Genomic DNA, 44,544 nt, shown 5'->3' on the forward strand with positions numbered 1-44,544 from the left:
TTAGGGTTGTCTACGGCTGTCCAGTCGCTAAGGTCTCCTGTCTCGAAGCTACCGTTAAGCATGATGTCCTGTGACTGGAAGTCCCCTTCGCAAACGATCACAGGAGCTTCGGTATCTTCAACAATGATTTCATGCGTACAAGTAGCTACATTTCCTCCAGAATCAGTATAAGTCCATTCAATGGTAGAAGTTCCTACTGGGAATTCGCTACCGGAAGGAAGTCCGGCAGTTTGTTCTAGGCCTCCAGCTATTTCCAGAACATACGTTCTTGCATTATTTTCATTGATGTCATTCCAAGCACCGTCACTTCTATAATGCGTGTAATCTTCATTTCCTCCAGAGTTATTCGGTTCTGAACCACCCCAGTTTGTATAGGTGACAGGAGCGCCACTTTGCCATACAAAGGTTCCTTCTACAGCAACATCGTTAAACCCAATAAATGAGTTGTTAACTCCTTCGTTGGTAATTGCATTAAATATAAATGTGTCAACCTCCGCAGAGGTTACGGTTGCTACAAATCCTCCATTGGCAATTGCATCTGCAAAAGCACCTGGACCAGTGAAGTTATTATCTGAAAGGTAATAGGTTTTACCCTGGAATAGTCCCAATGTTGTAAACCCAGGAATATCTGCAGACATGATCTCAGGACAATTGTCGTTAACAACTGGAGGATCGAAAGTAACTACGGCTCCGCATATACCAGGATCGTTTCCTACGGTAATGGTATCCGTACAAGTTAATGTTGGTGCCTCCACATCGTTTACTGTAATCGTGAAGGAACAAGTAGCAGTTAAGCCGTCACTGTCGGTAACCACAAATTCTACTACATTTATTCCGACAGGGAATAAACTTCCCGATGGTAGTCCAGCGGTTTGAACAGGAACTGGATCCGGATCGTCCTCATCGTCCGATACAAGTGGTGGAGCAAAACCTACTACAGCACCACAAGCTCCAGGGGTAGAATCAACAACAACATCTGAAGGGCATACGATCATAGGTAGGCCGCAATCTCCAAATTCTAAGTTGGCAACCAACTCCACATCTTGTCCTGTAGGATCTTGTAATTCTAGTCTTGTAATGGCTTCATCGCCCACAATACCCACAAAAGACGGATTGCTCCCGGTAAGTGTTATGGTGTAAGTGTCGATAAGTCCTGAATTTCCATACACACGAACATCGATGTCTCCACCATTATTGCCATCTGCAGGGTTTCCACTTCGCAATGAAATTAGGTCAAATCCAACCTGACTTGTTGGTTGTGTAAGATTGATAATCGTGTAAGTTGTAAATGTGTTGGACCCCACGTAAGGTTCTGGATAAGGATATCCGCTCCATCCAACACCAACATAAACTACTCCGGCTCCACCGCTACGGGTGATTTCAACTCCGGGTAGAATTTCTCCAGCAGGAAAGCAACTGTCTCCTGCGGCGCTAAGTGTGTTTCCACATGTTTGAATAATTCCAGCACCTGGGCCACCGTCAAAATCCTCTAGCATAAGGGCAGGAGGAACTGCACAGGCAGCTTGAAAGGTAGGTCGGTCTGTGATCAGGGTAGAAGCCATTCGCCCCGTTTGGTTTACTACAATGGCTTCGGTTTGCGTTGTGATTGCCGGTAAATTTGAGACGGACTCATCAGCAATCACATCAGAGAAATTTTGAGCCGTCACCGTCATCGAAAGGCAAAGACCCAAAACTAATAGTAGGATTTTCTTCATAATTATAAAGTTTGATAAAAAATTAGTCCCTCAAAAATAGCACGGAAAGAAATATCCTACAACTAATTATGGGCGCTAAAACCCTGTTTATATCGGTGAAAATGGCACTTCATCGATTTATCCCAAAAAAGCAAAAAAAAACCACCCAATGGGTGGTTTCAAGTATGACGAATTTAAGTTCTCAAATTACTTGATCATATCGTAGCTGCGTTTGATAAATGCAGTCAATTCTTCCCCTTTTAAAAGGTTCTTGCTTAAACGTGCCAGATCTAGTGCTTGGCTCACCAAACGCTCCTTTTTCTTCTGTGTTTTGGTGTTTAGGATTTGTACAACCAATTCGTGATTGGTGTTTACTACGAGATTGTACATTTCTGGCATATGGCCCATACCAAACATACCACCGCCTCCAGTTTGTTGCATCTCTTTCATGCGACGCATAAACTCAGGTTCTGTAATGATAAACGGACTGGCATTACTATCCATAGCCTCTAATTGAACCGAGAATTTTTCGGCAGGAATGGTTTCGGTAAGGAAGGTTTTTAGCGTCTCTTGCTCTTCTTCCGTAAGTTTTGAAATGGTCTCTTCTTCCTTCTTGATCAGGTTGTCGATATGATCCGAATCTACTCGTACAAATGCGGTTTTCTCATTTTCAGATTCCATTTTCTGAAGCAAATGAGGGACGATAGGGGAATCCAACAGCAAGACTTCATATCCTTTTTCCTTAGCAGCTTCTATGTAACTGTGTTGTTCTTCAACATTGGAAGCATAGAGTATCACCAATTTTTCATCCTTATCGGTTTGAAGGTCTTTCACCTTTTCCTTCAATTCTTCGAAAGTATGGTGGTTTCCATCTACCGTAGGATAGAGGGCGAATGCCTGTGCTTTTTCGAAGAACTTGTCTTCGGTGAGCATTCCGTACTCGATTACAATTTTAATGTCGTTCCATTTACTTTCGAAATCCTCGCGGTTGTCGTTGAAAAGACTCTTCAGCTTATCGGCTACCTTTCGGGTAATGTAGCTGGAAATTTTCTTCACGGCACCATCGGCTTGCAAGTAGCTTCGGGAAACGTTTAGAGGAATGTCCGGGCTATCGATCACCCCGCGAAGCATGGTAAGGAATTCAGGAACAATACCTTCTACATTATCCGTTACGAATACTTGGTTTTGATACAGTTGAATCTTATCCTTCTGCATGTTCAGATCGTTGGACATCTTTGGGAAATAAAGGATTCCGGTAAGGTTGAAAGGATAATCTACATTCAAGTGAATATTGAACAAAGGCTCTTCGAACTGCATAGGATAAAGCTCTCGGTAGAAAGCAGAGTAGTCCTTGTCTTCGAGGTCCGAAGGTGTTTTGGTCCAAGCGGGATTCGGATTGTTGATGATGTTATCTACTTCTTGAGTAGGTGCTGGGTCGTCTTCTTTGGCGTCCTCTGGCTTTGGAAGGGTTTCCGAGCGCATTCCAAACTTAATGGGAATGGGCATGAACTTGTTGTACTTCACCAATAGTTCGCGAATGCGTCCTTCTTCTAAAAACTCGGTCTCATCTTCTGCAATGTGAAGAATGATTTCGGTTCCACGCTCGGTTTTTTCGGCTTCTTCCAGCGTGTAGTTTGGCGATCCGTCGCAAGTCCAATGGGCCGCTGGCTCGTCCTTATAGCTTTTAGTAATGATCTCCACTTTGTCGGCAACCATAAAAGCCGAATAGAACCCAAGACCGAAATGTCCTATGATTCCTGCATCTTCTCCTTGCTTATCCTTATACTTTTCCAAGAATTCTTCGGCACCGGAAAAAGCAATCTGATTGATATACTTTTCTACCTCTTCAGCAGTCATCCCTAAACCTTGATCCAAGATATGAAGCGTTTTATTTTCCTTATCGATTTTAACCTCGATCTGCGGATCTCCGTATTCCACTTTGGCCTCCCCAATATTGGTAAGGTGTTTCAATTTTAGGGTGGCGTCGGTAGCGTTGGAAATGAGCTCACGGAGGAAAATCTCGTGGTCACTGTATAAAAACTTTTTAATTAACGGAAAGATGTTTTCTACCGATACATTAATAGTTCCTTTACTCATGGTATGTTCTTTTTGAAATGTTTTCACATACCCTGACAAATAGGATACCATTCTAAATAAGGTGACAGGATGTCATTTTCAACTGCAAAACAGGCATTTTTCGGGGGAAAACGGGTGATTTGCAATATTTTAACATATTTTGTTTAATAAAAATATAAAAAGTTTAAACAAAATTTCCTATCTTTACCTAGTAAATAAATAGGGAATTGCTGTGAATAAGTAATTTTTTTCTATTATTTATTGGTTAGGTTGTTTAGTAAGGGTGCTGTGGTGGCACCCTTGTCTTTTTAACTTTTATGCGCGCATAGTATATGCGGCTTAAAAATTTCCCTCCTCTAAGGTGAATATGTATCTTTCCGTCTTGAAATAAAAAGCAGCGTATGTTTACTTCAAAAATATCAGGTCTGGGACACTACGTTCCAGAAAATGTGGTTACCAACGACGACCTTTCTAAACTCATGGATACGAACGATGCCTGGATACAGGAGCGTACGGGAATTAAAGAGCGAAGGCATATTAAGAAAGGAGACGGTAACTCCACTTCCATTATGGGTGTAAAAGCTGCTAATATAGCTCTGGAAAGGGCAGGGCTAACTTCCGATGATATTGATTTTATCATATTTGCTACCCTAAGTCCGGACATGTACTTTCCCGGAGGAGGAGTTCAGGTGCAGGATCTCATGGGAATGGGAACCGTTCCAGCCTTGGACGTACGAAATCAGTGTAGCGGATTTGTATATGCTATTTCGGTAGCCGATCAGTTTGTGAAAACAGGTATGTACAAGCATGTATTGGTGATTGGGAGTGAAAACCATAGTGGTGGCTTGGATATGACTACCCGCGGTAGGGGCGTATCTGTAATTTTTGGCGATGGCGCCGGAGCGGCAGTAGTATCACGCAGTGATTCTGATGAGGGTGGAATCTTGTCCACACATTTGCACAGTGAAGGAAAGCACAAGGATGAATTGGCTTTACAAGGCCCTAGTACGGGGAAATGGGTTCCCGAAATCATTGCTGAAAACCCGCAAGATGATATTCCTTATTATCCCTATATGAATGGGCAATTTGTGTTTAAAAATGCCGTGGTTCGTTTTTCTGAAGTAATCATGGAAGGATTACAGGCCAACGGACTTTCGGTAAGCGACATCGATATGCTGATTCCGCATCAGGCCAATTTGAGGATCTCCCAGTTCATTCAGAAGAAATTTCAATTGTCCGATGATCGGGTGTTCAATAACATTCAGAAATACGGTAATACGACCGCAGCATCCATTCCTATTGCCTTAACCGAGGCTTGGGAAGCAGGAAAGATAAAGAAAGGGGATCTGGTCGTATTGGCAGCCTTTGGTAGTGGCTTCACTTGGGGAAGTGCTATTATACGCTGGTAACGAATTGGATAACGATACAATAAAGGGCCGTCCACAACTCGAGGACGGCCCTTTTTTTCTCCACCGAAAACTCCCCAGCTTTCCGTGCTATTTATGGTAAAACTAATGCTTGGCTCGCTGATAAAACATCCCCAATAGTGGGTATATTTAAAAAAGAAAGCTCCCCAAACGAGGGGAGCTCTTATAACCTAATAACTTTTTAATGTGGTAGAATGGCTAATTCAAATAAACTATAAAACTTTTATTAGGTGATTCCTACTTATATAGACTCTATATATAACTAAATGTTTCACTTTAAATTTCGTTTTAACTTAAATATAACATTTTGTTAATCAGTCTACTAGAAAATTCCACCACTGCCGGATTTTTCGTCATTATCACGACGTTTTCTGGACTTAGCTCTGTATTTCCCTCCACCAAAACGGTAGGCAAGGCTTACATTCACCGTATTACTTTCCCAGTTAAACGCTCCCGTTTGTACGTAAGGTAGTTCCCCTTCGAACCCAAACTGCATGGTATCGAAGATATCGTTGTAGTTAAGACTGAAGGTTCCTCTTCCTTCCCACAAGTTCACTCGGGCTCCCACATTCACAAAATACATGGGTTCCAAGGTGAATTGAAGGGTTCTCGATTCCCCGCGGTAGAAACCGAAGGCAGATAGGGTTAAAACTTTGTTTACCCTAAAGTTGTTGAACATACGTACATTCCACTGAAGGTTGTCCACTTCGAACCTTTCGGAAATAATATCATCGGCAGTTGGATTGTCCTGAGTGGCCAATCGCTCACTGATTCCTTTTTGAGTTTGGTTGAACAAGTCGAAACTAGCACTGAAACTCCACCATTTGGTAGCTCGGTAGTTACTAGACACTTCAAGCCCGTAAGCTGAAGTGTTTTCGAAGTTGTCATAGGTAAGGATTACCTTGTTCAAATCTGTTCTGTCCACAAATAGGGCACGGTTAATTTCATCCTCAATAATTCTATAGAAAACCCCAGCGGTAATACTTCCCTTACCTAAGTTTCTGGTGTAATTCGTTTCAAAAGAATTGGTGAACTGAGGAATTAGGCTGGTCTTACCAAAAGAGGAAATCCTTGGGGTACTCCACTCACGAATTGGGTTGATCTGCTCCAATCCGGGACGGTCTACACGACGGCTATAACTTAACTGAAACTGATTCTTTTCAGAAGGTGTATAGGTTACGAAAGCCGATGGATATACTTGGAAATAATCGTTTGTGAAATTCTTCAAGATATCATCGCCATCGCGAGTAACTTGTACTCCAGGGTCGGTATCTACATTGGTGAGATCATCCGTTACAATTCCTGGCTCATAAGATTCCTTGGTATCTGCTACAACATCTACCATCTCAGCTCTTGCACCTACCTGTACACTGAATTTTTCCCAGCTTTTTCCGTAGGTAAAATAGGCAGAATAAATATCACGCTGGTAATCGAAATCGGTACTAGGACCACTTACCAAAGCTCCTTCCACATTGAATGGATTAATTACCTGCTGATCGGTCGTTCTTCCAATTTCCGAATTGAACAAACGTGCTTCCAATCCCAATTCCAATTTTGTAGACTCTGTCAATGGGTTTACATAATCCAAGTTGATCGTAAGTCGATCTCTTTCCGTATCGATGAAATCTTCATAGTTCGGACTGCTTGGGTTGTTTCCGGCAAAATCGAAATCGGCATCCTCTTCATTATCGAAAATATTGTAGTCCGCTTCCAACTCAAGATTGTGTCCTTCCTTGGCAAAATCTACCTTGTAGTTGAAGTTGTATTGCCCTGACATATTATCGCTTTCCTGAAGGAATAATTGAGACTCACTGAAGTTAGCATCCTGAAAATCTACAATATCGGTAACCCCTTCGGTTGCACCTTCGAAGAAATTCTGATTGGTGAAAAAGGAAATGGTGTTCTTATCGTTCAAATAGAAGTCTACTCCCAGCTTCACCAGGTTGGACTGATTATCGTCCAAGAATTCGAAAAGTTGCTCTGTATCATCTCCTGGACGCAAAATGTTTCCGAAATTTTCGTTTTTCGAAGTATTATGCCCCCAGTTTCCATAGAAGTTCAATTTACCGTTACGGTAGTTCATATCGATGGAAGAGTTGAACTTAGGCTGCTCTTCGTACGTAAATGCAACATTTGCGTTTCCGTTGAAACCGATATTTACGTTTTTATGAAGGATAATGTTTACAATACCACTCATCCCTTCTGGATTGTACTTTGCCGAAGGATTAGTGATCAATTCAATTTGCTTTATAGAGGTAGATGGGATTTGCTTTAACAACTGGGCAATAGGCACGTTGGTCAACTTTCCATCTACCATAACACGAACATTGCTGTTTCCTCGTAAGGAAAGCACCCCAGTTTGTTGATCTACACTTACAGAAGGCAAATTGTTCATGATATCGGCAGCGGTAGGACCGCTAGTCGTAAGATCTTTACCTACCGTGATTACCTTTCTGTCCAGTTTTTGTTGAATGGTTGTTCTTTCAGCAGTAACGGTTACTTCGTCCAAGGCTTCCACATCTTCCTCTAACATAATACTACCTAGGTCTACGTTACGATTTCGTCTCGAAATATCTATTTCTACCGAATAGGTTTTGTAACCTATATATTGAATAACAACACGACTTTTCCCTTCTGGAATGTCTTTGATGGTGAATTTCCCGTTATCGTCTGTAACCCCACCGGTAATGATTTCTCCTTGGATGGTTTGTACAGCAACAGTTACATAGGGAATGGGTTCGTTCAGGTTTTTGTCTATCACAGTTCCTGTGATTTTTCCAATTTTATCCGCTGCTGGATCTTCTGCGGCAAAAGAGGTAAGGCCCACGAACAAGGCCATTAAAAGCACAAAATGTCTCATTGTTTTGATTGTTTAGTTTGTTTTTTGTTTGATGATGGTTGTTGCTTTCATTTACAGTTTGGTTAGTTCCCGCAAAATCTGAAAGTAATGCACATATGACGTTTCAGGCCAAATCGTGTTACACTTTGGGCATTACTTTAACGTTTATTAACAAAAAAACCCGAGGTCTAGAACCCCGGGCTTTCTTCACTGCTATTATTAACACTAACCATCAACGTAAAAAATTCACAGTAAAGAATTAGAAATATTTCTATACTATAGACGGTGGTATCAAAGTTATGTTACATCAAAGTTTCATTTTAACGTAGTTTTAGGATTTCGCTTCCAGCGTTAAGTTGTACTTTTCAGAAAAATTAATTACATGAAAAAGACCTTGGTGCTAGGCGCCAGTACCAATCCTTCCAGATATTCCAATTTGGCGATCCACCGCTTGGTTGAAAAAGGAGAACCTGTAGTGGCTTTTGGACTAAGGGAAGGTGACGTAGCAGGAATTCCCATAACCAACGAAAAAGAATCGTTCGAAGATGTGGATACCATCACCTTATATGTAGGACCCAAACATCAACCCGATTACTACGATTATATCATTTCACTACAACCGAAACGGGTTATTTTCAATCCGGGCACGGAAAACCCCGAATTCTACAGCGTATTACGGGAACAGGATATTGAAGTAGAAGTGGCGTGTACCTTAGTTCTTTTGGGAACGAATCAATACTAAGCCCAAGAAAGTAATAAGCCCATTGATGGGTAATAATTCGTATCCTACCTGATATCCGCCAAGTGCTTCGGCAGGAATGTTCCCCAAAATAGCCGTAATCACCACAGAAATTACAGTCACAATCCAAACGTATTTGTCCTTTACCTGGAACTTCGTGAAAATTCCAAAGGCGAAAAGTCCCAAAAGTGGACCGTAGGTATATCCGGCTACGACCAAGAGACTATTAATAACATTACTCGTTAAAATGTATTTGAATGCAATCACAACAATAACGAGCAGTACACTCATCCAAATGTGCGTCTTTTTCCGAAGTTTTTTCTGTTCGGCCTCAGGGCGTTTTTCTAGGTCTAAGAAATCGACACAAAAGCTCGTCGTAAGGGAAGTTAAGGCACTATCTGCACTGGAATAGGCAGCCGCAATAAGACCTAGGAAGAAAGTCACTGCCAAGGTAATTCCTAAACCGCCATTCAAGGCTATTTCTGGAAATAGGAGATCTGTTTTGGGCGATCCGTCCATTAACGGAATGCCAATATCGAATTTACCCGCATGAATATATAGGAGTGCTCCCAATAGCATGAAGAGGAAGGTGACCCCGACCAAAACAATACTGAAGGAAACCATGTTTTTTTGCGCATCCTTTAAGCTTTTACAGGTAAGGTTTTTTTGCATCATGTCCTGATCGAGCCCCGTCATACAAATAGTAATGAACATCCCGCCAATAAAGGATTTTAAGAAATGATTCTTGGCTAACAGACTATCGGTGAAAAAGGTTTTATTGTATTTTTTGAATTCATCCGAAGCTAGGAAATCCCCGAAACTCCAGTTCAGTTCGCTGGTAATGAAATAGATAGATAAACAAACAGCTAAGATCATAAAAAGGGTCTGTAAGGTATCGGTCCATACAATGGTCTTGATTCCTCCACGGTTCGTATAGATCCAAATTAATAGAATGGAAATGATTACCGTGATAACATAATGCACGCCAAAGGCATCGAAAACAAACTGCTGTAGGACAATGGCTACCAAAAATAACCGAAAGGAAGCCCCCAATACCCTAGAAACAAAGAAGAAAAATGCTCCCGTTTTATAACTCACTACTCCAAATCGATCTTCGAGATATTGATAGATGGAGGTAACGTTTTGCCTGTAGTAAATTGGCAATAACACATAGGCTACCACAAAGTACCCAACCAAGTACCCAAATACCACCTGCATATAGCTAAACTGGGATCCTTCGACCCAACCAGGCACTGAGATAAACGTGACTCCGCTTAAGGAAGCACCAATCATCCCAAAGGCTACCAAATACCAAGGCGATTGTTTGGAAGCTTTAAAGAATATTTCGTTGCTATCGTCCTTACCGGTGAAATAAGAAATAAGCATAAGAACGGCAAAGTATCCGGCTATGAGTAATAAGATATGTATGGGTTGCATATGGGCTTTGTTATGGTAGTAGGGTAAAAATACAAAGTTTGCCCAATTGCCCATGGTTTTTTCCTATTTTTGAAGAATTCCAATTTTTAAACAAAACATATCGCTATGAAAGCCAAAATTTTACTATGCGCATTTGCTGCATTGTTCTGCTCTTCTATGTCCGCTCAGGAATACCTGAGAATGATTGAAGATGGTACCTATTCGGTAGCAGAAATTGTAGAAAATGCAGAGACTTATTTCGCAGACCGTGACAAAGGTCGTGGATCGGGTTACAAACAATTTAAACGATGGGAATACATGGCCAACCGCCTCATGAATGAGAATGGTTACTTAACCCCCACTACAGAAAAACTCGCCGAGCTGGAAAGTTATAATGCGTACCTAAATAACACAGCAGACCAACGTGCTTCCTTAAACGACAACTGGGAAGAACTGGGGCCGGACACTTGGAATGCTACTACTGCTTGGAGCCCAGGGGTAGGTAGAATTACAGGAGTATCCATAGATGCCACCAATACGGACCATATGATTGTTGGTGCTAATACAGGTGGGGTTTGGAGAACTACCGACGGAGGTGCTACTTGGACTCCTCTGGGAGATTACTTTTCCAATCTTTACGTGTATTCGGTAACCATAGACCCGAATGATTCTGATACATACTATTTCGGTTCTTTATCAGGTCTTATCTATAAATCGACCGATGCGGGAGCTACTTGGAATGAGATTGGTGATGTGAGCAGTGCGGTAGTAAATAAGATTTTGGTGAATCCAGATAATTCAGATATCATATTTGCCTCTTCTTCAAATGCTGGAGTGTATAGAACTGACGATGGTGGCACCACTTGGGCTCAAGTGACCAACCCAGGCGGATACGATATTGAATTTAAGCCAGGAGATACCAATACGGTTTATGCTTCTGGTACCAGCGTACACAAATCGACCGATGGAGGAGCTACCTTTAGCCCCATTGGTTCTTGGGATAGTGGAGCGAAGATGATGGGTGTATCTGCAGACGATCCTAATGTACTGTATGTAATCGATGCAGATGGTAGTCAGTTTGGAGGTATTTACAGATCCGATGATAGTGGTGCCACCTTCACCGAACTTCCGCACGCGGGAAGAAACTACTTTGGGTACGACACCGCAGGGTTTGCTTCAGGAGGACAAGCGCCTCGTGATATGGACATTTCGGTGAATCCGAACGATGTGGATGAGGTACATATTGCTGGGGTATTAACTTGGCGTTCATTAGATGGAGGACAAAACTTTATCAATACCAGTGACTGGATTCCACAGGATGCAGCTGCCGCCAACAAAGGATACTGCCATGCCGATGTGGATATTTTGGAGTTCTCAGGTGGAACTTTATACATAGGAACCGACGGAGGTATATTTAAAGCGGAAACCCCAGACGTTTCTAGCGCCACTATGTACGAAGATTTAACCGATGGTATCGGGATTCGTCAATTTTACAAAATAGGGATTTCTCAAACTGCCGATGTCATTGTAACGGGAGGATCTCAGGACAATGGTTCTTCTTTTTATTCTGAAATAACAGGCGAATGGATCGACTGGGTAGGTGCCGACGGAATGGAAGGATTTGTGGATAAGAACAATACCGATGTGATGTTTGCTACTTCCCAGTTCGGGTTTATGTACCGAACAGCAACTGGGGGTACATCCTTAACCAATTTACCGGAACCTGTAGGTGGAGATCAGCCAGGTAACTGGGTAACTCCTTTTGAGCAAGATCCTTTTGATAATGGAACCATCTACGTGGGATATGACCGTGTGTATAAATCTGAAAATTTTGGAAACACTTGGACACCCATCTCACAAGACTTCAGTGTGAAGTTGGACGAAATGAAAATTGCGCCTACCAACAATCAGATTATCTATGTTTCTAGAGGAGGATTTATGTTCCGTACAACGGATGGTGGTGCTACCGATTGGGAACAGTTGGCCATCCCTGGAGGATTAATTAATAACTTCGCCATTCATCCCGAAGATCCAGACACTGTAGCTGTAGCTACCAATGGAGCCCAAAAGGTATATATAACCAATGATGGAGGACAGACTTGGAATTCTTACCTCATGAACCTTCCTAACTTCCAATCCCTTTCTGTGGTTTGGGATAATAATGGAGAGGATGGATTGTATGTAGGAATGGATTATGGAGTTTACTATATCGATAACACCTTTACCGAGTGGCAACCATACTTCAATAACCTTCCCAACGTGATCATCAATGAGTTGGAAATCAACTTTGCGGAAGGGAAGATCTACGCAGGTTCTTACGGAAGAGGACTTTGGGTGTCGCCAACGCAGTACGGAACCATTATTTTGGGTACGGATGATACGGTGCTAACGGAGGAAAAAGTAGCCCTATTGCCAAACCCTGCGAATGATGAGATTACCATTCAGCTTTCCGAAGCTATGGAAACGGATATTCGCGTATTCGATATGGCCGGAAAATTGGTGATTTACCAAGCCGATGTTGAGATTAATGGAAGACATACCATCGATATTTCACAATTGAATGCTGGAATCTATTTTGTAAGAATGAATTCAGATTTCGGAACCGTAACAAAACGCCTTATTAAGAACTAGGAGTTTAAATTTTAAAGACTTATACCTCGGTGACTTCCATTGTTCACCGGGGTATTTTTTTTATCTTTCATGAAAACGATCTTATGGAAAAGAAGCTACTCTCTCTTGTATATGCCATTCTTTTATCACTTGGAAGCCTGTTCGCCCAGAATGGGGACTGGCAGGAATTAGGACCTTTTGATGGAATTGCCACTTCTAGTTGGACTCCTGGTGTAGGTAGGATTACGTGTGTGGCTGTGGATCCCAACAATCATGAAATCATTCTTGTGGGAACCCCCAGAAGCGGTTTGTGGAAAACCACTAATGGAGGACAGGATTGGATTCCTTTGAACGATACCAAAAAGAATAAATCGGTTTTGTCCGTGGCAATAGACCCAAATGATTCCAACATCTATTACTTTAATGCAGTTGGAGCGGGTCTCTCTAAATCTACGGATGCTGGTGAAACCTGGACTTGGATTCCAGATGTCGAACTTCCTATCCCATATGCTTCGAATGTAAATTCCATGAGAAGCATTTTGATTCATCCAGATAATTCGGACATTATATTAGTTGCTATAATGGATTATGGTGAAGTTCCGTCTGGTATTTATAGAACATTGGATGGCGGTGAAAATTGGGAATTGGTGGTTGCAGATGATGATCCGTACGATATTCAATTTAAACCGGGGAACCCAGAGGTCGTTTATGCCTCAGGTGATGGCTTTTACCGTTCTCCTGATGGAGGCGCCTCATGGGGATTAATTCCTGGATTCAACGATCACACCAAGAAAATAGCGGTGTCTCCAGATAATCCGGAAAAAGTATATGTGTTGCAAATGGATAGAGTTGGGAATAATAACCTTTACGGTGGTCTCTTCGTATCAGACAATGGAGGTCTGTCTTTTGAAGAACGGGACCACGGGCAGGATAATTATTTGGGGCCTTCTACAACTGCAGACGACCCCTATACAAAAGCACCTTTGAAAATGACAATCGCTGCCAATCCAACAAACGCAGATGAGGTGCATATTGGAGGAATTATTACATGGAGATCCTTGGATAGCGGTGTTACCTTCGAAGTTACATCGGATATTAGAATTGAAGATGCAACGGCGGCAGATATAGGGTACTGCCATAAAGATATTGAGAAACTGTATTTTGTTGATTCTACCTTATATGCCTGTACCGATGGAGGATTGTATAAGGCCGAGGATACTCAGAACATAAATGCAGACTATTTTCGGGACATAGGTTCTGGAATGGGTATTAGGAATCTAACATCGCTTTCCGTGGCTCAATCTGCAGACCCTAAAATACTTATTTCTTCAAGGGATATGGGGGCTTCTTTTTATGATCCTTCCATTGGATGGAGGGATTGGTTGGGGAAAGATGAGGGGTATATATGGGGGGTGCTCGTTAATTCATTGAACGAAGATGTTTTTTATGGATTTTCATCCCAAAATAATTTTTTTAGAACCGATGATGGAGGAGAGACGTATATACAATTACCCATGCCGGATTCTCCAATATCTCAACAACAAACGTTAAGACAAGATCCCCAAGACCCCAATACTATTTATGTTTCGAATAATCAGGTATTCAAATCCAATAACAAAGGAGAAAGTTGGATGCCCATAAGTCCAGATTTTCAAAGTGACATTATGAATTTTGAAATCTCAAGCGCCAACAACCAAGTCATGTATTACACTTCAAGGTCCGGTCATTTTATGCGTACCTTGGATGGAGGTAGTAATTGGGAAAACATATACGATCCTACCGGAGTAATTGATATTGCGCTACACCCAACAAACGAAGAATACATAGCATATGTGGGGGGTGGGCCAACTGTTGGTAATGAGAGTATGTCCGTTCAGGTTTCTTATGACCGTGGTGACACATGGGAAAATATTGTAGGGAATCTTGGAGATGATGTGGGATGGGATCTGGTGTGGGAAGGTGGAAGTGATAATGGACTGTTTGTTTCTACCTTTACAGGTATATACTACACAAACGAATCTTTAGGGCATTGGGTTCCCTATATGGCCAATTTGCCAAGAATTAACATTAGTTTCTTAGAAGTGAATTATGAAAACAATATGATCTATGCCGGAACGCAGGGAAGGGGTGCCTGGGTTTCTCCTATGTGCAATGGCTGTGTGTTGTCGGTTGATGACAACCAAAACACAGCTATGGGTATATCCTTGGTTCCAAACCCAACGTATAGCCATGTTTCAATAAGATCTAAAGAATACGGTTTAAACGGGGTAGAGATTCTGGATGTTACGGGTAAAATGGTTTTTCAAAATACCCGATTGAATGCTGTACATGATTACGATTTGGATGTTTCACAATTTAAATCAGGGATCTATTTCGTAAGAATGAATTCCGATTTTGGAACCGTAACCAAACGACTTATCAAGCAATAAGTAGCGAATACATTAATAAAAGATGCTTCAGAAGCCTAATGGTTTACTGAAGCATTTTTTTTATCTTTCATGAAAAAGATCTTATGGAAAAGAAACTACTCTCTCTTGTATACGCCCTTCTTTTATCACTTGGAAGCCTGTTTGCCCAGAATGGAGATTGGCAGGAATTAGGGCCTTTCGATTGGGACCCGACTACGGGATGGAATCCCGGAATAGGCAGGGTCACCTGCGTTGCTGTAGACCCTACAAATAATGATATAATGCTAGTGGGGACCGCTGCGAGCGGAGTATGGAAGACCATCGATGGTGGGGGTAATTGGACCCCACTGAATGAAGACAAACTGAATAAAAGGGTATCGTCGGTAGCCATAGATCCGTCCAATCCCAACACCTACTATTTTTCGACCAATTATTCTGGACTTAATAAATCTGAGGATGGTGGCGACAGTTGGACCTGGGTTCCGGGAGTAGGTATGCCACTTCCCTCCTCTATTAACCCTATTCGAAAGATTCTTGTACACCCTACAAATCCAGAGATTATTTATGTGCTAATCTGGGGGTCGCTCTCTGGCCTCGAACCTGGAGTGCATAGAACCACAAATGGAGGGGAGAACTGGGAGCTCATATTGGCAGAAGAAGATCCTTACGATATTACATTTAAACCTGGAAGTGATCAGGTGTTGTATGTTTCGGGTACTGGTTTTTATCGATCGCCAGATGGCGGAACAAGTTGGGCATCCATTGCAGGATTTAATGATAGGACAAAAAAGATAGGGGTCAGTATAGACGATCCTGATAAGGTATATGTACTACAAACCAAAAGAAGTCCTACCACCAATAGATTTGTTTTTGGGGGATTGTTTGTATCCGAAGATACTGGATTCAATTTTACAGAAATAGATCACGGGAATACCAATTATTTTGGGTACTCTACTACGGGAAATGACGAATTAGGATGGGCACCGCGATTAATGGCGATCGCTGTTAATCCCAATAATGCAGATGAAGTGCATATTGCAGGGATTCTCACTTGGCGCTCCTTGGATGGCGGACAAAGTTTCACCTGCACCTCGGACGTGGAACCCAATGATGCAGCGACAGCCAACATAGGTTATTGCCATAAAGATGTGGAAATGATGCAGTTCGCTGGGAACGCACTTGTTGTGTGTTCCGATGGAGGTGTTTACAAGGCTGAGAACACCCTTGACCTTAACGCAGAGTATTATCAGGACATCACAACGGGTATGGGAATACGCGAAGTTTCTAGTTTGGCCGTTTCCCAAAGTGAAACTCCTAAAGTGTTAACGGGTTCACGTCATAATGGTACGTCTTTCTATACAACGGCAGATGGTTGGAAAGACTGGTTGGGAGTGGAGTTCCGTAACGATGGGGTTCTTATAGATAAGGATGATGACAATATCTTCTATGGTTTTGTTTCCTACTATGGAGACTTTTGCCGATCTGATGATGGGGGCCAAACATTCGTCTCACTCCCATTGCCAACAAACGGAACATATTATACAGAAACATTGCAACAGGACCCTGTAGAACCCAATACCTTATATATAGCAGAAGATCGGGTTTATAAATCGACAAATAAGGGAGAAAGCTGGACAGCTATTTCTCCCGATTACCATGATGTTTGGAATTTGGAAATTTCTCCAGCCAATAATCAAATCATCTATATTACCACTTTTTCCTCCTTTTATAGAACCTTGGATGGAGGCAATACTTGGCATGGATTCAGTACCCCAGGAAGTCAGTTTGAAATAAAAAAACTAGCGTTGCATCCCACGAATCCAAACATATTGGGTTACGTTTCGCAATATTTCGATGAAGAGCTTGTCGTAAGGGCTACCTATGATGGCGGAGCTACCTGGGAGAATATGAAAAGGAATTTACCATCTCTAGACGGATATTCATTGGTATGGGATGATAACGATAATAACGGACTGTATATTGGCCTTAAAAATGGGGTGTATTACACAGATGATACACGTTCCGATTGGGTTTATTTTAGTGATGGGTTGCCATCCATTCCCGTAACCGACCTTAAAATAAATTACGTCAATAATGATTTATATGCAGGAACCGATGGAAGGGGGATATGGGTTTCGCCTGTATGTGGTGACTGTACGCTATCTAATGAAAATGTTGAGGATGACTCTTTTTTAGGCATTGCTATAGTTCCCAATCCCACCAAAGGAATTGTTTCCATTAGAGCAGAACCCAACGGCTTAACAGGTGTTGAAGTGTTGGATGTAGCTGGCAAGATTATGTATCAATCCTTGAATATGAATTCCAGAATAAATTTCGATTTAGATATTTCCCGATTCAATGCTGGGGTTTATTTTGTAAGAATAAACACGGCCTTCGGTACCGTAACAAAACGCATCATAAAGGAATAAAGTGCAAGCTTATTTGCAAGGAATGCTTCAGTAGTTCAATAGCTATCTGGAGCATTTTTTTTATCTTGCCCCCAACTTTCTCGTATGGATTTTTCTTCGAAATTACTGGAAAATGCTGTAAATGAAGTGTCCCAACTTCCGGGCATTGGCAAGCGTACTGCCCTTCGATTGGTATTGCATTTGCTGAAGCAGCCCGTGGAGCGAACCCAGCAGCTTTCCCAAAGTCTATTGCAACTTCGGGAATCCATCAATTTTTGTAGGAATTGCCACAATATATCGGATACGGAGCTTTGTGAAATTTGCGCCAATCCCAATAGGGACGAGTCCCTTGTTTGTGTAGTAGAGGATATAAGGGATGTGATGGCGATCGAAAATACGAGTCAGTATCGAGGGCATTACCACGTATTGGGAGGTAAGATATCTCCTATGGATGGTATAGGTCCTGGAGATCTCACCATTAATTCCTTGGTCGAAAAAGTAAAGAACGGCTCCGTAAAAGAACTCATATTTGCCTTGAGTTCCACGATGGAAGGCGATACGACCAACTTTTATATATACAAACAAATTGAGGGCAACGATGTGACCACTACCACTATTGCTAGAGGTATTTCTGTAGGGGATGAACTGGAATATGCAGATGAGGTAACCTTGGGGAGAAGTATCCTGCATAGAATTCCATTCGAATCTTCCCTTAAAAATTCCTGATTTCTTGAAATTATCTGTAGTCATCCTTAATTACAATGTGCGCTATTTTTTGGAGCAATGCATCATCAGTGTAGAGCGCTCCCTTAAAGGCATAGACGCAGAAATTATTGTGGTGGACAACGACTCCAAGGATGATAGCTGTGAGATGGTGAAACAACGGTTTCCACACCTTACCCTACTTCAGAATACAGAAAATGTAGGCTTCAGCAAGGCGAATAATCAAGCGGTGGCCATAGCCAAAGGGGAGTATGTGTGTATTCTGAATCCAGATACGGCGGTGGCCGAACATACATTTAGTAGTGCCCTTCAATATGCGGAAGGGAAGGATCATCTAGGGGCCTTAGGGATCTGCTTAATGGATGGCACGGGAAATTTCTTACCCGAAAGCAAGCGTAACTTGCCTACACCCAAACGCTCTTTACTTAAAATGATAGGTAGGACGAATAGTAAGAATGGTTATTATGCCAATTATTTGGGAGAAAAGGACAAAGGAAGGGTAGAAGTGCTTGTGGGTGCGTTCATGTTGATGCGAAAGGATGTATATGAAGGGGTGAAAGGTTTCGATGAAGACTATTTCATGTATGGCGAAGATATTGACCTTTCCTATAAATTGACCAAAGCCGGTTACCAAAATGAATATTTGGGAAGCCTTTCCATGTTACATTATAAAGGTGAAAGCACACAGAAGGATACCGCCTATCTCAATAGGTTCTATGGAGCCATGCGAATTTTTTACCGAAAGCATTTTAGGTCCAACCCATTATTGAATCTAGCAGTAAATATAGGAGTGCAATTTGCCAAGATTACCCGAAAGTTTAAAGAACGGAAAAGGAGCGTAAAGCCTGTGAAATGCAACGAAGTATTGGTTTTTACTGAAAACATCGGATTGCTGCAGAAGATTTCTGGGCATTTCGATATCCCCGTGAAATCCGCTTCCAAAATCATTTTGGAGCGGGCCACCTTTCACAATACCCTCTGTGTGTTCGATGTGGACTATATATCCTATGGGCAAATCTTTAGTGTGATGGGCGCATTGAAAAACAAGCAAAACAGTTTCCGAATTAAACCACCAGGTTGTAATTTTATCATCGGAAGCGACCGCAGTGATGAGAAGGGCGGTGTACTACAGTTATAATTGTCATATTCGTAATAAGACAAGATAAAGAACTGTTATTTTTGAATTATTTAAAATAAATAGACGCAAAATTTATTAATTTTGCACTCAATTTAAAACTGAGTTTCTAGCGTTATGGCGAGATTTGAACTGAAATTACCTAAAATGGGGGAGAGTGTTGCAGAAGCAACCGTTACCAACTGGCTTAAAAATGTAGGCGATACGATTGAGGCCGATGAAGCTGTGTTGGAAATCGCTACCGATAAAGTGGATAGCGAAGTACCCAGCGAGGTAGATGGTACCCTAGTCGAAATCCTTTTTCAAGTGGATGACGTGGTACAGGTGGGACAGACCTTGGCTGTGATAGAAACCGATGGCGATGTAAGTGTTGCCACACCTGCACCTGCTGCAGTAGAAGAAGCTGCTCCTGCGGCGGTAGCCGAAGTAGAAAAAACAGTGGTGGCCGCCAAAGAAGCGACAGAAACCGTGATTGAAAGTTCGGGAGATCGTTTTTATTCTCCCTTGGTAAAGAATATAGCTTCCCAAGAAGGAATTTCCCAAGCCGAATTGGATGCCATTCCAGGAACCGGTAAGGACGGGCGAGTGACCAAAAACGACATTCTAGGATATCTTGAAAGTAGAGGTGTTGCACCTGCGGCACAAACCGCGGCTCCTGCAAAGACTGCCGAACCTGCTCCTGCGGTTAAAAAGCCGGCAACGAGCAAACCTGCCACTCCAGTATCTGTGAACGGAGAAGACGAGATCATAGAAATGACCCGTATGGGGAAATTGATCGCTCACCATATGGTAGAAAGTGTTTCTACTTCGGCTCACGTACAGAGCTTTGTGGAGTGCGATGTAACCAATATTTGGAACTGGCGCAAAAAGGTAAAAGCGGCTTACGAAAAGCGTGAAGGGGAGAAATTGACCTTTACTCCGATCTTTATGGAGGCTGTAGCCAAGGCATTGAAAGATTTCCCATTGATGAACATTTCTGTAGATGGAGATAAGATCATCAAGCGTAAAAATATCAATCTTGGTATGGCAGCTGCTTTGCCCGATGGAAACCTAATCGTTCCTGTGATTAAAAATGCCGATCAGTTGAATTTGGTAGGAATGAGCAAGGCAGTGAATGACCTTGCCAATAGAGCGCGTAACAATCAATTGAAGCCTGATGAAATCCAAGGAGGAACTTACACTGTAACTAATGTAGGAACCTTTGGAAGTGTCATGGGAACCCCTATCATCAATCAACCGCAAGTTGGGATCTTGGCCTTGGGCGCTATTAGAAAGGTACCTGCGGTAATAGAAACCCCAGAAGGTGATTTCATTGGTATCCGTTACAAGATGTTCCTATCCCACAGTTATGATCATAGAGTGGTAAATGGTGCCTTAGGAGGACAATTTGTAAAGGCGGTTGCGGATTACTTGGAAGCTTGGGATGTGAATCGTGAGATTTAATTTTCAAGCTTAGCTAGCACAGCTTCCAGTTCATCATACCCAAAAATCGTGTAGGACTTGTTCCAGATCACAGGAAAGCGAATACGCGTGGCTGAGGTGAGTTCCTTATCAATAAAAGCCATGAACTGTGCATATAAGGCACCGTCCGTTTCAATATTAAACACCCGGTGTTGAATTCTTTTGCTTTGTAATTGTGTAGCTAAAGCATCACATTTTTCGCAATTTGTCATTCGGAAGACAACGACTTTTCCCCTCACGGCATTTTCAATATCCACTACCTCCTTTTCCTGAGTAACGTGAATGTCATTGTCCAATTCGTCATTTACTATAAGGTCGTAGGTGTAGTTAGAGGGTATGTCCTTCAACTCGATAAGGGTAATCATAGGAACTTTGGTGCGCGGCGGGATATCCTTTAAAACCGGTTTGTCGGCACTGCGACGGTACCCCTCGGCGTGCACCATGAGGAAGACATTCAGGGTGTCGGCCGTCTTGTTTTCGGCCATCAAAACCAAGCGCTTTCCGGTCTTCTTTTCCGAAATGATTACTTTCTCCGCCTGAGCGTTGGCCAGTGCGCCTACAAATAGGCCCGAAATGATGATAACTTTTGAAATAATCCCCATAGCGCAAAAATAACAATTGTTACTTTTGTAGCATAAATCATACCATGCAATTAAAACTATCCAAGCCCATCTGTTTTTTCGATCTGGAAACCACCGGAGTGAATGTCGCTTCCGACCGTATTGTAGAGATTTCCGTGTTAAAGGTATACCCCAATGGCAATAAGGAGAGCCATACTTGGCGGGTAAACCCTACCGTACCCATTCCGAGAGGAGCCAGCGATATACATGGTATTACAGATGATATGGTGGCAGACGAACCGACCTTCAAGGAATTGGCGCCCAAAGTACACGCGTTGATGAAGGAAAGTGATTTGGCAGGCTATAATTCCAATCGGTTCGATATTCCCCTATTGGCAGAGGAACTGCTTCGTGCCGATGTGGATTTCGATCTTAAAAAGGCATTGGCTGTGGACGTACAAACCATCTTTCACAAAAAGGAAAAGAGGACTTTGGAAGCCGCTTATAAATTCTATTGCGATAAAACGTTAGAGAATGCCCATAGCGCAGAGGCGGATACCATAGCTACTTATGAAGTGCTTTTAGCGCAATTGGATAAGTACGAAGACCTGCAAAAGGATGTGCCGTGGTTATCACAGTTTAGTGCACATAAGAATTTTGCCGATTTTGCTGGATTTATAGGCTTCACCAAGGAAAAGAAGGAAATCTTCATGTTCGGGAAGCACAAGGGGCAATTGGTAGAGGATGTACTGGAAAAAGAGCCTGGGTATTTTGGTTGGTTGCTCAACGCCGATTTCCCATTGTACACTAAAAAAATATTGACCCGAGTAAAGCTGCGTAAGCTCAACAATAAATTCTAATCTGCTTATGAAATTAATCTGTGTAGGGAGAAATTATACCGAACACATAGAGGAACTGGATAACGAAAGGCCCAAAGACCCTATATTGTTTTTAAAGCCAGATACGTCCATACTATTAAAAAAGAACCCCTTTTTTATTCCCGAATTTTCCAACGATGTACACCATGAGGTAGAGGTATTGGTGAAAATAAAGAAGATCGGAAAGCACATTCAGCAAAAATTTGCCCATAAATATTATGACGAAATAGGATTGGGAATCGACTTTACCGCTAGGGATTTACAACAACAATTAAAGGAGAAAGGGCACCCTTGGGAAAAGGCCAAAGGGTTTGATGGAGCAGCCGTGATTGGTAATTTTTTACCAAAAACAACGTTTACGAATGTGGATGACATCAATTTTCGGTTAGAAAAGAACGGAAAAGTCGTACAAAAAGGCAATACCAACCTAATGTTGTGGAAAATTGATGCGTTGATCGAATATATTTCGAAATATTTCACTTTGAAGATTGGAGATATTATATTTACGGGCACTCCGGCTGGTGTAGGTAAGGTAGATGCCAATGATGTTCTAACAGGCTATATCGAAGATACGGAGTCATTTTCAATAAAAGTTAAGTAATTATATGAGTAAATTATATTCTATAGACAGTCTAAACGAGATTTCTGGAGGAGACAAGGAGTTTATGGCTGTGGTCGCTCAGACCTTTTTAGATGAAATTCCACCGGATTTGGCCTCTTTAGAAGAAGCCATCGAGAATGACAATAAAGAATTGGCCTACCAATTCGCACATAAAATGAAACCGAATATCGAAATGTTCGGAATCGATCTACTCAAACAAATCACAGGAATTGAATCTTGGACCAAGACGTCCAAAAGCACCGACAGCGTTCTCCCCCATATAGAACTCGTTTCTACGACTTTACACCGAGTTTTTGATGAGTTAAAAGAGGACTTCGACCTATAAACAAATAGATGCTTGCTGAAATAATAACCATTGGAGACGAGATTCTCATTGGTCAAATTGTAGATACCAATTCAGCCTTCATTAGTAAGGAACTGAACAAGGCTGGTATTCAGGTATATCAAATTACTTCCGTTCAAGACGATCGGGAGCATATTCTCGATGCACTAGAAGAAGCCAAAAGCCGTGTAGATGTGGTACTGGTAACAGGCGGACTAGGCCCCACAAAAGATGATATAACGAAGCAGACCTTTTGCGAGTTTCTGGACGATACATTAGTGGAAAGTGCTGTTGTTAAGGAGCATATCGAGTTTCTTTTCAAAAAATACTTCAACAAATTACCAGCAGAAGCCAATCTAAGGCAGGCATTGGTGCCATCTACCGCCAAGGTGCTTAAAAACCAACATGGTACGGCTCCTGGAATGTGGATGGAACAGGACGATACGGTCTTTGTTTCCATGCCCGGTGTGCCTTACGAAATGAAGGCGCTGATCAAGAATGAGGTGATTCCGGCGATCATAAAAAAATACAACCGTCCGCACATCTATCATAAAACGTTGCTTACCTACGGATTGGGCGAAAGTACCATTGCAGAGCGTATTTCCGATTGGGAAGAAGCACTTCCAAAGCATATAAAACTGGCCTATCTCCCTTCATTGGGAAAAGTGCGTTTACGGCTTTCTTCCAAAGGGGAGAATGAAGAAAAGCTCATAGCCGAGGTCGATGCCCAAATGGAGACATTGCATGGCATGGTGGCCGATATAGCCGTGGGTTATGAGGATGAAACCTCTGTAACGGAGAAAATCGGTGGATTGCTCCAACAAAAGGGCAAAACGCTTAGTTTGGCCGAAAGTTGTACTGGAGGAGCCCTTGCGCAGGAAATTACACAACATCCTGGAGCTTCTGCATTTTATAGGGGAAGCATTATTCCATATGCTACCGAGCTAAAAACGTCCATTCTGGGCGTAGATGCCGATATTATCAAAGAAAACAATGTGGTAAGTCTTCCCGTGGCCGAAGCCATGGCGCAGCAGGCGACCAAGGTGTTTGGTAGCGATTATGCCATTGCTACCACAGGTATAGCCGGCCCAACAAAGGGAGATGGGGACGATGAGGTAGGTACTGTGTGTATTGCCATTGCGACCCCAGAAAAAATGATCTCCGAAAAGTTTCAATTTGGTAAGGCTCGGGAGCGAGTCATCAAAAAATCAGTGAACAAGGCCTTCGAAATGCTACTAAAAGAAATTTCCAAAAACTAAATTTCTTTTGTTGGTCATACCAAATTATTTCCTTAAATTTGCACCCTGTTTAAAAATAACATTAAAAGCGAGTACAATGTCAAGAGTTTGTGAGCTTACGGGAAAAAGAGCAATGGTAGGGAACAATGTTTCTCACGCGATGAACAAGACTAAGAGAAAGTTCAACGTAAATTTAGTGAAGAAGCGTTTCTACATTCCAGAAGAGGACAAGTGGTTAACACTTCGTGTTTCTACTTCTGCATTGAAGAACATTAACAAGAAAGGTATTTCTGCCGTAATTAAGGAAGCCCGCGAAAAAGGGTACTTGAAGCAGTAATCGCATAATTTTTAAAGTCGACCAAAATGGCTAAGAAAGGAAACAGAGTTCAAGTAATATTAGAGTGCACCGAGCACAAGGAGTCCGGAATGCCTGGAACTTCCCGTTACATTACCACGAAGAACAAAAAGAACACTCCGGATAGAATGGAATTGAAGAAATTCAACCCAATCTTAAAGAGAATGACTGTACATAAAGAAATCAAATAATAACTAAGCGTCATGGCAAAGAAAGCAGTAGCATCGTTACAAACAGGATCCAAGCGTTTAACCAAAGCGATCAAAATGGTTAAGTCTGAAAAGACTGGCGCTTATACTTTTGTTGAGTCTATCATGGCTCCAGACCAAGTAAACGATTGGTTGAAAAAACAATAGTCAACCCGTACGATATTAAACCAAGCCACTTTTTTACGAAGGTGGCTTTTTTTGTCCTCCTTAGTTCGCTTGCATAAGAACCATGGAGGGCGTATTTTTGGCATCGCCACCAGAAGCATATGTATAAGGTGGGCGTTCCGTAAAGTAGAGCCTATGGTCCACTTTACGACCGGGCTTTCACCACTACACGGTAGTTTGGTTCAATCCCTAACGCAATATTAAACCTCAGAACTCACTATGAGCTTTTTCAAAAAAATATTTTCAAAAGAAAAAAAGGAAACCCTAGACAAAGGGCTGGAAAAATCCAAGACCTCCTTTTTCGATAAACTATCCAAAGCCGTTGCTGGTAAAAGTAAGGTAGATGACGATGTGCTGGATGATCTCGAAGAAGTGTTGGTTTCCAGCGATGTGGGAGTAAATACAACCCTTAAGATCATAGATCGTATCGAAGCCCGTGTGGCTCGCGACAAGTATATGGGTACCGATGAGCTGAATCAAATCCTTCGTGAAGAAATAGCAGGGCTCCTTAGCGAAACCAATACAGGCAATGCAACCCAAATAGAAATTCCCGAAACCGACGGACCCTATGTCATTATGGTCGTCGGTGTAAATGGAGTAGGGAAAACTACAACCATTGGTAAGTTGGCCCACCAATTCAAGAATGCGGGAAAAAAGGTAGTATTGGGAGCTGCAGATACCTTTAGGGCTGCGGCCATCGATCAGTTACAAGTTTGGGCCGATCGTACGGGAGTGCCTATAGTTAAACAGGAAATGGGGAGTGACCCTGCCAGTGTCGCCTTCGATACCCTGCAAAGTGCCGTAAACCAGAATGCCGATGTAGTAATCATAGATACCGCTGGACGTTTGCACAATAAAGTAAACCTAATGAATGAGTTGACCAAGGTGAAGCGCGTAATGCAAAAGGTGATTGGCGATGCTCCACACGATGTCATGCTCGTATTAGATGGTTCTACAGGACAAAATGCTTTCGAGCAAGCCAAGCAATTCACCGCGGCTACCGAAGTAACCAGCTTGGCAGTGACCAAACTGGATGGAACCGCCAAAGGTGGAGTAGTGATCGGTATTAGCGATCAGTTCCAAATTCCGGTAAAATATATTGGAGTAGGAGAAGGGATCGAAGACCTTCAAGTATTCAATAAGTTTGAGTTTGTAGATTCATTCTTTAAGTGAAAGGTGAAAGGTGAAAGGTGAAAGGTGAGAAGTTTCAAAAATATTAAATACGCAGATAAAATCAATGAAGGTAAGGGTAAAGTAAAATAGATATCAAAACCTATTATTTATCCCTTACTTCTAACTACTTAATATGCGGACGAAGACCTTAAAAAAGAACAAAATCAATGTAGTGACACTCGGTTGTTCCAAAAACATCTACGATAGTGAGGTGCTCATGGGACAACTTAAGGCCAATGACAAGGAAGTAGTACACGAAGAAGAAGGAAATGTCGTGGTCATCAATACCTGTGGGTTTATAGATAACGCCAAGGAAGAGAGTGTAAATACTATTTTAGAGTTTGTTCAGAAGAAGGAAGAAGGATTGGTAGACAAGGTTTTTGTTACGGGATGTCTTAGTGAACGCTATAAACCCGATCTTCAAAAAGAGATTCCCAATGTAGATCAGTATTTTGGCACTACAGAATTGCCTGGGCTTTTAAAGGCCTTGGGAGCCGATTATAAGCACGAACTCATTGGAGAGCGACTCACTACCACCCCAAAGAATTATGCCTATTTAAAGATAGCAGAGGGCTGTGACCGTCCCTGTTCTTTTTGTGCGATCCCCATCATGCGTGGAAAACACAGATCGACCCCTATCGAGGAATTGGTCATCGAAGCCGAGAAATTGGCAGCCGATGGCGTAAAAGAACTCATTCTCATAGCGCAGGATCTTACCTATTATGGGCTCGATTTGTATAAAGAAAGGGCTTTGGCCAAGCTTTTAAGAGCCTTGGCTAAGGTAGAAGGTATAGAATGGATTCGATTGCATTACGCATTTCCTACAGGATTCCCCATGGAAGTATTGGAGGTTATGAAAGAGGAACCCAAGGTTTGCAACTATATAGATATTCCGCTACAACATATAGCAGATCCTATTCTAAAATCCATGCGTAGGGGAACCACCATGGCCAAAACGAATAAGTTGTTGGATGAGTTCAGAAAAGCGGTGCCCGAAATGACAATTCGAACTACCTTGATCGTAGGATATCCAGGTGAAACCGAAGAAGATTTCCAAACCTTGAAGCAATGGGTGATCGATCAGCGTTTTGAGCGTATGGGCTGCTTCACCTATTCGCATGAAGAGAATACCCATGCCTATAGTTTGGAGGATGATGTTCCTGCCGATGTAAAAATGCAACGTGCCAATGAAATCATGGAAATTCAGTCACAGATATCTTGGGAATTGAATCAGCAGAAAATCGGAAAACAATTCCGTGTCCTTATCGACCGAAAAGAAGGGAATTATTATGTAGGTCGCACCGAATTCGACAGCCCAGATGTGGACAATGAAGTGCTGATTTCGGCTGAAAGCGGCTATTTGCGCACGGGCGATTTCTTCAATGTAGAGATTACTGGGGCAGAGGATTTCGATTTGTACGGAAAAGTCATATAGTACAGGGTACAAACCCAGGTACAAAAACATACCATCATGAAACCAAAACTGCTCCTACTGCATGGTGCCTTGGGTACCCGTAATCAATTCAATTACCTAAGATCGCACCTCGAAGATCATTTCGAGCTTTTCGATTTCAATTTCGATGGACATGGAGGTGTTCCCGCTACTACGTATTCCATCGCTCAATTCGCTGAGAATACAGCCAATTACCTCAAGGAACAGAATATAGAAGATTGCTTTGTTTTCGGATACAGCATGGGAGGCTATGTAGCCTTACAATTGGAGCGGCAGCGTCCTGGGACATTTCAGAAGATAGTAACCTTGGGAACCAAATTCGGTTGGACTCCAGAATCGGCTGCTAAAGAAGTCAAAATGCTAAATCCCGATGTGATTGAGGAGAAAGTACCTCGTTTCGGTCAAAAGCTAAAGGAAGATCATGAGCCCTTAGATTGGAAGGAAGTGATACGAAATACGGCTCGAATGATGTTAGATTTAGGGAACGGAGCGGCCCTTTCTGAAACTGATTTTGGAAGCATAACCACAGAGGTTCATTTGGGATTGGGTTCTGAGGACACTATGGTGGGTGTAGAGGAGACCGAACAAATCATGAAATGGCTTCCCAATGCAGGAATGAAAATATTGGAAGGTGTGCCTCATCCTATAGAGAAAGCAAATCCCGAATCGGTAAGCAGACACATTATTTCCTCACTTTCATAACACGTATCTATGAGACTTTTATTTTGTGCTATACTGGCTTTGTGTTTTGCATCTTGTGTAAATGACAAAGAGAGAAAAAAGGAACTGCCTCCTAAGGACAACGTATTTGTAGAAGCGGTACAAAACCCTTCTACCGAGAACAGTCAGTTACCAAGATTGTTCAGTAACGGAAAGGAACTTTATTTCTCTTGGGTAACCCGTAAGGATTCGGCAGATGTGCTTAACTATGCTGTTTTACGGGATACGACTTGGACACCAAGCACCGAAATTATTGAAGGGAATGACTGGTTCACCAACTGGGCCGATTTCCCAAACATTGCCGAAAACAATGGAAGGATTCTTACCAGTTTTCTTCAAAAGTCTGATTCTGGAACCTATACCTATGACGTAAAGCTGAATCTATACAACCCGGAAACCAAGGAATGGAAAAAGAATTTCATTCTCCATAATGATGGAACCAAAAGTGAACATGGGTTTGTTTCGGTTAAACCCTACGCACACAACTCTTTTGCGGTGACTTGGTTAGACGGAAGGGAAACCGTAGGGAAAGGACATGGCGGCGGACAAATGACACTCCGAGCTGCCTTGGTTTTCGAAGATGGTACGATAGATTATGATACGCTACTGGATGAGAAAGTATGCGATTGTTGTAATACGGCCTTAGCCATTGGTCCTAAGGACCAGATTATTGTGGCGTACCGGGATAGAAGCGATGAAGAAATCCGGGATATTTCTGTAACCGATTGGACTATGGAAGCTAATTGGAGCGCACCAAGAACAATAGGAAATGACAATTGGAAGATTGCTGGTTGCCCCGTAAACGGTCCGGCTTTGGATACCTATGAGGAAGCTACGGTAGCGGCTTGGTTTACGGCTGCTAATGAAGAAGGGGAAGTTAAAGTGGCCTTTTCTTCAGATGGTGTTAAGACCTTTTCAGAGCCCATCCGTATCGATGCAGGAAATGCAACAGGAAGGGTAGATGTAGTAATGCTTTCTGCATCCGAAGCGGCAGTACTATGGATGGAACCCAGCGGAGAGGATGAGGTGATTCAATTGGCTAGAGTAAAAACTGACGGGACCATTTCAGAGCCTATCAATATTGCCAAAACCAGTGCGGAACGTGCCAGTGGCTTTCCACAAGTTGAAAAAGTGGGTAATACTTTATATATGGCTTGGACCGTTGTTGAAGGGGAAGACTCTAGAATTGAGATGGCATCGGTGGACGTTGGTTTATAGTTTATAGACAATAGTTTGTAGTCGATAGTCAAGAACGTCGACTCAACAATTAAACGATTAAACCCAAAAACCTTGAACCCGAAACCGTGCAACGACTCCTCGATACAACCCTCCCTTCGGTCGTCCCACTCGGAGTCCAATTCGGAAAACTGCCAACTGCAACTGTAAACTGAAAACTGCAACTACCCACTGCAAACTGAAAGATGTAAAACTCAACACTTAGAACTAGTATGGCTTCAGCCTTCGGACATGCATTTACCGCAATTGCTTTAGGAACTACTTTTTCCAAAAACGTAAGATCATGGAAGTTCTGGCTGCTGGGTATTATATGCTCCATTTTTCCCGATGCCGATGTGATTGGGTTTGCCTTCGATATTCCCTACGGAAGTTTTTGGGGGCACCGTGGATTCTCTCATTCTCTGCTATTCGCAATGCTATTTGGCATGCTCGTAACGTTTTTGTTTTATCGAAAGCAATTTCTAACCAGAAATGGAGCCTTGCTTATCTTGTATTTCTTTTTGTGCACGGCATCACATGCCCTTTTGGATGCTATGACAAGTGGCGGATTGGGTATTGCTTTTCTTTCACCCTTCGATACGACCCGGTATTTCTTTCCGTGGCGACCCATACAAGTTTCTCCCATTGGAGTAGAGAATTTCTTTAGTGAATGAGGCATGCGTGTCATCCTTAGCGAATTGGTTTGGATTGGCATTCCGGGGGTGGTGTGGATTTTATTCAATTGGGTTAGAAGAAGAATGGTAAGTAAGGAGATTGGGTTAAACGATTAAACGCATCAACTTTGAACCCGGAACTTAAAAACCGAAAAACGTATAACTAAAACACATCCTTCGACAAGCTCAGGATGACGTACTGCTACTGTAAACTGAAAATTGCCCACTGAAAACTGTCACTGGGACTGTCAACTGAAAAATGTAAAATTCAAAACTTAACACCTAACACTAAAAACCCGCAAACTGAAAACTGCCACTGTCTACTGAAAACTCATAACTTAGCATTTAAAACTTAGGATTCAACACTTAAAACCTAACACTTGAGCAAGAAACTTTTAATAATAGGTCATACATTTCCCGAACCTACGACTACCGCGGCGGGGAGTAGGATGCTTCAACTGGTAGGTCTGTTCAAGGAAGAAGGGTATGAAATTACCTTTGCGAGTACTGCGAGTAGAACACAGCAAACAGCAATATTCAAAGATGAAGGGATTGAGGAGGTTTCAATTCGGTTGAATGACATAAGTTTCGATGAATTTGTATTTCAGCTAAATCCTTCGGTGGTACTATTCGATCGTTATATGACCGAAGAAAAGTTTGGATGGCGCGTGGCGGAACAATGCCCCAATGCTCTTCGAATTTTGGACACGGAAGATTTGCATTTTCTCCGAAGGGCTAGGGAAGAAGCGCTTAAGAAAGATGCTCCTATTAATTTACACTCCGATACGGCAAAGCGAGAATTGGCCAGTATTTTACGTTGTGATCTGTCCTTGATCATTTCGGAATACGAGATGCAATTGCTAACGGAGACCTTTCATATCCCTGAAGGTATTTTGTATTACGTACCTTTTTTATTGGATCCTGTTTCTGAAGAAACTAAACGGGGTCTTCCCAATTTCGATCAGCGCAAAGGATTCATGACCATTGGCAATCTAATGCACGCGCCCAATGTCGATTCGGTTAAATATCTGAAAAACGAGGTTTGGCCCGCTATTCGGAAACAGTTGCCGAATGCCGAACTTTCGGTCTATGGTAATTATGCGCCCAAACATATTACGGAGATGCATAATCCGAAAGAAGGATTTCACATTAAAGGTTGGGCTAAGGATGTGGATGCTGTAATGAATAAAGCTAGGGTGTGTTTGGCTCCCTTACGTTTTGGTGCGGGGTTAAAGGGAAAGTTGGTGGATGCTATGCGCTGCGGAACACCTTCGGTAACCACGAATGTGGGAGCAGAAGGCATTTCTGGGGAATTCCCCTTTGGAGGCATGATTTCTGACAATCTAACCGATTTTGTGACACATGCGGTACAATTGTATTTGGAAGAGGATATATGGTTGGAGAAACAGGAAAATGGTTTTAAAATTCTATGTAAAAGATTTCAAAAGGATCGCTTTTCCGAAGCATTTATGAACATGGTTCGAATACTTCAGAATAACATGGAAGAACATCGGGAAGAGCATTTCTTGGGGCAGGTAATACTGCATCACTCGCTACAATCTACCAAGTACATGAGCAAATGGATTGAAGCCAAGAATCGAGGCAGACATTTCCGAAGAGAAGAAGACTAAAAAACTAGATTTATTTTAAAATCACCTTTTGTACTTCGGTCACGGAACCATTTTGTAGTGTTACAAAATACAATCCTTCTGAAAAACCGGTCATATCCAACGATCCTGACTGTGCGTCCATGGTTTTGGATATGAGCACTCTTCCTTGACCATCAGAAATAGTAGCTTTTATCGTATTAAGATGTTTTGGACCCCGTAGTTGAAGGATTCCAGAAGTTGGATTCGGATATAGCGAGAAGTAACTAGAATCTGGAGTTTCCAATCCCAATGTGCTTCCTTCAAGAATGGTGATATGGCTGTTTATGTCGGGGTTTTCTAGCACATCAACGATACCGCTCAACCAGGTAACTTTTATATAGTCGATAGATTCAGCATCATTGATACCGAAGAATTCGTAGGAGGAATTCTGGCCCAAATAACCTTCTCCGCACAAAGTGTAGTTGTATTGCTTTTCACCATTTACGGATATCTCTATCACAGAACCAATGCCCTGCCGATTGCTTTCAGTACCTTCTAACTTTACCTTGATCCAATTGTACAACGTGGGGCATTCGTTCTTCCAAACATAGATATCGTCCGGTGCAAAATTGAGCACCACCATATCGGGATAGCCATCATTATCTATGTCCCCAATGGCATTCGAAAAACTTACTGCATCGTCATTTTCAAAGCCAGCATTTTCAGGGATACTATAATTCCCTGTTCCATCATTTCTATAAAAAGCAGAGGTTAATGCCACATCGGGATTGGTCCAAGAACTGCTTACATACAGATCGAGATTTCCGTCATTATCAGCATCCAAATACACGGCTCCCCACGCTACTGTTTCCATCAAGGTGCCATTGCTAGGAGCAACATCGGTAAATGTGTTATTTCCGTTGTTTCTGTAGAATACGTTGCCTTCGGGAGTGTTGGTTACATAAATATCGAACCAACCATCGCTATCATAGTCGCCAATGGCGGTGGACATAGCATTAATAGCTGCATCCGTCCCTGTGCTGTTCCCTACTTCGGTATAGGTGCCATCTCCGTTATTTCGGTACATAAGATTGGCAAACTGGGGTCTGTCGTCGGCTATATAGATATCCTGCCAACCGTCATTGTTATAATCGAAGAAAGAGGCGCAGAAGCTCATATAGATATCTTCAATAAGACCACTTTGGGAAGTAACATTGGTAAAGGTGCCATCCCCATTATTTTCGTATAATTTGTTATGGAAACTCGCATCGCCATCATGTCGGGAAGTCTGAAATAAATCCAACCAACCATCATTATTGTAGTCACCCCAAGAAGCGCCCCAATCATGTAACTGATCTGAATACAGGCCTGCGGCAACGGTAATATCCGTAAAATTCAGAGCACCATCATTTTCATACAGTGCCCTTCCATCAGAATTACTGGAAGTGTACAGGTCATAATCCCCATCATTGTCAAAATCTACCCAAACCACGCTTTTTATTTCTCCCATATGATCTGGGATGCCCAAATCTACTTGGGTAAAGGTCCCTTCCGTGTTTTTATAGAATCGAACAGGCTGTCCTTCTTCGGAGGATACGGTAATATCGTCCCATCCGTCATTGTCGAAATCGAAAAAAGAAATACCACCTCCTAGGGTGCCATTTCCGAAGGAAGATCCAGAGCAACCGAGGGCTGCAGCTTGTTCGCTGAATAGAATTTGGGCTGGGGCAACATGGTAGGTTAAGCTAAGAAATACAATGGCAATACAATGAAAAAGTATACGCATGTTGTTTTATGTTAGCTAGTTAAACCAAGATAGGAAAAATCTGATAATAAAAAAACCCCCGCGTCGGCAGGGGTAGTTTTTTAGTATGTAGTCTATTAGAAATTGAAATCCAAACGGGTGTAGTAGTAAGCACCACCAAAGCCCATTTGTACAGAGTCCCAATATCCTCCAGCTTCTGTCCAATCGTCTTGTTGATCTGGATACACATTCAATAGGTTATTGGCTCCAATGCTTAGCTTAAGGCCATCGGTAAGCTGATATCCAGCTGCCACATCGGTTACGAACTTGGCTCCATACGTATCTGTAGCCGCAGCAATTTGGTTGGCAAAGCCACCATAATCTGCGGGATCTTCAAATACTTGGAAATCCAACAATTCCACTTCACTAAAGTGCGTTCCCGAAAGGGCAAAATTCCAATCATCGATAGCATAGGTAAGGTTCAGTGCAAACTTACTGTCGGGTGCAGAAGCCAATAAGAAAGCTTTGTCCCTTTCACCAAAGAAAGTCTGCTCATCCAAACTTCCATTGTTCACACTGGAAATTTCCATATCGTTTACGTTTCCAACCAGGGTGGCACCAAATTGTCCGCCACCTAATTCTGTTTTATAAGAAAGTACTACATCTACACCCAAAGTCTCTGTATCGGCACCATTGGCAAAGAACTGAGCCGCTTCAACCCCTGGAATGCTAGAAGCATCGAAGTTTCCGGTCAATACGATACGATCCTTAATATTGATGAGGTATCCGTCTACCGTAGCGGTGAAGTCACCAAATTTGGCTGTAACCCCTAATCCAGCGTTAAAGGCAGTTTCTTCTTCTAATGGTCCAATTCCGAAGGCAGCAGTTACCGGGCTATTGTTAGGAGATAATACAGATTCTAAAGCAACCCCACCCACGAAGTTGGTGAAGCGTAGATTATAGTAAATCTGTACTAGGGAAGGTGCACGGAAACCGGTACTTAAAGAAGCACGTACATTAATGTTGTCCGAAGCTTTTACACGGGCGGCCAACTTCCCGTTAATGGTACTTCCAAAGTCACTATAGTTTTCGAAACGTGCAGCACCACTAAGAAGGAAAGCATCCGAAATATCGATCTCTGCATCTGCATATAAGGATACATTCGATCTACTTCTGTCCACTTCGTTGGCTGGGCTATACCCGGGGAATCCTTGCGAACCACCAGGTCTAGGATCACCAGAATCTGGATCTATAGGTTGTGTTTGGTTGGAAGGATCGGTAATGAGGATGCCGTTTTCATCATACGTTCCCCAAGAACCTTCTTCTCCAGCGAAGATGGTGAAGTTTTCGGTTCTGTATTCCCCTCCAAAAGCCAGGTTTAACCCTTCGGCCACATCACCGAAGTACTTAGAGAAATCTACGTTTACTGTATTCTGGCTCAAAGTGTGTCCTCCAGCATCGAAGTCAGTAGGGGAGGCATCTTCCAAGGAAGCATTCAGGGTTCCCTGAATGAAATAATGGAAACTGTTCTTACCCCAGGTATTGCTGATATCGGCTTTCCACTCGTCCCCTAATTCTGTGCGAACTCCAACAGAAACTGAATTGTCAATAATGTTGGACGTGATTCGCGGCGTAAACCCGTCGGGATAAATGGAAGGAATAACGCGAGCTCCACCATTACGGGTAAAGGCAAAAGCATCGGTATCTCGGTAGTTTCTTCCTCCAAAAGCATAGATTTCAGTGTTTTCTGCTACTGGATAAGCAAGGTTTCCGAAGAAATTAAAACCATCGATCGCGGCTTCCCCAAATCCTTTACGGAATTCGAAACTAGGACGAAGTGTTTTGTTTTTGCTCAGATATTCTGCCGTAAAATTGGCATATCCGCCATCTTGTCCAAGAGCTACCCCATAGTTAAGTCCTGCTTTTACTGAACCTCCGTCAAAGCTTTGGTCGTCGCCAATGGCATTTCCATCGCGCTCCGTGTCTAACCGGAAACCATCGGTATTCCACACTCCGTAGTTCCCATCAGCAAAAGCACTGGTATCTACATCGGCATCCGTACTATAGGCTCCGTAGCTTAAGAAACCGGATACTTCGTCGGTATTGTCCCTTAAAACAATATTGATTACCCCAGCAATGGCATCAGAACCATATTGGGCAGCAGCACCATCCCTAAGTATTTCAATCCTTTTAATGGCTGAAGTTGGTATGGCATTGAGGTCGGTACCGGTATTTCCACGTCCTCTCGTTCCGAAGATATTCACCAGGGAAGAGGAGTGTCTCCTTTTTCCGTTGATAAGCACCAAGGTTTGGTCAGGCCCCAGTCCACGAAGGGAAGCCGGATCTATATGGTCGGCGCCATCCGATCCCGATTGCTTATTCGCATTAAAAGAAGGGGCTGCATATTGAAGCAGTTCGTTGATTTCAATCCTACCAGCTTGGGTTACAATGTCATTTACGCTAATAACGTCTACAGCAACAGGAGTGTCGGTTGCCGTTCTTTTCGGACTACGAGACCCTACCAACTGTACTGCATCTAGGGCGAACCCTTCAACCATACTCACGTTGATGGTGGTCTGCCCGTTTACGTCAATTTCTTGGGTTTCGAATCCTACGTAGCTAAAAACAAGGGTTGCGTCATCGGCTACGGAAATGGAATAGTTTCCGTTAAAATCGGAAGTGACTCCGTTGTTGGTTCCTTTTTCAATAATATTTACTCCATTAAGGCCAATATTATTACTGTCTGTGATCGTTCCCGATACTGAAATTTGGGCCGTGGCCATTCCGCAAAAAAGGATAGCCAGCAACCCTAAAAATTTACTTCTCATAGGTTGTTTAGTTTTGGTTTGTGTTTTAAAGTTACATTAAATTTATTTGTAAGGGGAAATCTCAACGCATGTTATAAGGCTTTGCCAAATCGGTCTCAGCGGCGATAAAACCAAAGCCTGCCCAGTCTTCATTCGCCAATAGAGTACGGTAAATGCCTTCGGCTTGTTCGGCATTTCCATTGTACCAATACCAGTTGCCAATCGCATATTGTATTGCACTATTACTGGGGGAATTATCTCCGGTGGTAGGATAGATATCGTCCAGTTCCAACTCACCTTTATAAAACAGGCAAGCTTGATAATAGGACGTGTTTTCTAACACCTTCATCTCTGGATGTATGATCTTAAGATAACTGTCTGCCGCCTGGTTCCTAGCCAGTCTTCGCTGAATCATATAGACCCAATGGGTGGCAGAAACCACGTTATCGGGATTACGGGAAGTAGACAAGCATTCTTTATAGGCATCCAAGGCTTTTGGCAGATTTCTGTTCAGATAGTACGCCAAGCCCAAATGATAATAGATATTACCGTGCATGGTACTCACCGGAATGTTGTATTGATTGGGCAGTCCGTCTTCTTCTATCATATTCTCTTTATCCTGAATAAGCTCCACAGCTTTTTCCAAATCGGCAATGGCCTTGTCGAATTCACGAACAGTAATATAACGATGGCCACGATGACGGAGCAATCGCGATTCGTGGGGGAATTTCTCGAGTCCGTGGGTGTAGATGTCAATGGCTTTGCGGTAATCACCCGTGTAGGCCGTGAAACGCCCATACCAAATAAGGTTGTCAAGGCTAGGAAGGGAATCGAAAGCAGCTTTCTTCTCTTCCAATTGACTAAGCATTTTTTCCGATGCCTTTCTGGGATAGAGGGTGTCGCCCAATTGGGAAATGGCCTGATAATCGTGTTCCCAAGCACTATCTAAGGTGATTGGCTGTGCTTCTTCTTGTTGGGTCTCTTTTTTTGGAGAATTACAGCCCAGAAGACTGACACACAGAAGAAGTGTGAGGTATTTATTCATTTTGGTTGGTCGTATTAGCTCCTCTAAGATAGGGTATTTCCTTTTTATTTAGAATGCCGTTAAAGATGTATTAACAAGGAGGGGGAGGTAATTATGAGATTTTTAATGAAATATTGGGGGGGCGTATTTCAAAATTAAGTACATTAGCCATAGACCCCCTTTCCCATATTTTATAATTTTAGTGTAAGATTGACAGCTTTGCCTACACCTGTGGGTGGTTGTTGATTGCATTGCAATGCTTAGTTTTAATATGATTAGGAAGGATGTATTCTACATATATCGGGGCTTACTGCTTTTAATGTTTTTTCTTTTTTTAATTGCAGATCAAGCGTGTTTAGCACAGGACTATGAGATCCGCAAAATCCCTGTGAACTTAAATGGGGAATCTGCTGCCATTCCCAATAAGATTTTGGTGGACCAAAATAATTTCCTTTGGTATTTCACTCATAATGGATTGGTAAGGGATTATTCTCATGGCAACTTTCTTTTTCCCTTTCAAGAACATAGGGAGAGTCTCAATATTCGACACGCAAACCTCGTTTTCGAAGATTCAAAAGGGAGAATATGGGTAGGGACTGATGAAGGCGCATTTGTGAAGATAGATGGTGAAAGTGCATTGCGATGGGTAGGGGTTGCAGAAGCGAACATTGGCGGAATTAATAGGATGACCTCCTTTTTAGAGGATAGTAATGGTAACGTTTGGGCTGGAACCACGGAGGACTATCTGTTGAAAATAAGTTCAGATTTAGAGGTCGAAATTATAGAAATAAATCATGAAATACTGGAGTTCTCGGACGACTATACGAGTGAAAGATTTTTATCTGTAGAACATATTACCGCCAATAATGAAATTGTGTTTAGGCAATCCCGTAAATTGTTTGTGCTGAATGAAGATGGTGAAACGGAGTTTATTTTCCGTTCGGATTATAATTCTCCAGACCATTTGAGCTTCCTTCAGACTGAGTGGAATGCAAATGGAGGAAATCATCTATCCATTACAAAAAATGGAGAAGTTTTCGAAAAGGATCGAAGCGGGAGCTATTGGTTTGATGGTACACCCTTTCAATTTCATTATCTGCCTAAATACAATCTTCAAGTAGCGGAAACACCCTATTTGGAAATGTTGGCAGTACCCAATGAATTAAGAAATAAAGTGCTGGGAGGGACCGATCTTATTGCTATGAGTGTAGACTTAAAAAACTTACTCTGCTTTCGGTTCGAGAAAAAAAATGGTGAGATCAACCTTAAACCAAGCTTGAAAATACCTTTTGAAAATGCCATAGAACATGTAGACTTCGACATCAATGGAATCGTATATGTGAGTTCCATGGGCGAAATCCATAAGATTAGGACTCCCAATCTTGGATTCGAGCGGATATTGACCAACTTTGGACAAACGGATCAAGGTCTCAATGTAAGTACCCGCGGGATGGTAGAGATGGGAAATGGGGACCTCTTGGCTGCCACCTATAGAGGTGTTTTTAGACTGTCCGGTGGAAGTCTCGAAAATCTATTTCCAAAACTAAATACGTTCCGGGAAATCGTAAAATTAGACGACACAAACTATTTGGGGTTAGGAGATAACAGTAGATTGGCAAAGTTTAATGTAGAAACAAAGGAAGTAACGTACTATCATTATTTAGAGCATCCAAATACAGAAACCCTGGCATACATGGATGCGATTTGGCTCAACGATTCCGAACTTTTAGTAGGCAGCGGTTTTGGCATCCTTACATTTAATCCTAGTGCCGGATTGTTTTCTCAATATCCCTTTCATCCAGATATTGATAAAACAGAAGAGGGTGTCCGAATAAAGGATCTTCATATCAAAAATGGAATTTTGTATGTGGCCACTTTGCAAGATGGATTCTATATGAAGGATATGACTACAGAGGAAATGGTTTATTATCCACCAAGGAATTCAGAAGAACCAACAAACCTAAACAGTATACATATTTATGTGTTGAAAGAAGGTCCCGATGGTAATATTTGGATGGGCACCGGCAATGGAATTCATATCCTAAGGGGTAAGGAAATGATACCAGTTCCGCAAACAATTGAAGAGTATCTTGATGGTAAGAAAGTAGTAGGAATTCAGTTCGATGAAGCAAAAAACATTTGGTTTTCTACCTACAATGGGTTGTTCTGCTATAATCCATCAAAAGAAGTGATGAGTACCTATTATGTTTCAGATGGGTTGGCGGATAACGAATTCAATCAAAATTCCAGTTTCAAGACCAACGACGGTAAACTATACTTTGGAGGTATTAATGGTTTTGTGGCTTTTAGGGGAATTGGGGATGTGCTTCCGGAGCCACCACAAGTATACCCCCTTAAGTTGTCTTATGTGGACAAAAAAACCAAAACTAGGGTAGAAATATTGGAAGGCTTATCCAATATTTCCGAAATCAATCTGAGTCATAACAGAAATTCCTTGGATTTAGAATTCTCCATTAATGGTATCTACGACGAAACCGCGGTAAACTATCGATATATGCTCGAAGGGTTTCAGGAAGATTGGACGCCTTTGGGAAGTCAGAACGAAATAAAACTGTTGTCCATTCCACCGGGATCGTATCAACTTAAGGTTGTTGGAGTTAATTCAAAAGGAATCGCTTCAACCAACGAATTACACTATGCCGTTAATGTTTCTCAAGTCTTCTACAAAAGGACCGAGTTTATCATCGGGGGCTTTTTATTTCTTATCGCAGTCATTGTATTGTCATTCTTCCTTTATATTAGAAATCAACGCAGAAAGGGCAATCAACGTTTGGCCTTGGCAGAATTGCAGGGGAGGTCTTTAATAACCCAGATGAGTTCACATTTTATTTTCAATTCTCTGCACATGATTAAGAATAGAATCATGTTAGGGAATCAGGAGCAGGCCGAAGACGATATTTTAAAATTTGCCGGTTTAGTGCGCACTACGCTGGATTTCAGTAGGAACAAATGGATTCCCCTGTCCAAGGAAATCGATTACATCACAAACTACATTCACTTTCATAATATGGAAATGAGCAAGTCGATTCGTTTTGCAATAAATAATCCCAACGGTTTAAATTGGGATGAACTGCACATTCCTTCCATGTTATTGCAACCTATTTTGGAAAATAGCCTCATACACGGATTCGGGGATCTTCAAAGGGATGGCGAAATTCAATTTGCCATCAAAGAGATGAACGAACTAGAAAAAGTGATGGATGTAGTGATATCCGACAATGGCATTGGGATTGATAGCGCATCAAAGAACACCCGAAAAAACCACACCTCTTATGGAGTTCAAATTCTCGAGGAGCGTCTTTCATTATTGAATGAATTGAACACCCGAAGGAAGGATAAACTTAGCCTTGTCTACAAAGACCTAAGAGCCATGGGGAAATCCGGTACAGAAGTAACCATCACGATTCCGTACCGACGCTACTAACTTCACATCGAGGGTTCATCTACGTTTTAAAGTCACGAAAATCAGACCAATAATTTAACTGTAATGTGTTGTTGTGTAATTAATTATAGTTGGATCATTTGTATTTGACCGAGAATAAAATTCCTTTAAATCTGTATTTCGACCGTTAAACGAATAAGAACGACCGAAAAACAAAATGCTTCATTTACAGCACCTTACCGCCTATACCTTTGTCCTATGATGATGTGAAAGGGACATATTAGGATTCGAGGCAAATAATCCAACCGTAACGGGAAGCGTGAAATCCCCGGCCTCTTTACTACAAAGGAGGACACCAAATGCTTTACAATAGGAAAGACCATTGCCCATTCACTTCACTTCATCTGTTGTAAAGTACTCTGATACTAAAACCAATTTTTAGACCATCCTTGCCTAGGCAGGGAGGAAGATGCGAATGCTCTATTCCCTAGAATAGTGCTTTCGATGAGCAAGATATTATATCGTATAAATACAAGCAAATGAAGAATCTAAAATTACTATTCTTATTCGTTATCCTTTCCTACGCCACCAACACAGTGGCTCAGGTAAGTATTGGAAGTCCAGCACCCGACGAATCGGCACAGTTGGACATTGTTGCATTGGACAAGGGATTGTTAATTCCCCGTGTAGCATTGCAAAGTACAACGGACGTGACCACCATCACCAACGGGAATGTAAATAGCCTTTTGGTGTATGCGACGGTTACCGTCAACGACATTCGCCCCGGTTACTATTATTGGCAAGACAATAAGTGGCAACGCGTGGTAAATGGAGATGATGTGGCACTGTTCGAAACGTTGACCATACTTGCCTTAAACGACAATGGGTATACCCTCGAGTATACAGATGAAGATGGGAACCTTACACAGATCGATCTGCAGCAAGTCATCGATAATTTCGAGACACTGACCGTACTGGGGCTCAATGCAGATGGATTTACTTTAGAGTATACCGATGAAAACGGGGATCTCACTCAGATCAACCTGCAACAGGTCATCGATAATTTCGAGACGCTTACAAGCATTAGTATCGACCCTACGGCAGGTACTATTACCTATTTGGATGAAGATGGGAATGCTACGGTAATGGATGTGGCCGCATTGGTCGATCTTCATGAAACATTAACAACATTAACGGACAATGGTGATGGCACCATGACCTATGTAGATGAAGACGGAAACCCTACCATCATCGATCTGGCCACCATCATCGACAACTTTGAGACGGTGACCAACTTGGTAGACAATGGAGACGGTACAATCTCTTATACCAATGAGGACGGAACGGTACAGACCATCGATATCGCCAATATGGTGGATACTTTCGAGACCTTAACGACCTTGACTGACAATGGTGATGGCACCATGACCTATGTAGACGAGGATGGGAACTCCACGGTTATCAATCTCGCTACGATCATCGACAACTTTGAGACGGTGACCAACCTCGTTGATAATGGAGACGGTACAATCTCTTATACCAATGAGGACGGAACGGTACAGACCATCGATATCGCCAATATGGTGGACACCTTCGAGACCCTGACAACATTAACAGACAATGGTGATGGGACTATAACCTATGTGGATGAAGACGGAAACTCAACCACTATTGATCTAGCAACGATCATAGATAACTTCGAGACATTAACTAGCATTAGCATTGATGCAGCAGGAGGGACCATTACCTATATAGACGAGGACGGTAACTCCACCGTATTGGATGTAGCGGCCCTTGTAGACCTAAATGAGACCCTAACCAGTCTTACCGATAATGGAGATGGAACCATTACCTATGTGGATGAAGACGGAAACTCAACCACTATTGATCTAGCAACGATCATAGATAACTTCGAGACATTGACCAGCATCAGCATCGATGCAGCAGGAGGGACCATTACCTATATAGACGAGGATGGTAACTCCACCGTATTGGATGTAGCGGCCCTTGTAGACCTAAATGAGACCCTAACCAGTCTTACCGATAATGGAGATGGAACCATTACCTATTTAGACGAAGATGGAACTCCAACCGTAATCAATCTAGATATGATCATAGATGATTACGAAACATTAACTACCATAAGTATCGATTCGGCAACAGGGACCATTACCTATGTAGATGAAGATGGAATCGCCACCACTTTAGATGTTGGGGATTTGGTAGATGTTCAAGAGACCTTAACCAGTCTTACCGATAATGGCGATGGAACGGTGACCTATGTGGACGAGGACAACAACCCTACGACCATCGATCTGGCCACCATCATCGACAATTTTGAAACGGTAACCAACCTTGTAGATAATGGAGACGGAACGATCTCCTATACCAATGAGGACGGCACAGTTCAGACTATCGATATAGAGGCCATTGCTAATACTTCAGTAGTAACGCAAACAGTGACCACAGGAAACGAGATTGCCACGCATAATGATGGTGCAGGAAATGTAGTGCCTATTTTGGAAACTATTACAAGTCTTACTGACAATGGAGACGGGACTTTTAGTTATACCTCGGAGGATGGAACAGTAGTAACCTTCGATGCTAAAACCTCGGTAGTGGTTTCATTGCTTGCTGGTGGTTCTCCTCAAGGAAATCCAATTGCAACCCACGATGACGGATCAGGTACAATTGTTACCATTTATGAATCTTTTACCACTCTCGTCGACAACGGCGACGGTACAATCACATATTTTGGTGAAGGTAATATTCCTTATACGATCAATTTAGCTACCATCATCGACAATTTTGAAACCGTAACCAACCTTGTGGACAACGGTGACGGTACCATTTCCTATACCAATGAGGATGGAACAGTCCAAACAGTGGACATCGGAGCTATTGTAATGACCTTCGAGACCACTTCGACCATGATGGACAATGGAGACGGCACATACACCTATACGGATGAGGACGGTAACACCACGGTTATCGACATCCCAGGGAACGAAACGATCACAAACTTGGTGGACAACGGTGATGGGACGATCACCTATACCAATGAGGCGGGCGTGGCCCAAACGGTCGACATCGCTGCCATTGTGGTGGCCTTCGAGACGACTTCTACCATAGTTGACAATGGAGACGGGACCTATACCTATACGGATGAGGACGNTACCTACACCTATACGGATGAGGACGGTAACACTACGGTCATCGACATTCCTAGCAATGAAACGATCACGAATTTAGTCGACAATGGTGACGGTACGATAACATACACTAATGAAGCTGGCGTTGCCCAAACGGTCGACATTGCTGCCATCGTGGTGGCTTTTGAAACGACTTCCACGATTATTGACAATGGTGACGGTACCTATACCTATACGGATGAGGACGGTAACACCACGGTTATCGACATCCCAGGGAACGAAACGATCACAAACTTGGTGGACAA

30 protein-coding genes are annotated in these 44,544 nt (G+C 42.4%); 22 read left to right on the forward strand and 8 right to left on the reverse strand.

Features of this window, described 5'->3' with window-relative positions:
• Positions 1–1,715: HYR domain-containing protein (locus POV27_RS15375; RefSeq protein WP_272863680.1), on the reverse strand; the 1,715-nt coding region annotated here is incomplete at its 3' end.
• 186 nt (positions 1,716–1,901) lie between these two features.
• Positions 1,902–3,791, reverse strand: coding sequence for a molecular chaperone HtpG (gene htpG, locus POV27_RS15380; protein WP_272863681.1), 1,890 nt, complete (start codon positions 3,789–3,791; stop codon positions 1,902–1,904).
• Positions 3,792–4,171: 380 nt separating this feature from the next.
• Here htpG and POV27_RS15385 point away from each other — a divergent pair, with 380 nt between their 5' ends.
• On the forward strand, positions 4,172–5,179 hold the full coding sequence (locus tag POV27_RS15385) for a 3-oxoacyl-ACP synthase III family protein (RefSeq protein WP_272863682.1): 1,008 nt from the start codon (positions 4,172–4,174) through the stop codon (positions 5,177–5,179).
• Between the two features lie 340 nt (positions 5,180–5,519).
• Here POV27_RS15385 and POV27_RS15390 read toward each other — a convergent pair whose 3' ends face one another.
• Entirely contained in the window at positions 5,520–8,057 is a 2,538-nt protein-coding gene (locus POV27_RS15390; RefSeq protein ID WP_272863683.1) for a TonB-dependent receptor, read from the reverse strand.
• Positions 8,058–8,418: 361 nt separating this feature from the next.
• Between POV27_RS15390 and POV27_RS15395 the strand changes: the two genes are divergently transcribed.
• Positions 8,419–8,778 (forward strand): CoA-binding protein, encoded by a 360-nt coding sequence (locus POV27_RS15395; protein WP_272863684.1) that lies wholly within the window; start codon positions 8,419–8,421, stop codon positions 8,776–8,778.
• On the opposite strand, the gene POV27_RS15400 is transcribed toward POV27_RS15395, so the two are convergent.
• The gene (locus POV27_RS15400) at positions 8,749–10,212 is read right to left on the reverse strand and encodes a sodium:solute symporter (RefSeq protein ID WP_272863685.1); all 1,464 of its coding nucleotides are present in this window, start codon (positions 10,210–10,212) and stop codon (positions 8,749–8,751) included. The genes POV27_RS15395 and POV27_RS15400 overlap by 30 nt on opposite strands.
• A gap of 105 nt (positions 10,213–10,317) precedes the next feature.
• Here POV27_RS15400 and POV27_RS15405 point away from each other — a divergent pair, with 105 nt between their 5' ends.
• The 6 genes from POV27_RS15405 (at position 10,318) to POV27_RS15430 (ending at position 20,918) form a co-directional block, all read left to right on the forward strand.
• A complete protein-coding gene (locus POV27_RS15405) occupies positions 10,318–12,822 on the forward strand; it encodes a T9SS type A sorting domain-containing protein (protein WP_272863686.1) in 2,505 nt (834 codons plus the stop codon).
• Positions 12,823–12,905: 83 nt separating this feature from the next.
• Positions 12,906–15,230 (forward strand): T9SS type A sorting domain-containing protein, encoded by a 2,325-nt coding sequence (locus tag POV27_RS15410; protein WP_272863687.1) that lies wholly within the window; start codon positions 12,906–12,908, stop codon positions 15,228–15,230.
• An 83-nt stretch (positions 15,231–15,313) separates the two neighbouring features.
• Positions 15,314–17,638, forward strand: a complete 2,325-nt coding sequence (locus POV27_RS15415) for a VPS10 domain-containing protein (RefSeq protein WP_272863688.1) — start codon at positions 15,314–15,316, stop codon at positions 17,636–17,638.
• Positions 17,639–17,722: 84 nt separating this feature from the next.
• Positions 17,723–18,343, forward strand: a complete 621-nt coding sequence (recR, locus tag POV27_RS15420) for a recombination mediator RecR (protein ID WP_272863689.1) — start codon at positions 17,723–17,725, stop codon at positions 18,341–18,343.
• A 4-nt stretch (positions 18,344–18,347) separates the two neighbouring features.
• Positions 18,348–19,478: a glycosyltransferase family 2 protein gene (locus POV27_RS15425; protein ID WP_272863690.1), complete on the forward strand. Its 1,131-nt coding sequence runs from the start codon at positions 18,348–18,350 to the stop codon at positions 19,476–19,478.
• A gap of 114 nt (positions 19,479–19,592) precedes the next feature.
• Complete coding sequence (locus tag POV27_RS15430) at positions 19,593–20,918, forward strand: dihydrolipoamide acetyltransferase family protein (RefSeq protein WP_272863691.1); 1,326 nt, start codon at positions 19,593–19,595, stop codon at positions 20,916–20,918.
• Here the strand turns inward: POV27_RS15430 and POV27_RS15435 are convergent.
• Complete coding sequence (locus POV27_RS15435) at positions 20,915–21,538, reverse strand: thioredoxin domain-containing protein (protein WP_272863692.1); 624 nt, start codon at positions 21,536–21,538, stop codon at positions 20,915–20,917. The genes POV27_RS15430 and POV27_RS15435 overlap by 4 nt on opposite strands.
• Before the next feature lie 44 nt (positions 21,539–21,582).
• On the opposite strand from POV27_RS15435, the gene POV27_RS15440 reads away from it, so the two are divergent.
• The 13 genes from POV27_RS15440 to POV27_RS15500 all read left to right on the forward strand — a co-directional run bounded on the left by POV27_RS15440 (position 21,583) and on the right by POV27_RS15500 (position 32,151).
• Positions 21,583–22,356, forward strand: a complete 774-nt coding sequence (locus tag POV27_RS15440; protein WP_272863693.1) for a 3'-5' exonuclease — start codon at positions 21,583–21,585, stop codon at positions 22,354–22,356.
• 7 nt (positions 22,357–22,363) lie between these two features.
• Positions 22,364–22,975: a fumarylacetoacetate hydrolase family protein gene (locus POV27_RS15445; protein ID WP_272863694.1), complete on the forward strand. Its 612-nt coding sequence runs from the start codon at positions 22,364–22,366 to the stop codon at positions 22,973–22,975.
• Between the two features lie 4 nt (positions 22,976–22,979).
• Positions 22,980–23,321 carry an Hpt domain-containing protein gene (locus POV27_RS15450; RefSeq protein WP_272863695.1) on the forward strand — a complete coding sequence of 114 codons (342 nt, stop codon included), beginning with the start codon at positions 22,980–22,982 and terminating at the stop codon, positions 23,319–23,321.
• An 8-nt stretch (positions 23,322–23,329) separates the two neighbouring features.
• Complete coding sequence (locus POV27_RS15455; protein ID WP_272863696.1) at positions 23,330–24,577, forward strand: competence/damage-inducible protein A; 1,248 nt, start codon at positions 23,330–23,332, stop codon at positions 24,575–24,577.
• A 76-nt stretch (positions 24,578–24,653) separates the two neighbouring features.
• Positions 24,654–24,893, forward strand: a complete 240-nt coding sequence (gene rpmB / locus POV27_RS15460; RefSeq protein WP_272863697.1) for a 50S ribosomal protein L28 — start codon at positions 24,654–24,656, stop codon at positions 24,891–24,893.
• A 26-nt stretch (positions 24,894–24,919) separates the two neighbouring features.
• Complete coding sequence (gene rpmG, locus POV27_RS15465; RefSeq protein WP_088342152.1) at positions 24,920–25,102, forward strand: 50S ribosomal protein L33; 183 nt, start codon at positions 24,920–24,922, stop codon at positions 25,100–25,102.
• 12 nt (positions 25,103–25,114) lie between these two features.
• Positions 25,115–25,267 carry a DUF4295 domain-containing protein gene (locus tag POV27_RS15470; protein ID WP_272863698.1) on the forward strand — a complete coding sequence of 51 codons (153 nt, stop codon included), beginning with the start codon at positions 25,115–25,117 and terminating at the stop codon, positions 25,265–25,267.
• 237 nt (positions 25,268–25,504) lie between these two features.
• Positions 25,505–26,458, forward strand: a complete 954-nt coding sequence (gene ftsY, locus POV27_RS15475; RefSeq protein ID WP_272863699.1) for a signal recognition particle-docking protein FtsY — start codon at positions 25,505–25,507, stop codon at positions 26,456–26,458.
• Between the two features lie 133 nt (positions 26,459–26,591).
• Positions 26,592–27,893: a 30S ribosomal protein S12 methylthiotransferase RimO gene (gene rimO / locus POV27_RS15480; protein ID WP_272863700.1), complete on the forward strand. Its 1,302-nt coding sequence runs from the start codon at positions 26,592–26,594 to the stop codon at positions 27,891–27,893.
• A 36-nt stretch (positions 27,894–27,929) separates the two neighbouring features.
• Complete coding sequence (locus POV27_RS15485) at positions 27,930–28,613, forward strand: alpha/beta fold hydrolase (protein ID WP_272863701.1); 684 nt, start codon at positions 27,930–27,932, stop codon at positions 28,611–28,613.
• A 9-nt stretch (positions 28,614–28,622) separates the two neighbouring features.
• Positions 28,623–29,849: a hypothetical protein gene (locus POV27_RS15490; protein ID WP_272863702.1), complete on the forward strand. Its 1,227-nt coding sequence runs from the start codon at positions 28,623–28,625 to the stop codon at positions 29,847–29,849.
• 230 nt (positions 29,850–30,079) lie between these two features.
• Positions 30,080–30,520, forward strand: coding sequence for a metal-dependent hydrolase (locus tag POV27_RS15495; protein WP_272863703.1), 441 nt, complete (start codon positions 30,080–30,082; stop codon positions 30,518–30,520).
• A 380-nt stretch (positions 30,521–30,900) separates the two neighbouring features.
• Positions 30,901–32,151 (forward strand): glycosyltransferase, encoded by a 1,251-nt coding sequence (locus tag POV27_RS15500; RefSeq protein ID WP_272863704.1) that lies wholly within the window; start codon positions 30,901–30,903, stop codon positions 32,149–32,151.
• A 10-nt stretch (positions 32,152–32,161) separates the two neighbouring features.
• On the opposite strand, the gene POV27_RS15505 is transcribed toward POV27_RS15500, so the two are convergent.
• From POV27_RS15505 to POV27_RS15515, 3 genes are all read right to left on the reverse strand, one after another.
• A complete protein-coding gene (locus POV27_RS15505) occupies positions 32,162–33,895 on the reverse strand; it encodes an FG-GAP-like repeat-containing protein (protein WP_272863705.1) in 1,734 nt (577 codons plus the stop codon).
• 95 nt (positions 33,896–33,990) lie between these two features.
• Complete coding sequence (locus POV27_RS15510; protein WP_272863706.1) at positions 33,991–36,681, reverse strand: TonB-dependent receptor; 2,691 nt, start codon at positions 36,679–36,681, stop codon at positions 33,991–33,993.
• A gap of 61 nt (positions 36,682–36,742) precedes the next feature.
• Positions 36,743–37,705, reverse strand: coding sequence for a tetratricopeptide repeat protein (locus POV27_RS15515; RefSeq protein WP_272863707.1), 963 nt, complete (start codon positions 37,703–37,705; stop codon positions 36,743–36,745).
• Between the two features lie 298 nt (positions 37,706–38,003).
• Between POV27_RS15515 and POV27_RS15520 the strand changes: the two genes are divergently transcribed.
• Positions 38,004–41,129 (forward strand): sensor histidine kinase, encoded by a 3,126-nt coding sequence (locus tag POV27_RS15520; RefSeq protein ID WP_272863708.1) that lies wholly within the window; start codon positions 38,004–38,006, stop codon positions 41,127–41,129.
• The last annotated feature ends 3,415 nt before the right edge of the window (positions 41,130–44,544 follow it).

Origin of the sequence: Aureisphaera galaxeae, from assembly GCF_028561275.1 — a bacterium.
Taxonomy (GTDB): Bacteria; Bacteroidota; Bacteroidia; order Flavobacteriales; family Flavobacteriaceae; genus Aureisphaera; species Aureisphaera galaxeae.

Coding starts and splice junctions, on each gene's coding strand:
- htpG (WP_272863681.1), bottom strand. CDS start 3,791: ATGAGTAAAGGAACTATTAATGTATCGGTAGAAAACATCTTTCCGTTA.
- POV27_RS15385 (WP_272863682.1), top strand. CDS start 4,172: ATGTTTACTTCAAAAATATCAGGTCTGGGACACTACGTTCCAGAAAAT.
- POV27_RS15390 (WP_272863683.1), bottom strand. CDS start 8,057: ATGAGACATTTTGTGCTTTTAATGGCCTTGTTCGTGGGCCTTACCTCT.
- POV27_RS15395 (WP_272863684.1), top strand. CDS start 8,419: ATGAAAAAGACCTTGGTGCTAGGCGCCAGTACCAATCCTTCCAGATAT.
- POV27_RS15400 (WP_272863685.1), bottom strand. CDS start 10,212: ATGCAACCCATACATATCTTATTACTCATAGCCGGATACTTTGCCGTT.
- POV27_RS15405 (WP_272863686.1), top strand. CDS start 10,318: ATGAAAGCCAAAATTTTACTATGCGCATTTGCTGCATTGTTCTGCTCT.
- POV27_RS15410 (WP_272863687.1), top strand. CDS start 12,906: ATGGAAAAGAAGCTACTCTCTCTTGTATATGCCATTCTTTTATCACTT.
- POV27_RS15415 (WP_272863688.1), top strand. CDS start 15,314: ATGGAAAAGAAACTACTCTCTCTTGTATACGCCCTTCTTTTATCACTT.
- recR (WP_272863689.1), top strand. CDS start 17,723: ATGGATTTTTCTTCGAAATTACTGGAAAATGCTGTAAATGAAGTGTCC.
- POV27_RS15430 (WP_272863691.1), top strand. CDS start 19,593: ATGGCGAGATTTGAACTGAAATTACCTAAAATGGGGGAGAGTGTTGCA.
- POV27_RS15435 (WP_272863692.1), bottom strand. CDS start 21,538: ATGGGGATTATTTCAAAAGTTATCATCATTTCGGGCCTATTTGTAGGC.
- POV27_RS15440 (WP_272863693.1), top strand. CDS start 21,583: ATGCAATTAAAACTATCCAAGCCCATCTGTTTTTTCGATCTGGAAACC.
- POV27_RS15445 (WP_272863694.1), top strand. CDS start 22,364: ATGAAATTAATCTGTGTAGGGAGAAATTATACCGAACACATAGAGGAA.
- POV27_RS15450 (WP_272863695.1), top strand. CDS start 22,980: ATGAGTAAATTATATTCTATAGACAGTCTAAACGAGATTTCTGGAGGA.
- POV27_RS15455 (WP_272863696.1), top strand. CDS start 23,330: ATGCTTGCTGAAATAATAACCATTGGAGACGAGATTCTCATTGGTCAA.
- rpmB (WP_272863697.1), top strand. CDS start 24,654: ATGTCAAGAGTTTGTGAGCTTACGGGAAAAAGAGCAATGGTAGGGAAC.
- rpmG (WP_088342152.1), top strand. CDS start 24,920: ATGGCTAAGAAAGGAAACAGAGTTCAAGTAATATTAGAGTGCACCGAG.
- POV27_RS15470 (WP_272863698.1), top strand. CDS start 25,115: ATGGCAAAGAAAGCAGTAGCATCGTTACAAACAGGATCCAAGCGTTTA.
- ftsY (WP_272863699.1), top strand. CDS start 25,505: ATGAGCTTTTTCAAAAAAATATTTTCAAAAGAAAAAAAGGAAACCCTA.
- rimO (WP_272863700.1), top strand. CDS start 26,592: ATGCGGACGAAGACCTTAAAAAAGAACAAAATCAATGTAGTGACACTC.
- POV27_RS15485 (WP_272863701.1), top strand. CDS start 27,930: ATGAAACCAAAACTGCTCCTACTGCATGGTGCCTTGGGTACCCGTAAT.
- POV27_RS15490 (WP_272863702.1), top strand. CDS start 28,623: ATGAGACTTTTATTTTGTGCTATACTGGCTTTGTGTTTTGCATCTTGT.
- POV27_RS15495 (WP_272863703.1), top strand. CDS start 30,080: ATGGCTTCAGCCTTCGGACATGCATTTACCGCAATTGCTTTAGGAACT.
- POV27_RS15505 (WP_272863705.1), bottom strand. CDS start 33,895: ATGCGTATACTTTTTCATTGTATTGCCATTGTATTTCTTAGCTTAACC.
- POV27_RS15510 (WP_272863706.1), bottom strand. CDS start 36,681: ATGAGAAGTAAATTTTTAGGGTTGCTGGCTATCCTTTTTTGCGGAATG.
- POV27_RS15515 (WP_272863707.1), bottom strand. CDS start 37,705: ATGAATAAATACCTCACACTTCTTCTGTGTGTCAGTCTTCTGGGCTGT.
- POV27_RS15520 (WP_272863708.1), top strand. CDS start 38,004: ATGTTTTTTCTTTTTTTAATTGCAGATCAAGCGTGTTTAGCACAGGAC.